Origin of the sequence: Legionella sp. km535 (assembly GCF_003990085.1) — a bacterium.
GTDB lineage: Bacteria > Pseudomonadota > Gammaproteobacteria > Legionellales > Legionellaceae > Legionella > Legionella moravica.
In genome coordinates, this window is sequence record NZ_RZGU01000013.1 from 57,672 (window position 1) to 111,098 (window position 53,427).

The window sequence follows — 53,427 nt, forward strand, 5'->3', positions numbered from 1 at the left end:
TATTAGCGCTGAATCAATCCATGCAAGCCGAGTTGCGTCCACAGAAAGACGGAATTCCCTTTCCTGAACTGGAAGATCCCAAACAATTGGCCGCTCAATGCAAACAAGTTCTGGCGATTAAACGAATCTTTAATAGTCTATTTCATGTTGAAGGCATCATTCTTGAGCTTGAAGAATTAGATAACCGCAGTTATCAAACCAATTATGTAAGACATCTGCTCCTCGCTTATGGACACATCAATGAAATAATGAAACTGACCAAGGACCTTATAAATGATCCTCATTTTAGCCTCATTGGTCGTGAATTATTAGAAAAAGCTCAAGGGATGTACGCTTCCATTCAGGAACATAGCGACCCCTATCAAGTAGCTCATGCAGAAGTAAACTATGATAAACCCGTCCAATTCAACGGGCTTTGGTATGCACTCAACGCTTTCAATATTAGTCCAAAACACATCAGAAGTTTACGAAACAATAATTTTCTGACTGTAGAAGAATTAAATGAATTACATGTTAGTGCCAAACGCTCTGCTGTCCAGATTGAATCCATAATAAACAGTGCCGGTTCCTATTTTCAACTATTCCTTCAGGTTCCGAATATGTTTAGCCTGTACAGCAATCTGACTAGTAAACTCAATGAGTTTATCAGCACCGTTCATGACACCGTTATTAATAATCTCGATCAATTTGGCCCTAAAATTTTTACTCCCATGCTACTTGAAGCCGATCTTTGGGAGGATAAATTAGGATTAATTCCAGGTACATTATCTGGGCCTCTAAAACAAATCATCGATGAATTTTATAAAGGGTTACTGCGCCCCCTGGATTTGGATGCAAAAACCCATGTAGACCTTATTTGTGATAAAGCAACTTTGGTAAAACGACTTGAAATAACACAACAAAAAATTGATAGCGCGGAACAGCACCTGGAAAAACTGGATAAAAATTACAAGCACATCAATAACTTCTTTTCATATTATAAAAATTACCAATCTCTGACAGGCGGATTATTACCCGCTGATCCACTCTCTCTATCAATTGCCAAACAAGAACTGCTCAAAGCCTATAACAAAGCACTTCCCAAGCTGGTAGTGCTCCAGAACAAAGTAACCTTGGATCCGGAGAAAATCGATCCTAATTTCGATAATCTATTAAATTCCGGTCTTAAAGACTATCAGCCTAAACTATCGCAAATTAAGGAACTGTTTGAAGCAAGCCAAAATTACTATCAAGGCATTAAAGCAACCTATCAAATGCAGTTAAACACTGCCAGAGAAAAATTGACGTATCTTACTGAGTTAAACAGAGCACAGGATCAAGCCAATCTGCTCTTTATTCAAGAGTACACTACAGAATCCTTTAACAAACAAATGGAGGCGTTCTGCAATCGTCACATAGGGCTGCAATATACCGATAAAGAATACCGTAATAAGCTTAGGGAATATTTGTTGACCTTTAAAGACACCATTATCAATCAAGCAAAAACCACTGACGACATTAATCTGACGGTAAAAAATTTATTAAAAGAAAAAATCAAACTGTTTGAACAAGACAATTTTGCAAAATACTTCCATCTGGATACAGTACGTGTTGCATTGGCCCAATTCAAAAATTATTTCAGTATCTCTACCCTGGCGATTGAACGCAATTACTCTCTTTTTGAAAATGAAAAAACACTTGGTGAAAAAACAGAGAAAATTAATAAATTGCTTGAATTTGCTGAAAATGAACACCTAACCATTGATGAGCGCTTTTCCAAAATTGCATTCGATGTCAAAGATCCCAGTTTTGGACGAATAATACTTGCCCATAAACAAGAAGATCATTTTAGTTTTACTTACTTAATCCACTGCGTCGTATCGATACTCGAAGCGCTGTCTCTGTATACTCCAGCACGCAAAAGGCTGTACAACTCGTTGCAAGAATCGGTAAATAATAAACCTCAAATCAATGAGCTCGCAAAACGATTTGGTTTATTTGCATCATCTCAAACACCTGCGCCTCTTCCATCCCGCGTCCCCGAAGCGCCAACGGATGGTGAAGAAAATAACGACGATGCCGCACCAACTATAACAGCCTCTATTTAAGTTCCATTCCCAGCCAGACTATCGGCTGTAATATAATCTCATTAACTCCAAAGCTTTTTTTAAAATAGGCATTCGAGGTTTCGCGTTTGGAATGGGTTCCCCACGAACATTGGTAATAAGAGCGCCACCAGAGGTTCGTAACGTAGTCTGGCGATCCGGTTCTATCAGAGCCATATTGCTGTAACTCCCGGAGATGACAAAAGGTAAACGATTGTGTTCATCCAGCAAATCCTGACCAATACTGTAGTCAATAATAGGATTCTGACAGTCAAAAGCTCTTTTTAACAGAGTAGGAACGACATCGTAACTGCTTGTTTCATATTGAATAACTCGTGGCGATTGTTCCGGCCAATAAAGAATAAGGGGAACATGAACTTGTACATCGGTAAAATTACCAGCATGTCCCCAATAATTCAGATTGTTGTCATTAAATTCCTGGCCATGATCTGATGTAACCAAAACAATACTGTTCTTCAGATACCCTTGCTCCTCCAGAAGTGTGAGTATTTTTGCCAATTCGCCATCAATAAAGCGTACCGAATTCAAATACCGATTATAATAAGGAATCGGATCCACATCATTGGTCATGGCGATTCGTGAACATTCGCTTATAGCCGGCTGATAGGGAGCCGGGAAGCTTTGATCTCGACAATATCCATGTGGTGCATCATAAAACAGATTAAGAAAGAATGGTTGCTTCAAATCCTTATCCGATAAAAATTGAAGTGCCTCCTCGGTGACATATCGATCTTTATTTCCTATATCATCACCGGAGGCACCATACAGATTTATATTAGATATTCCCAGATAAATCGTTTTATCAAAGGGCGGAATGACCATTTCACTAGACCAGACTACCCGGAGCATGTAACTGTATTTTAATAGCAATTGAATCAATACAGGCGGAATGTTTTGCTCCAGCGCTGCCGTCCAATAACTGCTTGGAATAGAATAAAATAAAGAAAATAACCCCGGTTGAGTTGAATTCCCACCGCTTAGGTGCCTCTTGAATTGCCAGCTCCGTTCTGCAAATGCCATTAAATTGGGCATATATTGTGGTTTCAGGCTATCAAACCTCAGCGAATCAACCATAATCCAAATAATATTTGGTGGATTTTCAGGCCTTGAGCACTGTAAAGGATGAAGAGGATAATTCAAGGGATCATTTGAAAATATAGGCTGATAAAAATGCCCTTCTCCGTATCGATCGAGCAATGCTTCTGCGTTTTTATCCGGGATTAAATAGACGATTAGCTGATTATAAAAAGGTAAATTGGGCGTTTGTTGACTGAATAAATTATTATTTCGATCTACAGATTGCAGCAAGGTGAAATAACTGAACAAAAAACCGCCTAACCAAAAAAGAGCAATGGTTCGTCCACAGAGAAACTTGTCGGTTACTATGATTTTGTTCCAAACAAAATAAGCAATAACAACTTCTATAACCCAAACCAGGCATAAAACTATGATGGACAGTTTCAGTTCACTTCGGGAAAAATCAAAAACATCATGCCATTGCCCATTAAAAAATAAATTAAAAATATCCGTATTCAAATGAAATTTGAACATGGAAAAGACACAGTTATTAATGATTAAAAGGATAAGACTTAAGGTTGCGATGCACGCACTCAAGAACCAGATAAAACGTTTAGCTGGAATAATATAGGCAAAAATACCAATAAAGAGAGCGGGAATAAAGGCAAGCGCCATCATATAGGTTAAGTAATTAACCACGGCAAAACAAACAACCAGTATCTTTCCTGAAAAAGTTGAATAATCCGCCAGAAAATTAGCGAAAAGAGTAGGAGAAAGAAGAATTTTTTTTAAATAAAGAGATCCAATTACCCAAAATAAGACGCTGTTGATTAAAAAAAACCAGCCAACAAAACGTAGAATCAGTCGTTTATTTTGAGGAGTATTCATAATAATCAGCAGCCTTTTATGATAAATAGTGATGGAATTAGCTCCTAAGCGTTTCTCACTTGTCACACTTCATCCTCACGAAATCGGGATTAGCCTCAAAATGTATTATCAAGCCACATAATTGCATGGATAGACGCGCTCATGAAGATGATGAGCAAAATGAAGGAGCGTCCAAATCTCCCCCCAAGGGATATTACCTTGATCATTTTGAGCAATCAAATCCTATACACATTTGATCATTCGAAGTTGTTCTGAATTAACTCCCGACACACCATGAATTTAATACTCAAAAAAGCATTTACAGTAAGATGCGCTATACTTCCAAAATCATACTATTTATTTGTTCCTCCTCCTACGCAACAAGGATGTTATTATGGAATCTACACAGCAATTATCTCCTATAGGAATTGACTTAGGAGGAAAATTTACAGGAGTTTGCCTAACTCACCTTGAGACTTGTGAAGAAATCCCAAATCACTCAAATACCCAATATTCAGTTATATTAATGGATCAGAACAACTTTCAATTATCTCAGGAACCAAGAAGAACAACACGACACAGAATCAGGAATAAAAAAAGAAATCAATTTGTAAAACGTGTTGCACTACAATTAATTCAACATCTGATCTCAAGAGAGATCAATGTTAATGAAGAAACGGCGATCAGACATTATTTAAATAACAGAGGTTATACCTATCTGGATACGGATCTGGATGAATATTTAAAAGACGAATCCACAATTAACCTGCTAAAACAATTAACAGGCCACACCTCTGAATCCACATTCATTGACCGCTTTCTACAAAAAATGGAATATTTCGAATTTAGAGACGAGTTACAATCAAAAATCGCCCAACTCCCCCCCAATAAAGAATCAAAACAAACTATAAACAATATTAAAAATTTCATTATTGGTTTTGAAAAAAACAGCGTTGAAGGCCATCGCACCAGAAAACAGTATTTTCAAAATATCAAATCAGATATCGAAAATGACTATCGGCTTGACGATATAAAAAAAATACTCCCAACGGAATACCTCTCTAATATAATGGGGCATTTAAGTAATTTACAATGGAAAAACCTGCATCGGTACCTTGCAAAAGAGCAAAATCAATTCAATGAAACTGCTTTTTTCAATGAGTTTATCAGAATGCTCAAAGGGTTCAGACATTATAAAGGAAGCAGGGAGGCGATTGTCACTCATGAATTAATCCATCAGTTTGATACATCTCAACCTAACGAACATCTTAATTTATTAAAAAACACTTCTCCTGAATTAACTATCCCACCCTATGAAGCTAGAACCAATACGGGGATGGAAAAAGATCAAACTCTTTTACTCAATCCTGACGCACTCAACAGACTCTATCCAAACTGGCGGAGCTTAATACCAGGGATTCTCAATGCTCATCCATTTTTAGACCAGTCTCTCGATCATCTTAAATTCCGCGATCGTAAGCGCTTGCTTGATTCATCCTGTCAGGAGGAAAAAAGAGATGCATACATTTTACATCGGTATTTAGACATCAATAAAAAACTGGATCAGTTCAAAATTAAAAACCAACTTTCGTTTCTTTGTCATGGGAAGCAATTACCAACAAATTTATTTCAAATACATCAGCAAATGATTCAACATTTTACGCCTTCCTTAAGCAAAACCCTGATTGAAATATCACGTGCTTACAGCAAAGAAAGAGAAGACGCAGCGCAAGGAATCTGGTTTGAAAATATACATAACTTATGCGAACTATCTTATTTAAACCCTCCTAGAAAACAAAAAGTATTACCACTTCTTGTAGGCGCTGTCCTTGGAGTAAATTTTATCAATAATCAACAAAAATGGATTAAATTTAAGTTATTTTGGGACAGTCATAAAATAGGACGAACGTTATTAAAAAATAAATGTAAAGAAATTGAAGAGAACAGAAAGAAAACAGGCAATTTATTTAAAATTAAGTACGAAGAGTCATTACATCGACCTGATAAAACCTCAGACACTAATCTTGCCTCTATAATAAAAACGATACCTGATATTGTGCATGCTTTAAAAACGGCTCTTGGGCACGATGAACAGCAATCATCAATTTATAACAATCCCTTTAGCCTTGCTCAGCTCTATACCATTCTTGAAACCAAGCGAGATGGTTTTCATAAAAACTGTGTTGCTGTTACCTGTGAAAATTATTGGAGAACCCAAAAAACAAACGAAAATCCAGAGATCGCCTATGCCTCAAGACTACCCGCTGACAGCGCAAGGCCTTTTGATGGCATATTAACCCGAATGCTTCAACGGCTGGCTTATGAGATCAGCACACTCAAATGGGAGCAAATTAAAAATATTCCCAACAATACAAACCTTATACTTCCAATATACATTGAGCAGAATCGCTTCGAATTCGAGCAATCACTTAAAAAAATTAAAGGGAGCATAGACAAATCGCTTGAAAGTACTATTGCCAATCAAAACACCCATTGGGAAGAAAAATACCAGCGCATTATCAATGCATCAAATGATATTTGCCCCTATACAGGCTTATCGATTGGGGAGCAAGGAGAAATCGATCATATATACTCTCGTTCACTTTCAAAAAAACATTTTGGCATGGTATTCAATAGCGAAGCCAATCTCATATACTGTTCTTCCCAAGGTAATCATAAAAAACAAGAACAACATTATCTATTAGAACACCTAAGCCCAACCTATTTAAAGCATCAATTTGGAACGGAGCACATTAACGAAATAAAAGAGTTTATTTACCACAATGTTTCGAGCATCAAAGAATTCATCAGCTTTCACTTGCTTTCTCATGATCAACAAAAAGCAGCCAGACATGCCCTTTTTTTAGATACAGAGGATGAACTATTCAAAGTCATTACCAGATTTTTGATGACACAACAAAAAACACTGGTTAATGGGACACAAAAATTCTTAGGAAAAAAAATTATTGAATTGCTAGGCAATAAAGCGGAATCAAAGAACTTAAAGCTAGAATGTTCTATCAAACAAATAAGGTCCGAAGAAGTATATAACTACCGAAAATCACTTTCGCAACTTGATTCATGTTTTAAGAAAAGGACTGAGCAGCCATTTCCAAGCCATGTGGTCGATGCGACGATAACCATGGGGCTTGGACTTAATGAATACCCACAATTTCATCATGAACTCGATAAATATTGGTTCATCCAACATCTAATACCCAACGAAATTCATCTAAACCAAATTCAATCTAAAGAGAAATACAACAAAACAAAAATTAACAGTAGGGAATTATTTAAAGAATCCATCTATGCGGAGCATTTTATTCCTGTTTGGTTTAAAGGGGATCAAACGGCAATTGGATTTTCAGAAAAGTCGTTATTTGAGATAAAGCCATCCAATAAAGAAAAATTATTTGCTCTAATCAAAAAATACTCAACCAAAAACCCGGGCGATTCTTTATTGGAATTACAGAACTCTTCCAAAAGCAAGTGGGCTTATTTTCCAATAAACAAAACTCTTGCGCTGGGGTTCTTGCACACTTATTTTCATAAAGATATAGTTTCCCCTGATGATACCGATGCGCTTAATTTCATAAACACTCTTCGTTACTACACAATAAAAAAACCATTTACTATAAAGATTTTAAAAGACCCTATTCCCGATCTCAGTGTGAATTTTAAATCGACCAAAGGTGATGTTTTAGGCTCTTTTACCCATAAAATTATTTTGCCCGCCGCCAAAGATTGGGAAAAGCTTTATAAACACCCACGTTTTCTCTCCCTGAAAGAGAATCCAGATCAAAAAGAATTCAACCTGTTTATGCGTATGTATTTTCTATCGGAGACTAACCCAAGTTCAGAAAATAAACATAATAAAGACCCCCTAACATTACAAAAACATAATACTGTTCGAAAAGTGTTCTCACTTCCAATAGTCCCGGGAAACGCAGGCACAATGATGCGTATCCGTCGCAAAAATAATAAAGGCGCGCCTTTATATCAGCTTCAAACCATTGCAGGTACTCCAAGTAAAGGTATTCGAATTAATAATGGCAAACTAATCAATAAAGAAATTCTGATGAACGCTTATAAGACAAAAAATGTATCAACGATTAATGGAATCAATGACTCCAACATTCAGCACTATGCTCCATTTAATTATTGGCTCAGGCTACCTCTTGCAGGTTCAAAGTTAGATACAAAAATAATAAAGCTGGAAATGAAGCCCCACTCTAAAACAAGGCGTTATATACGAATTACTCAATCTTTAACCCATTTTGCTCAAACAATGACGGACGCTCTAATTATTAAACCCGATTACCTGAATTTGGATGACCCATTGAATATGCCCAATGAAATAGTATGTAAAAATAAGTTATTTGATAGTGAATTAAGCCCTCGTGATGGAAAAATAAAAATTACAGCCACAGGCCAATACGTAACTTATGAGTTTGAATCCAATCCAACACCATCATGGATTCAGCAAATCTACGTTACTGAATTAAAGAAAAAATCATGAAACATCTCACACTCTCTGAACATGGTAGTTTTTGTAAATTACAAGGAGAAAGAATCCTTGTATTTAATAAAGATCAAATGATCTTTGAATGCACTCTAAATCGTTTAAAAACGATAAGCATCGTCAAACAAGGCGTCACATTAACCTCAAATCTCCTCATTGCCTGCGCAATGAGAGGTATACAATTATTCATCATGGATTATACGGGTAAAGCCGTTTGCAGCGTGCAAGGAGGCCTTCATCGCACCGCCAAAGTGAGAGAAAATCAATTTAATTACATCAACTCAAACGCGGCAAAGAACACTGCAGTTCAATTCATTTTAGCCAAAATTAAAAACCAGGCTGCTGTTCTTAAATATTTTGGAAAAGCCAAAAACCGCCTTGAATCCGAAAAAATACACCTGCATAGCGCATCAAATCAAATTGGAACTATTGTTACACATTTAATCAATACCAATTGGTCAAAACATCAGGACTGGCGATTCATACTCTTGGGATTTGAAGGAAGTGCCGCCAAGATATATTGGGATGCAGTAAAAAAATCAGGATTAGTATGTGCCGATTTCGATGGAAGACGCCCAAGAAACAACAATGATATAACGAACTCCATGTTAAATTATGCTTATGCAATTTTATCCAGTTGGATTTGGCAAGCAATAACCAATGCTGGGCTGGAGTTATACGCTGGAATTTTACATACGTCCAAACCAGGTAAGCCATCACTCGTATTAGACATAATGGAGGAATTTCGACCCTGGTGCGCAGACAGGATCATTTTTAAACTTCATGCCCGCGCCCAAAAAAACCATGAACTATCCCCTGCGTTAAAAAAAGTATTAATCAGTGCAATGGCGCATCTCTATGCCAAACCTCTTCCATACCATAAACGAAGAATATCTCTGGAAAGCATTATTCAAAGACAAATTTATCACTTGTCTGCCGTGTTTTCAGGAGAAGGAAAATACAAAGGTTATTTATTTAAATGGTAAAAAAATGCAAATTCGACTCTATAAAGAATACATAATATCTTACGATATTGGCGACAACTCGATCCGACGCACAATATTCGAAAAACTAAAAGACATCGGTTTAACACCAATTCAAAAATCTGTCTTTTGGGGTTATTTAAATGAACCTGAGATAAGGTTTATAGCTAATTTTCTTAAAAAAGAACTCAATGAGCCTGATTCCGCATTTATTACACCTTGCACACTAGCAAAAGAGTCGGAAGTAAACCTCATCAATCTGAAATTAGATGAACTTAGGAAGCCGGATGGACACATCATTATTTAAGTTGCCTGTAAATATGATCAGACAGTACTGCTTTTGTCCTCGAATTGTTTACTACCATCAAGTAATTGGGCTTAAAGTTACCTATCCAGGCTGGGTTCACTATGGTGAAGAATACCAAAAAAAGCAACAAATACGAGATAAAAGAAGAACGCTCTCAAAGTTTAAACCACTTACTGAGCGAGCCGTGTTCACTCATAATGTAATGCTTGAGCATGCAGCTTATCCTTTCTATGGCATATGCGATGGATTAATAGAAGATGAACACGAGATAATACCTATTGAATTTAAATCATTTGCATCAAAAATTAACTTAGGGCAAAAATTACAATTGACTGCTTATGGATTGCTCGCCGAATTAATTTTTGAAAAACAATGCACTCGAGGCTATATCGTTACAGGTGAAAAGGGCAAACCCAAATTGGTTACTATAAATGAAAAATCTAAGTACAAATTGCTTGAAATTTGTGATAAAATCAAGAAAATAATAGAAACAGAATCGTTACCATATAGCACTGCAAATGGCTTGCAATGCATACAGTGTGAGTTTCTAAATCATTGTAATGATAGGTTTTAAATCGTTATATGCTCGTTATGAATACGAGCATAGTCAAACGATCCAATCTTTAATTTTGTTGATTTCAGGGTATCGAAATTTAGATGATTTCACATTTAATTATGGTCTGTTTTTTCGAAAAATCAAACATAAATTCTACAATTTGCTCTTTTTCGAAAATACACACCTCCCATTCTATTCAATTACATAGATTATTCATAGAATTAGGTGTGCTCTAATAATCCCTCATCTAAAAATCCAACCGCTGAAACGAATATGCAAACAATTGCAAAACATGGGAATTACTAATAATCCCTCATCTAAAAATCCAACCGCTGAAACCGTAAAATTCTACTATTTTATTTATTCTGCTGTGCTAATAATCCCTCATCTAAAAATCCAACCGCTGAAACTTAAATATTTTATCTTGCTCAAGCATCTTAGGATCTAATAATCCCTCATCTAAAAATCCAACCGCTGAAACGTAATTCGGCAGTACTTCTCTTTTGGTTTTATAACTAATAATCCCTCATCTAAAAATCCAACCGCTGAAACAATATTCGATCAACTACCGATACATCAAGTTTATTTCTAATAATCCCTCATCTAAAAATCCAACCGCTGAAACTTTCTGTGGTGTAACCCACTCTATGGAATAACCAGCTAATAATCCCTCATCTAAAAATCCAACCGCTGAAACAATTATGTTGAAACTGATGATCCCATAGATGGGACTAATAATCCCTCATCTAAAAATCCAACCGCTGAAACTTGATATAGATGCTTGAACGTTTTTATCTTGTATCTAATAATCCCTCATCTAAAAATCCAACCGCTGAAACAGATTATCCTGAGTTATCCTTGAGCACCCTCTCGCCTAATAATCCCTCATCTAAAAATCTCGACACTGAAACCCTGGTTAATTAATATTATAGAACAGGATACAATAACTAATGGTTTCAGCGTCTAAAAATCGAATCAGCTAGGCTTAAATGAGCTAGCTGGCTCAGTAGTTGATGCGCTATTTTGTAAGTGTTGTGCATCAAATTTTGCCAGTCCTTCCTGCACGTGTTTCTCAACAAGATCATTTCTTACCTTAACAAAGAAACTACCTGCTTTAGCTGGAGCAAAAATTCCATTAGTTTCAGCTCTCAATCGCTGTTCTTCTAATAATCTTAGCTTTTCAATTGATACAGCTTCCGGCTTAGTTAGATTAAAATCATTTTTTGTGCGCATCTCGATTCTCCACTTAAGTATAAAAACCGGACAATATAATTTAAAAACACGGATGCATGCAAGGAATTTGTACTTTTTTATAGTTGTGAAAAAAAATTACTTTATCTGAAAAACCCAAACAGCAAAAACAAATTATGAATTCATACCCCCTGGAATCAAGGTAAAATTGACGATAACTCCCCACGTTCTTAACCGAATCTCCCCTCGCCCCTGCGCGCAGCGTGGGGGAGAGGGAGACTGAATGAGTTGCCACGTTGAGCAAAGATATCAATCCAGAGAAGTACCCTAACCATGAAAAAATCCTAAAGAACCAATCTCTTTATAATCCCCTCATTTATTAAAGGCCATTCGCTGGATAATATACTAAAAATAACCGTATCAGTAATGGAACCATTGTGATGAATCATATGTTCACGAAGCACCCCCTCCTCCTTTGCTCCCAATTTTTTAAGATTGTTATATGAGCGCTCATTCTTGGGATCTGTAGCAATTTGAATTCGGTTAAACTGCCATTCTTCAATCGCCTGACGAAATAACAACCACATGCACTCAAGACTGATTTTCTTTCCCCAAACCTCAGGAGTAAGCCAACCATAGCCAACCTCTAAACGCCTGTGCTGCATGTCCATATCATAATAAGAACGACAACCAACAACCTGACCATCAACGTGACAACGAATCGCGTAGGTAATTTGTGTCCCCAGCGTCTGCTTGGTTAAATTTTCATAAAACCAATGATCAAAATACTCGTTATAGGCCTTCATTGGCATATAAGTCCAAATCCGTTCATCATTTGCAGCACGGCGCAATGATTCATAATGGGTCTTATCCAATAGTTCGAGATGAATGGACGGGCCAGAGAGGTTTTTTAGAACTAACGGATGATTAAGCATGGTGCTTTTCTTAATAATGAATTAAATAAGGTCAATTCAAGCTTATCAGCTCCAACCACAATAGTTCAACCCATCAGATTTTTTATCACTCTACCATACAGCAATTTCAGAACCAAAAAAAACAACATGATTGTTTAATATCCAATTCTTCCTTATAATCCGCATCAATAACAATAACAATAAGGTAATTTCATATGAAAAAATGGATCTTGGCAGCAGCAAGCAGCATGGTTATGTTTAATGCCTCTGCAAATGAAGGTTTTTGTGGATACAAAGATTTTTTCCATTTGAGTGATAAATCACATCCAGGAATATACGTTGTCAGTGGTTATAGCGAATCGGATGTCATTTTAGAACGAGTAGGCCCGCGCAGTTTTATAATTAGAGACGGTTTTGATTGTCGCTCAGGTTATGCCCATGTAACAGTAGCCTATGATACTGAAAACTGGTGCGTACTGGACATTAAAGACGGCCCATTTATGTACACACCAACCGTTACTGCATCATGCAAAGGCATACGCTATTTAGGCCTGAGCTACGACAGCTTTGGAAGCTATTCTTACTCAATTAATTTGGACTAAGAGCTCATTAACGCTTTTTGATCCCCAACGCAGACATTAGTGCGCGTGTCATATCGCGCACAAGCTGACGTACAATCTGGCGAAATAATGTATTTTTCGTAACAGCAGTGATAACTGACGGCTCATTTGTTTCATTACTCACCTTGGTTTTTGTGTTTTGCTGTTGTTCTGATGTGCTGTTTTGAGCAGCCAAAATTTCTTTCGCTGAGTTTCTCTCCTGACGTTGACGATAACGTGGATATAAAGTTGAAGTAGCAACAACCTGATTTAACTCTTGATCGGTTAAAACTCCCATCCGCGATTCAGGTGCTCGTATCATACATTGAATCAAAGGGGTCGGCTGACCTTTTCCATCCAAACTGCTGACCAAAGCTTCCCCAATACGCAATGCAGTTAACAATTGCTCCGTGTCATAATGTTCGGATGGGGGAAAATTCTGAGCGACCAATTTCATCGCTTTTCGATCTTTTGCTGTAAAAGCGCGCAAAGCGTGCTGAACTTTCAAACCCAACTGGCTTAATACACTTTCAGGAATATCATTAGGCGTTTGAGTACAAAATATGAGTCCGACTCCCTTGGAGCGAATTAATTTCACCATAGTATCCAGCAAACTCAGCAGGGCTTTACTGGCATTACTAAAGATAAGATGCGCTTCATCGATAAATAGAATGAGCTTGGGTTTGTCCGGATCGCCTAATTCAGGCATAGTTCTGTAAACGTCTGATAATAATTTCAGCATAAAGGTTGAAAACAATTTAGGCTTATCCTGCATATCCAAAAGCCGTAAAATTGAAATAACGCCCAAACCTTGTGCATTGGTTCGAACCAAATCCAAAACATTAAATGCAGGCTCACCAAAAAATCTGTCACCTCCCTGAGATTCCAATTCAATGATTTTACGCATAATCGTACCTACCGAGGACGAAGCAACACTGCCAAATCGCGCTTCAATTTTATTTTTTCCTGTATCGGTCTGAACAAATTGTAATAAAGCTTTCAAATCAGCCAACTCAATGAGCGGCAATTGCTCTTGCTTGGCGTATTCAAACAATACCGTTACAACCCCCTCCTGAGTATCGTTCACATCAAGCATACGGGCAAACAAGACGGGACCAAAATCAGAAACAGTTGAACGTAGCGGTACACCAGGATGAGACTCATTCAAGGTAAGAAATTCAACAGGAAAACCACGAGGATTAAAATCCAGATGCAAGGATTTGCTTCTTGTGATCATGGTCTCGGATGCATCCCCAGCCATAGCCAGACCAGAAACATCCCCTTTAATATCCATAACCAGGCTTGGTACTCCTGCTAATGAGAGTTGTTCACTCAAAACCTGAATGGTTTTAGTTTTTCCACTGCCTGTAGCTCCAGCTATCAACCCATGTCGATTAAAGGATTTTAACACCAGATTTACTGGAGCATCCGTAATGAGTTGATTTTCAACTTCAATACCACCCAATTGCAATGAAGGTAAGTTTCCGGTTTGGTAGGGAATACGTAAATCTTCATACATAAAAAGAATCCTTATCAATCAAATATCTTAAGTATAATCTTAAAACCCTGATATTGCTTTAATCCAGAATGAATCGTGCAGCCTGCTCTGCGATCATCATCACCGGAGCATTTGTGTTACCCGATACGACTTGCGGCATAATGGACGCATCAGCAATAACCAGTCCGGTAATGCCATGGACATGCAGACGAGAATCCACCACGGCCATGTCGTCATGCCCCATGCGGCAACTTCCCACTGGATGGTAGACGGTATCAGCACGTTGCCTTATTAACTGAATGATTTCTTCGTCTGAGGTTGCTTGATACAAAGGCCTGGCTTTAAAAGGAGAAAAAAGCTCATGCTCCATCAGTTCCTTGGTCATTTTATAAGCGCGCAACAGAATCTCTAAATCGTAATCATGAGCTAAAAAATTAGGATCAATTGCCGGAGCATGGAATGGATTTGCGGATTTCAATCGGATTCGACCACGACTTTTAGGACGAAGCACACAAAAATGCAGCGACATTCCTCGCGCGATATGAAACTTATGACAATGCGCGTCAACAATGCCCGGAACAAAATGCAATTGAATATCAGGCCTGGCTTGTCGTGCATCAGTAGAAATAAATCCACCCGCCTCTGCAAAATTTGTAGTCATCATCCCTGTTGCGTTGGTTTTATATTCACGATAGGCTTTAAAAATATCCCATAGAGCGGTGGGGCCAAAGCCTAAAAGATTGGAATGGTTGGCTTTGTATACATGGACATAGTCTGGATGATCATGAAAATTTTCTCCCACACCGGGCAATTCATGAATGCAGTTGACTCCATGACGTGATAACTCTTCTCGCGGCCCAACTCCCGACACCATTAATAAATGCGGTGTATTAATCGCTCCAGCACTTAATATAACGTTCTTTCTGGCGCGAAACTCTATGATGTTCCCTTTATGGCGTACACTTATTCCATGACAATGCGTACTGCGAATCAATAATTTTAAAACGCGCGCGCGGGTTAAAATCGTCAAATTGGCTCTAGTCAATATTGGGTCCAGGAATGCATCTGCTGCGCAATGGCGTTTGCCTGCTTTCTGAGTCACCTGATATAACCCAATTCCAGACTGACTTACTCCATTAAAATCGGGATTATAGCCATACCCACAAGCTTTTCCTGCCTCAACAAACAATTGCGATACTGGATTAGGACTTAGTAAATCATTTACAGCCAACTCACCTTCTTGTCCATGATATGAATCATTAATTCGGTAGTTGTGCTCAATTTTTTTAAAAAGAGGCAAAACTGAATCATAAGACCAGTCCTTTGATGTAGTTTGCGCCCATTCATCATAATCTTCGCTTTGCCCTCTGATATAAATCATGGCATTAATAGCACTGGAACCACCTAGCGCTTTACCTCTAGGCTGATAGCCGCGTCGATTATAAAGTCCTGGTTGCGGCTCAGTCCAATAATGCCAGTTCTTGAGCCAAAAAGGCATGGTCAAAACAGTGAGAAAAGGAATTTGAATCAGAGGAGATTTATTACTGCCCCCTGCCTCAACAAGTAGCACTTGATTCGCCGGGTTTTCACTTAATCGGGAAGCAAGTACGCAACCAGCACTTCCTCCACCTACAATAATGTAATCAAATTCCATGCTCATGTTATCCATTGATTAAAAAGCAGGTTTTAATAACGCGGTTGAATTACAATGCTTATTTAAGCATCACAACTCAAGTACACTGTGAGCAAATACCATATATATTCAGCGCGTGATCCGTCATTTTAAAATGTGCTTTTTCCGCAATAACTTTCTGTCGTTGTTCAATGATCTCATCAACAAACTCTTCTACTCGGCCGCATTTTACACAAACCAAATGATCATGATGCTCACCCTGACTCAATTCAAAAACGGAATAACCCCCTTCAAAATTGTGACGGGACACTAATCCGGCTGCTTCGAACTGGGTAAGAACCCGATACACAGTAGCCAGACCAACATCTTCACCTGTTTCCAATAAAGCCTTATAGACATCCTCAGCGCTTAAATGATGATTACGAGATTGTTCTAAAATTTGCAGTACCTTCAAGCGCGGCAGGGTAATTTTTAATCCGGCTTCTTTTAACTGCTGACTCTCTTCCACTTGTGCTCCTTAACAGTAATGAATTTGCACCCGTTTAGTGGTGTCTTTAAATAAATGGCATGTTATTATGGCGAAATTTTTCACGGTAGGCAAAAAATATGCGAATAATAACCCTTATAGTAACACTCATTTTATCATTAACTTTGACTCAATGTGCATCCTATGATTTTGCCAGACGCATCAATCAGCAAGGGAACTTGCTTCCCCAATCAAAAGTTGAGCGATTAAGAGTAGGAATGAGCAAAAATGACGCGGCTATTTTAATGGGAACCAGCCTAATGAGCCCTACATTTAATAACGATCGCTGGGATTATGCATATACCTGGCGTCGAGGTATGGGCAGCATGACCATCAAAACCGTTGTTATTTATTTTAAAGGAAACTCGATAAGTCGAATTGAACACAAACCCTAATCACAAGCGGCACCCTGGCAAATATCATAATCCAGGATGCGCTGTCCTTAAGTCAGGTTTGTTATTCCAAAACATCCATTCATACGTTTGGAAGATGATTTATTGATAAGAAATTGAAACATGGGGGGCACTGAATGCCAGCATACAGTGCCTTAAGCTGGTAGTTCCTTGCTGTAGAGAGAGGAGCCAAGAAAAGACGGGCATCGCGTTAAAAAGCCGCCTGATTTATTTTCTTAAGCGGGCTTTCTGACGTCTTTTCTCTTTAGGATCACACTGTAATGGCCGATATAATTCGACCCGATCGCCATCTTTAAGTACCGTATCCCTGGCAATCTGCTTCGCAAATATGCCCACGGGCAAATCCCTGGTTTCTGGATGAGAATCAAAGATCCCTGATGCCGTTAAAGCATCTGCTACGCAGGACCCGGGGTTTAATGCTAAATCAAAATGCACAACAGTGCCTTCCTTGGCAATGTAAACCACCTCAACTTTTACCATAGATAACCTCTGCCCGGTCACAAAATGCATCAACCATTTTATCGGTTACTTGATCGAACACAGGGCCAAGAAGCATGGAAAATATTTTTCCAGAAAATTCAAACTCTAGGTCAAAGGAAATTTTGCAGCCATCCTCTACCTCATCGAAACGCCAAAAACCTTCCAAATGGCTGAAAGGACCATCAACAAGGCGAATTTCGATCATTTTGTTAACTTGCAAACGATTGCGGGTAGTAAATGATTTGCTCATTCCCGCAGCGCCGATAACTAAGGTAGCCTGTACTTCATCGTCATCTCGATGATGTACGGTACTTTCTGCGCAATAAGGAAGAAATTCCGCATAATGGTCAACATCATTAACCAAACCATACATTTGTTCACAAGTATAATTGACTATTCGTGATCTTTTTACAATTGGCATTACACAGCTCCTTGAATCTGCTTATTAAGCCAAAGACTCAGGTCTTTGATTTCTTCATAACAAATGGAATGTTCCATTGGGTATTGTTGAAAAGAAATATCATTATATCCTTTATTCAATAACCAATCTCTACTTTGTTGAGTCCATAAAGGTAAAACAAGGGGATCAAATTGACCCGAGCCCATAAAAAAGGGAGTACTTTTATCCAATCGAGGGTTACTCGTTCCAGCCAGGGGCAAATAGGCCGATAATGCAATGACACCGCCTAAAGTATGTTCTGTATGAAGCGCAGTGTGCAGCGCCATTGCCCCACCTTGTGAAAACCCAGCAAGATAGAGTTGAGAATATTGAAAACCGTCATCGCACTGAGAATTCATTACTTTTCGAATTATTTCTTCTGATTGCTCAATGCCTTGTCTGTCTTCCCTGTCCAACAATTTCATTCCAACAATGTCATACCATGCGGGCATGACCATACCACCATTCAAAGTTACAGGGCGTGAGGGGGCATCAATAAATACATGCCGTATTGCCGCATCCTTAATCATTAACTGATCTGTCAATCCCATCATATCAGACGCATCAGCACCTAACCCATGCAGCCATATAACACATGCCTGTGCCTTTTCCTGCGGATCGTTTATATATACGCTCAAAATTGGTTCTCCACCAAAAAACTCAAATTATCGCCAATGAAATGGAGCAGCGCAAGTTAAGTATTCTTAAACAACAGAATTAATCGAGGCTCTAACCATCGCCAATGAGTCAATGACGATACAAATAAGGATTTGAGTCACCGGATTCAAAAAAAACCAAGGTACTTTAAAATTCAATCAATACACGAAACGCATCACTGCCCTATTTAAATTTAGAGCCAGGGTCGATATTCTCTTGCATTTTTATGTATAAAATTTTATCATAGTGTTTACCATTGAAATGGTTAGGTGTCGTTTGATTGGATAACCTGCCGCTGCATTGATTAAGCTCATTTTAGTGAGAGCTCTATAAATCTCACGCATAAAGCAGAGGTAAATAGATGAAATGTCAACAGCCCCTAACTGAAGCTTTCCCTATGATGCTAAAAATACAGCATTTTTAGTAAGAACACAGATGATGTTTAACGCTTATTGAGACATGAACGAATGATAAAGCAACTGATTAAGGAACTGGCAAGCAGACCTTCTACCAGTACACTAAGCAACGATGATTGGTTCTTGTACAGTAAACAATATCATGAATTAGAAGATTCATTACGTTCCTCATTCATCCATGTTCTTGCAACCCACAGCGGTGTCTCATCCTCACAGATATTAATCGCGTTAACTAGCCTGAATCAAGAAGACACTGATTTGGTAAACCAAAGAGACATGTTATCAGAGCTTCAAGCTGCCCAGGAAACTGCTTCTGAAAAAATCATCCAGATGCAAGATAGAAGTTGTTTTAAAAATATCGATATGGAATCCTTAACTATTTCTCGTGCAGAATGGCTAACCATTATCAAGAAATATGAGCAACAGAACAGGCACAATGTGACACCTACGTTCTTTTTTAGCACTCTAAGCTCCATCAGAAAAATACCCTATGACGACCTGACACACTCATTAAGCAAATCGCAACCCTCCAGAATGGCAAAGCGAAGCATTTTCAGAGAAGATGCACCGCCAGTCAAAAGAACATTTCAGTCGTTTCGCAAAGATGATGGCTTTAATCCACTCATTCTCGAAGAGACCGATGAAAATCGTTATCTTCAACCTCAAATTGAAGCTACTGGTGCACGATATGACAAGATGTTTCCGGCCACCCCCGATAAACGCTATCCGGCAGTGGTTAAAACTCCCGGAGGAAATAAAGCAAGACCACTTTGCAGAATAGATGGTCAAACTTTATTTAAACACTTAACGCCTGTAAGCCAAGCCCCCAAAAAAGGTCGGCTCAGCTTGCTTGATATATCACGGGAAGAGTTATTGGCCGCTATACCAAAGTTAAATTTAGAACAGGCTCAGGAAATACGATTTGTAGCCACGTTAGAAGGAATACAGGAGCGTTCCGGCTTGTCAAGACGACACAGTCAATTTTCGATTACCAAGGCAAAAGCCAGCGATGTATTTCGGGCTCATGGTATTGAAATTAAACCAGCTGAAGGACGATCATTTCATTGGTCGCATCTAATAGCCCATTTTTTAGCAGACACCCAGGAATTAACCACTGATACTCCCGAAAAGGAAATTATTAACCTGGTCCCCACTACAGATGCAGCAAATTATAATACCCTCGAAGCTGTTGAACTGTATATCAGAAAGAAACTGATTGACGAAGACACCAATAATATCCTTATTAAAGTAACCCCGGAATACACTGGTCAATCCCATATCCCTAATATGCTTACTTACGCGTTGTCCTGGGTCGAATGCTATGATAAACAACACGAACAGATTTTCTATATAAATCCTCAGTCGTATCAACGCATTACCAAAAGCATGCACGACTCAATTGATGTACTAAGAGAAAATAGCCATACCGTTCAGGATGATTGGCCCCCGTCAAGTGGCTTTAAATTTTAATTGGACAAAAAAAAGCCTTTGTAATCAAAAATGATTCAGGCGTTCATTTCTCTTTTATCAATAAATTTCATATAATAAAATTTTAGTATTGGCCTCGATCATGACCCGTTACTTTGCATTTTTAATTTGTGTTACAGCATTACTGATATCCGCTTGTGGACAAAAGGGCCCATTGTATTTACCAGCTCCTGAAAAAAAACCTCCGTCTGAATCATCCCAAAGAGATTGATTATGAATATTCGATTTACAAAAATGCATGGTTTAGGTAATGACTTTATGGTGATTGACGGCGTCAATCAAAAAATTAATTTACCCCCTCAGCAAATCGCATTATTAGCTCATCGGAATACAGGAATAGGCTTTGATCAATGTCTGCTTATTGAACCAGCAAAAACGGAAGAAGTGGATTTTAGCTATCGCATTTTTAATGCCAATGGGCAAGAAGTTGGGCAATGTGGAAATGGGGCACGATGCCTTGCCCTTTTTGCCCAATATTATGGATTAACTTCAAAGAATAAATTAACCGTCGCGACTCAATCCACGACCATGGAATTAATCATTAATGACGATAACAGCGTAAGCGTCGATATGGGCAAACCCAAACTGGCACCCCAGGATATTCCATTCATAGCAGAACACCAATCAGCGGAATATTCACTGGATTTGGATCAGCATACACGGGTTACGCTTCATGCTATTAGTGTTGGAAATCCTCATGCGGTGCTTTTGGTACAGGATACAGAATCAGCCCCAGTGACCGAGCTGGGAAGACAAATCACGACTCACCCCCGATTCCCGGAGCAAACCAATACGGGCTTCATGCAAATTATAAACGAGAATCATATTAAGCTCAGAGTTTTTGAACGAGGTTGTGGAGAAACAAAAGCCTGCGGTAGCGGTGCTGTAGCAGCAGCTGCAGTTGGACGTTTATTTTATAATCTATCAGAACAGATCACCGTATCGCTTCCCGGGGGAGATCTAATCATTGAATGGCCTCATTTTAATGATCATCTTACCCTCACAGGTCCTGCCACTTTTGTTTATGAAGGCACGCTGTTTTAGTGATCATAGTCACAAAAATACAACAGCTATTGAATTTTTCATCCAAACAGTTATGCTGGTCAAAACCAGCATTATTACATCAGTAAGCCTAAAGCTGGAAAATCCACAGAATTAAAAACCAATACAGAGTTCACGGTTTATTCTCAAGCAAATGATTAAATCAAATATCAGTGAATTTATGGTCAAGGAGGATTAACATGCATAACAATGCCGCCATGAAATTCAGTTTATTGAAAAAATCGATCAATACACCGCAATACCAAAAATCAATCACTGCAACTTTAGACGCTCAAAACGAATTTATCAGCACACTCCAGACAAACCAGTATACGCATTATGAAATCCTTGAATTAATTCATATGGCTCAGGATAAATTGGTTCGAAGCCTGTTAATCACCCATTTATTAAGTAGGGAAGAATACTTAAAAAGTCTTATGGGCAATTCCATATTGAACAGATTGGGCTCACATGAATCCCATATCCCGTCACGACTCAATCCACTAATCCACCAGATGGACATCACGCATTTAACGCTTGAGCAAATCAAACGACTCCAACCAGAAGCAGCAATCAGTATTCTCTGCTCAATACCTCACTTCCATTTATTAAATAAAGATCAAATTAATGAGCTTATAGGGCAATACCCCGATCCGGCAGTAATCCAGTATTGGATCAATCACTATGCCTTGATGCCCAATGCATACTATACCTTGGCTCATCTAAGCAAACTGGTTGATACACACGTACTAAACGAAGTACACCAATTGAGCCAGGATAAAAAGACGGCAATCATCAACTCCATTTTAGAGCATCTGGATTTATACAATCCTTTGTTTAAACTGTTACATGAAGATGAATTAGAACACCAGCTTAAAACAGCAATTAATCATTATCTCAATGGCAATCATCATCAAAATTATGTCATCTATATCAAACTGTTAACTAGAAAAATATTTTTAGAGCAGACATTGCTCTCTTTGGATACCATTCAACTATTAATTTCGTTAAACGACAACAAAGAATTCAGCGAAATAACAAACAAAACCAGTTACCTCATCAATTATTATCTAAGGTTCAAGGCTCAATCAGGTGATACCCAACTCTTTTATAATGAAGGCAAATTAAATATTCATGTAATGACCCAGCTTGTTCAATTAAGACCTTCATTACCTCCAAAAGAGGAAGAAACAAGACGCTTGCTCAAATGGATTCAACCTGCCGAACAACAGCAACCTCAATCCATCGTTGAACAAAATCCCATTCCAGAAAACTCGCTCATTCCTTTGTTAGCACAAAAGGAAAAGTCAGTAAGAGCATTCGATTATTTTTTATTACATTGCAAAGGAAATACAAGAAATCTTTCTAAAACCATAAAGAACTATCTAGAGTATCATGTACAAGAGGGTTGTTCGGAATCTCGTCGCAAAACGATATATCATACCGCAATATTAATGAATCGCCCTGAAGTTAAAAATTCCGTACGAGAGGCAATATATACCTCTCTCCTGCACTACCCGGAATTATATGATGAGAGTATCAGTTGCTGGCTGCTTCGCTATGATGCCAAAAGAACGCTGCAGCATTTTGGTCTAAAGGGAGGAGCTCCCAATTATATTCTGATAATGGAATTGTGCACGGATGCCCTCAAAAAGCTCGATCCCACTAAAGACAAGCATATTATTCAAATAGCAAATCAAGCTTATGCCGAAGCAAAGCAAGAATTGTCGTTTAGTGAAGAAAAAGGGGTTTTTACTTGGTTAATTCAACGTATTAAACGGTGCTGGATCAACGGTTGGACAGGATTCTTTTCCCCCAATTTGCCTGAATACGTTGCGCCCTCCTATACGAAACCCATTGTTACAGATAGAGAACTGTCTGTTTTAGAACCTGAAAGCAAACCCACTATAAAAGACTCCGAACAGAAGCTTGCCAGAATTTTAAAAAACATAGAGAAACAATGCACAATTCAAAATATTGATGAATTAATTGATATTATGACTACAAACTCGTTCAAGGCAAATGCTCAAAAGGAGCTGAACTTAAGAACCCGAATCAATCTGTTGTTTCATCAACTTATACTAGACAGTAAACAAAATAAAGGAATTAACTCCTGGTTAGCCAAAAATCATCACATATTAAATGCAAATCGCTTTCGTCTTTTAGAGCTTATATTCACACATGGTTCTCAAGAGGATTTGGAATTGTTTATAAACCAAGTGAATGACGATTCAACCTATTTACCACCGGCTGGTGATACAACACAGATACAATCAATAGTTAGTGAATTCAAGGTCGTGTTACCCGAGCTGAATGATGAAATCGAATTACCTTCTCAAAAAGGCGCTGCTGCAGCATCAGACCTATTAAGCATGGATACAATGTCCAATCTATTTAACAATGCCTGGAGTTGGACAAAAGGAAATGTTGGTGTTTTTTTTTCCAACAACTCTGCTCTGCCTCCTCCAGCAGAGACCCCACCTCAGACACCATTAAACCCGAATCCGCTTCATTAGCACTTTGCCCAACAATTCAATGCCGGGCAAATCTTTAGCGTGTATGAATGAATGGTAAGATTGCAAAGATTTACCCATCGAATAAAACAGCGCACTAATTAAAGATGGGGTGAAATGATGATGATGATAAAAATGTCGAAATTTTAAAGCTGAGTATGATCGGTTGAATCAAATGATTTAAGGATATTAATCATATGATTAGTTTAACCGTAATACTGTCATGCAACTTGACGATAGCCTCTTGATAAACCTACAATAAAAATAAGACTCTGATTTGGCAAAAATATGGATGAAAGAAGGTCATTTTTCAGATTAAAAAATAACGGAGAAATTCTGGCTAAAATTTCAAGCCAATATTTTGAAATTATTGATATATCAGCAACAGGAGCGCGCATAACGAATAATGCTCAACTTGCTGACGAGGGCACCATTGAAATCTCAATCAATCGATTTTCTATAGAGATGCACTATAAAATATTAAGGTTCGAAAATAATTCCACCATCATCATATTTACTAATGATGCTGAAATTAATCGCATTTTTGTTGCGCTGAAACAATTAAGGGACGAACGAAGAGCTCACAACCCTTAAATCTAATCAACGTGTACGGGCGTATTTGAGTGCAGGTTGAACGAAACGAGGACTTAAAAAAGCGCAGTGTACATCAGGTACATCCCACATTCCGCACCTGAATTCTGAATTACGTCATTCCCGCCTATTCTGAGTCATAGACGAAGCCATTACTTGCAAGCGGGAATCTATAACCACACTTGAACGAAGCGGCTTTCTGCTTTTGTTTTTATAAATAAGCTCTCCAGTAGCGTTCTCCAAGGCAATCAAGAATAATTTTGTGCCTGTCATTCAGATTTAAAATGACCTTTACATCGACGCCAGCAGTGAGTTCATGAACGCCAGTGAAACATGAAAAGATCCACTTGGCTGTTGGATTTTGTGTTGGTTTTTTCTTCATCTCCGGAAAAAACAGAGCCTTTTCACGAAGCCTGGTTCTGATAAGATGCTCAAAGGCTGCATAAATCATTAATGAGCAGGTCATAACCATGAGTAATGCCTCGATACGCTCTGGTTTTTTCAAGAAAAGCGATGCTGTTAAAAAATCCGGGCTTTCAAAAAGCGAAACCCACGCTCAACGACCTGTTGAGATTTATAGTGAGATAACAATTCATTCATGGTCAGTTTGTCACTGATGTCGTTCGTTGCAGGAATAAAACAGCCGGTTTCATCCTCTTTTGTTTCATTTTTTTGAAGGCTGGTCGCAAGCTTCGCCGTTACCTGATATTGAATATCACCTATCGCATTGGCTCCGGGGCGGCCTCGACCCTGATAACTAATGTCTTTGATAATTTCAATATCGAATGCCAGCGTGTAGTCCTGCTGCTCCAACCACAGGTTCAAAGCCTTTCTTGCATCTGATTCGCAGGAGATCGTTTGTCGACACAACTTCTTGAACGATTTCATCGATTGTTCAGTGCACTTGAGAATGTTTTTATGCAAGGTACGCAATTCCCGTTTGGTAGCTTGTGTGCTATGGATAAACAACCACTTTTGAGATACTCCGCCATACGATGATTCAACCCACGCAGCGGTATACCCTTCACAGATTGGTTCAAACAACAGCTGTTCCTGATTTTTACCAGATTTTTTGCTTCAACCAGTTTTTGTGGAACACGGGTAATGAAAAGTTGCTTCTGCTCTTGAAGGGTCTGAAGGGTTTCTGCAACGTACAAGGGCGTCATCATTGATATGTTCAGGCTTTATTCCAGTGCCCAAAAGACGTTCCACCGGTTTATCTGCAAAATAATCCGGGTACATGTAGAGAGTTCGACTCACAAAGCCCAGGCCATTTAATATCATCGCAACCAGTAGTTGCCCATAACTAATGTGGCGATGCTGTGATTGGTTGGGGAGTTGGTGATCAACAAACTCTGCAATTCCAAGCTCCTGACATAGAGCAGAAACCAGACCAAGGTGATCAACAGATTTGGATGTATAAGCTTGAAGAGTCACTTTTCTTTCACCAAAAGTGAGTAATAGATCAAAATCAAAGATCTGTGTCAAGTTTTTTTAAAAAAACACAGCAGGCTGAAAATAAAAGAGAGGCAGCAGAGAATGACTCTCGTTCAAGTCTGGTTATAGATTCCCGCTTGCAAGTAATGGCTTCGTCTATGACTCAGAATGGGCGGGAATGACGTAATTCAGAATTCAGGTGCGGAATGTGGGGTACATGAGCATTTTTTTATTTTCCTACTCCAAATACCCCAAACCTTGAACGGTCGTATTTGAGTGCAGGTTGAACGAAACGGGGCTTAAAAAAAGCGCTGTGTACATCAGGTATATGAGCATTTTTTTATTTTCCTACTCCCAATACCCCAAACCTTGAACGGTCGTATTTGAGTGCAGGTTGAACGAAACGGGGACCTAAAAATAAGCGCAGTGTACATCAGGTATATGAGCATTTTTTTATTTTCCTACTCCCAATACCCCAAACCTTGAACGGTCGTATTTGAGTGCAGGTTGAACGAAACGGGGGCTTAAAAAAAGCGCAGTGTACATCAGGTACATGAGCTTTTTTTTAAGCCCCCGTTTCGTTCAAGATGCGCCAAAGACGCCCGTTCAAGAGAGTTTCCAGCGACGGTGCATCCAGTTCCACTGCTCCGGATGAGCCAAAATAATCTGTTCTAAAGCCTGATTGTATTTCAAGGTATTTTGATAAAGGGCTTCTTGTGTAGAATCATGATCTTCCCATGGAATTGGATCATGAAACTCCAGAACGTGCTTACCATTAGGCAATCGATACCCTGCGGCCGGGATTACTGGCACACCAGTATGGCGAGATAGTGTAGCTAAACTTCGATAAGTCCCTGCTTTTTTACCAAAAAACTCGACGGCGATTCCATCTCGATTAACCAAAGAAGCATGTTGATCCAGAACAAAAATCACTGCATGATTTTTATCTAGAGCGTCACGGACTTGTTCCAGGGAATTTTTTTTAGGAATCACATTTAAGCCGACTTTGTAATAATTCTTAAATAATAAACGCTCTATCATCTTAAATCTTAAAGTCCGCCTGATAAAATGAAATTGTCCCTGAAATTCTTTAAAATTTAATACCCCACCTAAAGGTGCAAACTCCCAATTTCCGAAATGTCCAGTGACGACCAACACACCTTTTTCCTGTGCAACCACGGCCAACATCTTTTCGTGGCCAATGACCTCAACTTGATTCCTAAGCTTTTTTTCACTCATAAATCGTAACTGCAGTGCTTCTTTTAGTGATTTGGCAATGTGTGAATAATAGGCTTTTGCCAAATGTACTTTTTGAGCGTCAGAGAGTTGATCAGAATAGACCTGATGAATATTGGCCAAAACCAAACGTCGACGATAGGGCAAAAATCTATAAATAAACTTACCTGCCAGACTAACAGGCAAGGATTCGATTTGTTGTTCTAATTCAGTCACAGGAATTAATCACCAAACAAGCATTCATACTGGCAAAACCTCTGTTAATCATCAGAGCCGATGAGTGGGCTTTTATCTTCTGATGATTTGCACTGAGAGCTATCCCCTCGCAACTGCCAGCAGCATGCTCCAAATTGGCAATGCCAGGCGCACATTGGTTTTCCAGCGCATAGGTTGTCAATACTGCATCCAATACACCTGAAGCGCATAAGGTATGGCCCATAGACCATTTAAACGCCGTGACAGGAACATGCTGATCAGCAAATACTGTTCTAATTGATTGAGCTTCACTGTCATCTGATTTACTGTTTCCATTTCCATGGGCGACAATTAAGCCAATGTGTCCGGGCTCCAGTCCAGCTGATTCCAGAGTTTGATTGATTAACGCAGTCAAATGGTGGCCATCGGATTCAATGGAAAACAATCCAGTTGCTTCACTCGCCGATTGACCACCCATAATTTCACCGTAACACTTGGCTGAACGGGCACGAACACTGGCTTCACTTTCCAAAACAAGTGCTGCAGCTCCCTCTGCCAGCAAGGTTCCATCATGCTCACCATCAAATGGTTTTAAATGACGATTACTGACTACGCCCAATTTCTCATAATAAAATAATGATTGTGGTTCAATTCCCATGTCATAAGCAACAACGACAGCTCGATCCGCTTGACCACTGCGTATTGCATGATATGCCTCCAAAATGGCTTGCGTGCCACCTACTGCATGGTTGGTGACATTGTGGTTTGGTCCTTTAAAGCCATATGTAATACCAGTGTACGCAAGAACATTATTGGGTAAAATCCTTAACAACCACATTGGGTGAACTTCGTCAAAAAGATTTTTAGCAAAGCTCTGCATGTCATCTTGAGTTTTAGCTAATAATGGTAAAAAATCATATTGCTGAAAATATTTATTACCTGGTGAACCGACATAAACAGCGGTTTGCTCATTAAATGATTCAGCAGACTCAAGAGTATCTCGATAGGCAAGCATTTGACTGTGTTGTACCGCTTGCACAGCGGCATTAATGCCCATAACATCCTGGCGGGAGATAACTTTAATTAATTTTCGATCAGGCAACATTTTAGCGGGTTGAAAATCTTTTAATTCACCACCCAAACGATGCGACCACTGGGATAAGTCCCAATATTTAATTTCATCTATTCCACTGTCACCGGACAGAATTGCCTGCCAGGTCTCATCAGCAGTGTTTCCTGACGCAGTTAACGCACTTCGTCCTGTTATAAATACTCTGTTTAGATCGGTCATTGACGTGCTCCTTCAAACTCAGGATGCTTGAACAACAGGCAACTATTTGAACCACCAAATCCGAACGAATTGGATAAAACAACCCCCAGAGACTTTTCTCGAGGCCCTTCTGTAACATAATCCAAATCACATTCAGGATCAGGATTTGTTAAATTAGCAGTTTGAGGAATTTGCGCCTGCTCTATGGATTTTACAGATAAAACCGCTTCAAGAGCACCTGCCGCAGCGATCAAATGACCCGTTTGGCTCTTGGTAGAGCTCGTCGGTAAACTGGCACTTCGGCTACCAAATACAGCCTTAATGGCATTAGTTTCACTAAGATCATTCATTTTGGTTGAAGTCCCGTGGGCATTAATATAATCCACATCACGAGCTTGAACTCCAGCGTCTTTAAGAGCGCGTTCAATAGCCTGAATTGCGCCATCTCCATTAGGATGAGAATCGGTAATTCGGTACGAGCTTAATGAGTTACCTTCGCCAGCGAGTTCAGCATAAATACGAGCACCACGTGCTTTTGCTTGATCCCATTCTTCAAGAATTAGAAAAGCAGCGCCTTCGCCCAGAACAAAACCATTACGCGCTGCGTCAAAAGGACGGCTGGCGCTATGAGGCGTATCATTGTAGGTAGATAAAGCACCCAATAAACAAAAACTGGAGAGACCCAATGGATTAATCATGGAATCAAACCCACCGGCAAGCATAAAATCAGCATCTCCACGACGAATAACCTGCATAGCCAAACCTAAAGCTTGGCCGCCTGATGCGCACGCAGTATGGACTGATGATGCATAACCAGTGATACCAAAATGCTGGATCAGTAATGACAATCCTGAATTAGATGTGGTTTTTCCAAAATCGGTTAATTTATAAAATTCCCTGGAATTGGCCTGTAAAGCGCCCCAATCCGCTTCACCGCTTAGTGCACAGACTTTTTGAAATCGCTTCAAATAGTCAAATTCAGCGGTCATCATGCCACTCCCCGTTACAACTCCCCATCGTGAGGAGTTCTGTTGGGTTGGCATTACAGCAGCATCTTCAAAAGCCTGACGTGCGGCTTCCAAAGCATAATGAGTAAAGGACATTGCGAAACGGGTGTGTTTTCCCTTTAGAGAAGGGTCAGGGATAAAATTCTTCACTTCTGCCGCGATATAAGTTGGAAAAGCGCTTGCATCGAATTGCTTGATTTCATCGATTCCAGATTTTCCGGCAATCAAATTACTCCAGGTGGAGTCAACATCATGACCTATGGGTGAAACGGCACCCAGCCCTGTTATTGCAACTCGTCTTTTATTCATCTCATCAACCTTTAGGTATAAGCACTAATTCCACAACACATACCCGCTTACCCTCTACTTCACTGCGATAAGACAGGATAATTTCTTCATCAGTTTGTTGCTTGACTTTCACAGAACACACCACAACATCGCCGGGAATAACAAAATCATTCATTTTAATTTTTCGCAATTCACTCACTCGATAAGCGATTGGAAATCCTGCCCGTGCAACAAACTCACGCGCCAGGTTTAATTTACACTCCAATAAGACCGTCATGGGTAAAACCGGTTTCTTGGGAAAATGATCTGGAAAATAGGGAGCCGCAAGAGAAATTCTCTTTTCTGCAGTCATATTGACGCCTGCTTCACTTGAAGTGATCCGATCAAACATCAAAGGTGCAATTGTTGGCCCATGACCTGTCAGCTCATTACTGGCTACCGTCGAGTTCATTCTACACACTTCGTCCCAGTCTGCTGGATGGTAAATTTCTGCAAACTGCTGCCTGATTTGTTCCGCATCGATAAAATCAGTCATAGGGAGTAAAGGACCCAATGCTCCTTCAATACTAAAGACAGGTTCGTCACCCACGCGAGCAACACTATGATAATGGACGGCCTTGTCATCCAGAGAATCGATATGAGACTCAAGTAACAAAGTTTCGCCAACATAAGCAGGCCGATACAAACGCGCGCTTGCAACAACTCCAGCAACGGGTCTTAAAGTAAAATCATTATGTTGCATCACATTCCAGGCGGCTAATTGCCCGAGAGTTTCCCCGATTAATGAAGGAATAAAACAGGTTTTTCCTTGCTCATCAAGGGTGACATAAGCATCGTCCCTGGTGATGTGTTTGATTCCCCCAACCCATTCGCCGGGGGATAGGTGCACAATTTGATCAACAAATAAAAATCGCATCAGGCAACAGGTTCCGCGCTTTGTTGTTCCACTGCAGCAACGACCAATTTACAAAATGTTTCTACAGTAAACAGCATAGGAATTTCATTAACTTTCATATTGGATTTAAATTGATCCGCAGGGACTTCACTTAAATAGTTTCTTAATGCATCCAGTCCTGCTGGTGTTAATGTGCCGCCTTTCTCAAACTCATCTTCAGCCAGTTCGCCACGTGCATTTTTTTCCAACTGCCCACGAGGAATTTTAATCTTAAATTCTTTTTCCAGTTGAAAAACCAAATCAAGAAAATCAATGGACTCTGCGCCCAAATCTGTAATTAATCGACTGTTTAAAGAGACTTCCTCAGCATCGATAACCAATACATCAGCAATAATTTCCCTAACTTTAGGGTAAACGCCAGCTACATTCATAATTCTTCCCCAGTGCTAACCAAGTTCACAAAGCTGAAAATTATATCACAAAAAGATCATTATTCATCTATATATAATACTGCTCTATCCAACCCGGCTATATCCGGCATCTACAAACAAGGTATGAGCATTGATCATAGACGCTTCGGGTAAACAGAGAAGATAGACAGCATTAGCCACATCTTGAGTATTCAATGGTCTGTCAGCAAGAGCATGAGATTGATATTCATCGAGTAACTGTTCTCTGTTAGGAAAGTGTTTTAGAGCATCAGTATCAACCACTCCGGCAGAAACGGTATTCACTGTAATTCCAAAAGCAGCCAGCTCCAAACTCAATGAACGAACTAGAGCCTCAAGAGCTGCTTTGGATGCGCCAATAAAGGCATAATTAGGTATCGCCCGGGATGCACCCAAACTGGATAAAGCAATAACCCGGCTGTTTTTAGGCATCAACTCCCGACCTTCACTTACCAAATGATTTAGCGCCAGAGCATTGGTTTCCATGCACCACCGCCAATGCTTAGTCGACATCTTTAACGCGGGTTTTAATACTCCGCTGGCAGCATTGCTAATGAGAAAATCAAGATGATTAAAATGCTCTTTGAATTGACCAAACAATTCTTTAACTGATTGGTGATCCGCGACATTAGCCTGCAGGGCAACAGCTTTACGCCCTAAATTTTGTATTTCCTGCACAAGAGCCTGTGCCTCATCGGAACTGTTGTAGTACACAATAGCCACATCACTTCCTGCCTGAGCTAATTTTAGAGCAGTTGCTTTTCCTATGCCCCTTGCTCCTCCAGTAATTAAAGCGACCTTTCCTGCAAATACTGAACTCATAGAGTCATCCTCTAGTATAAAAAGGCACCAAACTACCGGGAATATTAAAATCTGTCAATGACCTAATACGTATAGGAATAGTAAAATACCTTGTTTCTAACGCTTTAACTTTGTACCATCTGCACATCACTATATTAAAAATTCATATCCATGAAGTATTCCTGGTCAAAAACAGTTTTTCCAATTGCTGCCATTTTTTCTTTTCGAATGTTGGGATTATTCCTGCTTATACCTGTATTTTCTGTTTATGCAGAGGAACTCCAAGGCGCAACACCTACGCTGATAGGTCTGGCATTAGGTGGATATGGATTAACACAAGGGTTACTGCAAATGCCTTTCGGCATGCTTTCTGACAAATTTGGCAGAAAGCCAATGATAACGATCGGATTGGTGCTTTTCACTATGGGCAGTTTACTAGGAGCCATAACCGACTCTATATACGGCATGATTCTCGCCAGAACACTTCAGGGAACAGGCGCGGTAGGCAGCGTGCTGATTGCCCTATTAGCTGATTTAACTCCCGATGAACAACGTACTAAGGGCATGGCGGTAATTGGCATGACCATCGGCATCTCCTTCAGTCTGGCAATGATTATCAGTCCTGCTCTTTCGCATTATTCGGGGCTTTCGGGTATCTTTTATCTCACTGCATTCTTGGCAATTTCAGGGATTGTATTACTGCATCTGGTTATACCCAATCCTATCAAAGAATGCTTTCATGCAGACAGTGAGGCAACTGTTTCTTTATTTAAACCGGTTATTAGTAACCGACATTTACAACGATTGAATGTGGGCATTTTCTGCCAGCATTTTATTTTAACTTCAACGTTTTTTGCTATACCCATCTTACTGAGCCACCATATCAAACAAGGGCATTTAACCCAACAATGGCATTTCTATTTGCCCTTGATGCTATTTTCTTTCATTGTAATGATTCCTTTTATTGTTATCGCCGAAAAGAAAAAATTAATGAAAATTGTATTTGTTCTTTCTGTTCTGTTTTCAACAGCCGCACAATTTCTTCTGGCGCTTACCTGCCAGGATTGGTACAGTCTTTGCCTCCTGATGTTTGTTTATTTCATTGCCTTTAATATCCTGGAAGCAACATTACCTTCACTGATATCGAAGCAGGCAAATCCCAATAGCAAAGGCACTGCTATGGGAATCTATTCTACCAGCCAATTTTTAGGAATTTTTGCGGGAGGCTCTCTTGCCGGTATTTTATATCAATGGCATAGCAGCCAGGGTATCTTTTTGATTAATGCCTTTCTAGGCATTATCTGGTTGAGTGTCGCCATGTTTATGAAACCCAATGTTTATGTTTCAACCCTGATACTGCATTACTCACCTCAAGTTGATAACGATGATTCCCTCATCCAAAAGTTGTTACAAGTACAGGGAGTCAAGGAGGCTGTTCTGTCGCAGGAAGAGCAAGTCATCTATGTTCGCATTGATAAAGAACAGTACCAGCCTGGTTCCGCGGAGCAAATACTGGCATCAATTCATAGTGAATAAGGTTTAATTTAAATCAGTTGCTACGCAATATCTCTTAATTTAGGTATAATCTTTCTCTCTAACTTTCGCATACAGGAGATAAAAAATGGCAAGAGGAATAAACAAAGTCATCTTGGTTGGTAATGTAGGGGTTGATCCTGATGTCCGCTACTTACCAAACGGAAATGCTGTAACCACTTTATCCTTAGCTACCAGTGAAACCTGGAAAGACAAGACAACAGGTGAAAAACAAGACAGAACCGAATGGCACCGCGTGGTTTGTTTTAATCGCTTAGGCGAAATAGCTGGTGAATACGTTCGAAAAGGTTCAAAACTCTATGTAGAAGGCAGTTTACGTACCCGTAAATGGCAAGATCAACAAGGCCAAGACAGATACACAACAGAAATTATTGCTTCTGATATTCAAATGCTTGACAGTAAAGGCAGCAGCGGCCCATCTTATGATGACATGCCGCAAGCGCAGCCACAATCAGCCCCTGCCCAATACTCAAATGCCAATAGACAACAGCCAGCTCAAGCAGCTCAAGACGCGTTTGATGAATTGGATGATGATATTCCATTCTAAGTTTGCCTCCTAACCCGTAATGACCGTATTGCGGGTTAGAAGGTTTTGTTCAAGAGTAATGCCCCCAAAAGTCCATCCGGATACCAATTTGTTACAACAAAAATACTTCTTAACTCACTACAGAACAGCTCACGGTAAAACTGCGCATTGCCACATCAAAAAAGGCCGTAAAATAAGCACTTTGCTTTAATTTGGTAATATTCTCTTAAGGTTAAACGATTAAACTAATAGCCAGCTTTTGTATCACCCAGGAACAGTTACATGTCTCACTATTTCAAAGATCTTATTACCAAACTTCGTAATCCAGGCAAGGATTCGGGAAAAGAACACCATTTGTTCCTATTGGGTACTGCAGTTGATTACGTTGATCGACCGACAGATCCCAATATCAATAAATCCTATATTCGTGGTGAAACTTTCTCTTATACTGCTCAGTTAATGACCCTGTTGCTCGGTGAACAGGACTCTACAATAAAATACGCTGACGCCCACCTCCCCAAGTCCCCCTATTATGCGCATGCCTATCATTCGAATTCAGTTGATGTGATCAATGGTGCAGATACGCCAGGATATGAAGTAGGTGATAGATTAGCAAAAGCGCTTATGTTAGCCCTTGTTGCTGTTGCAGACGGAAAAACTCAATTAAGTATCTCGGGGTTCAGTCGTGGAGGAGTAGAGTCCATTGTATTAACCCATGAACTGGCGCGAGTCCGCGATGCGCTGGCGAAAGATTTAAGCTTTGAAAAACCAGAAGACCGTCGCTCACTGGCCACCCTTATACAAGAAAGTAACAGCGTACCTGGCCTTGCTCTAGTAAAAAATCCCAGCTATACACGCCAGGTGCTCACAGAATTAGTCACCAGCGAACTATTAGATGATGAACAAGAGCTTAAATTGAAGCTCTTGAATAATCTGAATGCACTACAGGTTAAACTGTTTGTTCTGGATCCGGTACCTGGTGGAAATTTCGGTAAATTAATTCGCCTGGGATGGCAGGAAGAATGTTTTTATACACTTCCAGAATTCGTCGTGCAAAGACAGGAGTTTGTACAAAAACATGAAACATCTAATTGTTTTAAGCCAATTATTCCACTAGGAATGCCCTATGAAGTAATTCCAGGTTGTCACGGTACTGGTGACGGAAACCAATTTGATCACAATGGTTCGCCTGTTCCTGAATCATTAAAACACAATAGTGATCTTTCGGGCGTCCAAGATCTGGTTCTAAGGCGATGGATTGATTTTATGTTCCCTAACGAAGTTAAAATGGATACAGCCATTGATCTGGGGCATCCTGAGCTGGATGCAGTAACGAATGCATATCTGGCAGCCAACTCATCAGAGCGCGCTAGTCAACTTCTGAGTAACTATCAACACATTCAGGATAACTATCCGGCGTTTGAGTGGCTTGCAACTCGCAACTATACCGGATTGGGCCGTTACATGGCTCAACGTCAGGTTCATTTTCGTCAAAGAGGAAATACACCGATTACCGATCTTGATGTTCATGGAGATGGAACAATATTTCTTAACCTTCAACATGTTAAATTGTGGATGGCAAACACATTAAAACTATCCAATTTTTTCGAATTGAATTTAGTTGAACAAGTAAAATGGCTCAAGGACAACATTGAATATGCCTTTAAACCGGTTGATTTGATTCAACCCATCACAGATCAAAACCATATGATATCCAGACTACTAATGGAAGAAAAAAATCATACTTTAGTACAAGAATCTCTTTCATACCTGGTAAATACTGTTACACAAACCTACTTGAGAAATCATTTATCCATTGAAGAGAGGATACAATGCAGAAACTGTGTCGCTAACACGTTTGATACACTTAGAGAGGCTGCTACAGCTACGTCAGGAATAGATCCCAACAGAACCAAACTGGCGTCAACCTTTATGGAGGTTATCAGAAAAGATTTAACCTCAACCATACTGCAACATCAACAGGCGCTTTTATCAATGGCGTATAAACTGTCACGTGACGCTGAAGATCTTCGGAAAACTCGAGCAAGTACAGATAAGTTTGATACTACTGACGGAACTCCAATCTCATGGCTTATGGACACCCAAAAATTAGTTGAAGACCTGGATATGTTCATAGAACAAATTAATGTCTTAGAACCATGGTACGATCAAAAAAAACTTGTTGATCATTGGTCCAGGGATTTGCCCATATTAGGGGGAAATGCGGAAGAGATTTGTTTTGATAAATCTAAAGAACATATATTCCACATCATAAGCCAGCAACAAGTCATACTACTGACCAATGCCAGTACTATACTAAGTAAAATGCCCGAAGCTCTAGCCAATAAACCTGAACAACTCGACAGTAAATTTTACTCCTATATCCATAAACTTGCCAACGTTGGGCGTTTAGAGCAGACAGTTCAAACGACACAGACGAAACTAGAACAAATAACCTTGGAACTGGATTCCACTCGAAAGCAACAAAAATCGACCCAGCATCAATTGGAACAGATCATCAGTGAGACCGAAAACGCCAAAGAAAAAGAAGTTGCGCGATTAACATCCCTTTTAGATGCCTATCAAAGCAAAGAAGAAAGAGATGCAATTATTGCTATTGATTCGTTATTAAAAATAACAACACAATATTTGAACCATCTAAGCCAATCAAAGGATAATAGTGTTTTGTTCCACGCAAAGAACAAGGCGGTCACAGAGTTGATCAATTGTCTGAAGGAAACCCACAAACTACCCTCTGAGCAATTGGTCCAATTTAAAAGTAGGCTTAAGGAAACTCAAGACAAGATTCAAGAACACCGGGATCCGTTATGGCAGCGATTTTTCAGAGATTGTGTGCGAATAATTGGTCTGCTGTGTAGCGGTGTGGGACTATACCGGATAGTTACTGGGCAATCCCCCCAATTTTTTAAACCAAGCCATGGTGAACAGTTCATTGAGGCAATTTCCGAACAAAATAACGTGATACCTACAACAAAGAGCAAGTAAACCATAGTCGATAATCTTTTAACCTCCCCAATATCTCTGGAGAGGTTAGGAGATTTAATTTATTTAATTGATGGCCTGAAACATAAAAACGGAATCTGTCCATAATTTTTGAATCATGTATACAGCTTCAAAAATCTACTTATTAGGTTGTAAAATTCAATTATAACCCACATTCCGCACCTGAATTCTGAATTACGTCATTCCCGCCTATTCTGAGTCATATACGAAGCCATTACTTGCAAGCGGGAATCTATAACCACACTTGAACGAAGCGGCTTTCTGCTTTTGTTTTTATAAATAAGCTCTCCAGGAGCGTTCTCCAAGGCAATCAAGAATAATTTTGTGCCTGTCATTCAGATTTAAAATGACCTTTACATCGACGCCAGCAGTGAGTTCATGAACGCCAGTGAAACATGAAAAGATCCACTTGGCTGTTGGATTTTGTGTTGGTTTTTTCTTCATATCCGGAAAAAACAGAGCCTTTTCACGAAGCCTGGTTCTGATAAGATGCTCAAGGGCTGCATAAATCATTAATGAGCAGGTCATAACCATGAGTAATGCCTCGATACGCTCTGGTTTTTTCAAGAAAAGCGATGCCGTTAAAAAATCCGAGCTTTTCAAAAAGCGAAACCCACGCTCAACAACCTGTTGAGATTTATAGTGAGATAACAATTCATTCATGGTCAGTTTGTCACTGATGTCGTTCGTTGCAAGAATAAAACAGCCGGTTTCATCCTCTTTTGTTTCCTTTTTTTGAAGGCTGGTCGCAAGCTTCGCCATTACCTGATATTGAATATCACCTATCGCATTGGCTCCGGGGCGGGCTCGACCCTGATAACTAATGTCTTTGATAATTTCAATATCGAATGCCAGAGTGTAGTCCTGTTGCTCCAACCACAGGTTCAAAGCCTTTCTTGCATCTGATTCGCAGGAGAACGTTTGTCGACACAACTTCTTGAACGATTTCATCGATTGCTCAGTGCACTTGAGAATGTTTTTATGCAAGGTACGCAATTCCCGTTTGGTAGCTTGTGTGCTATGGATAAACAACCACTTTTGAGATACTCCGCCATACGATGATTCAACCCACACACCGGTATACCCTTCACAGATTGGTTCAAACAACAGCTGATTCTGATTTTATATCAGATTTTTTGCTTCAACCAGTTTTTGTGGAACACGGGTAATGAACAGTTGCTTCAGCTCTTGAAGGGTCTGAAGGGTTTCTGCAACGTACAAGGCCGCGTCTGCAACAAGATATCGGCTTCGTTGAGCCGCTTTCAAACTACTGACATGGGATTTAACCAGCTTTTTAAAGCCTTCACTATCAATGGTGTTTCCACTGCAGGCTTGCATGTAGACCGGGATACCTGCCTGATATTCGGTAATCAGATTCAAAATAACCTGAATTAAATCGGGGCGGTGATCACGGCTATATCCCCGGGTTAACAGGATCGCTTTGCTGTCTGTTTCAACGTCATATTCACCATCAACATGAAAACCTGTTGAGTCCAGATGCACTGATTGGCAAGGCAAGCCCAAGTGAAGAATGATTTTTTCAGCCAGGTCTTGATATAAATTCGAAACCCCATGTTCATAAAGCTTATCCAGGCATCGCCCAAGGGCGTCATCATTGATATGTTCAGGCTTTATTCCAGTGCCCAAAAGACGTTCCACCGGTTTATCTGCAAAATAATACGGGTACATGTGGAGAGTTCGACTTACAAAGCCCAGGCCATTTAATATCATCGCAACCAGTAGTTGCCCATAACTAATGTGGTGATGCGGTGATTGGTTGGGGAGTTGGTTATCAACAAACTCTGCAATTCCAAGCTCCTGACATAGAGCAGAAACCAGGCCAAGGTGATCAACAGATTTGGATGTATAAGCTTGAAGAGTCACTTTTCTTTCACCAAAAGTGAGTAATAGATCAAAATCAAAGATCTGTGTCAAGTTTTTTTAAAAAAACACGGCAGGCTGAAAATAAAGAGAGGCAGCAGAGAATGACTCTCGTTCAAGTCTGGTTATAGATTCCCGCTTGCAAGTAATGGCTTCGTTGGTAACTCAGAATGAGCGGGAATGACGTAATTCAGAATTCAGGTGCGGAATGACGGTTATAGCAATATAAAAAAGTAAAAAAAACCCGCTTTAAGCGGGTTCGTATAAAGACAGTATAAACTACTCATCTGCTTCAGTGTTAGCCACTGGTCTATCTAATAACTCAACTATAGCCATTGGCGCATTATCACCTTCTCTGAAGCCACATTTGATGATACGAACATAACCACCAGGTCTTTCCACAAAACGTGGTCCTAAATCACTAAACAATTTTCCTACAGCAGATTTAGAACGTAAAATATCAAAAGCATGACGACGAGATGCTACTGAATCAGCCTTACTAACAGTAATTAAAGGTTCAATGTAACGACGTAAATCTTTTGCTTTTGGTAAAGTTGTTTTAATCAACTCATGCTCAATCAAAGAACAGCACATGTTAGAAAACATGGCTTTACGATGGCTACTTGTACGGCTAAAACTACGGCCCGAATTACGGTGACGCATAACAAAGACTCCTAAATATTACTCGCCAAGACTTGCTGGCGGCCAATTCTCAAGTTTCATTCCAAGCGATAATGAGCGAGAAGCTAATACATCCTTAATTTCAGTAAGAGATTTCTTACCAAGATTAGGTGTTTTTAACAGCTCATTTTCAGTTCTTTGAACTAAATCGCCAATATAATGAATGTTTTCTGCTTTTAAACAATTAGCAGAACGAACAGTTAACTCTAAATCATCAACAGAACGTAATAAAACGGGGTCGAAATCATTGCGCTCTTTATTATCAGATCGTGACTCTTCAAATTTCATATCAACAAATGCATGAAGTTGTCTTTGAAGAATACTGGCTGAAATACGGATTGCCTCTTCCGCATCAATCGTACCATTCGTTTCTAATTCAATTGTTAACTTGTCAAGATCAGTACGATTTTCAACACGCGCACTATCGACAAAATAAGCAACTTTCTTTACGGGAGAGAAGCTATTATCAATTTTTAATTTACCAACTGATTTCTTTTCAATCTCATCATCAAGGTGACTAACGAACGAATCAGTATTATGAAAACCAATTCCACGCTCTACCTTCAGGGTCATATTCAATTTACCCTTTTCATTCAAGTTGGCAAGAACAAGCTCAGGATTTACAATTTCCTGGCCATGCGTCAATTGAATGTCGCCTGCAGTTACCTGACAAGGACCTTGTTTATTCAGAGTAATAGTAGCTTCCTCACCCACGGTCAATTTAATAGCTACTAACTTCAAGTTAAGTAACAAATCAACCACGTCTTCTTGAACGCCCTCAATTGTACTGTATTCATGAAGAACTCCATCAATTGAGGCTTCAGTAATGGCACTTCCAGGCATAGATGACAATAATATACGTCTCAACGCATTGCCGAGGGTGTGACCAAAACCTCTCTCCAAAGGCTCTAGAACGATTCTAGCTTTATAAGGTGACTCTGCCTGTACCTTAAGCACTTTAGGCGTTAGCATTTCATTGATTTCAGTATACATTCAGCTATTTCTCCGAGCTTACTTAGAGTAAAGTTCTACAACAAGATTTACGTTGTAGTCTGAAGATAAGTCAGTTAACGTTGGTGCTGTAGAGAAAGTACCTTTAAAAGCAGTAGAATCTACAGTAATCCAATCACAAGGAGCTCGTTGTTCAGATAATGCCAAAGCTGCCTGAACCCGCCCCTGACTTTTAGCTCTTTGACGAACAGTAACAACATCGCCAGGACTTACTAAAAATGAAGGTACGTTAACTATTTTATCATTAACAAGTATTGCCTTATGAGTTACTAATTGTCTAGCTTCTGCACGAGTGCTAGCAAAACCCATACGATATACAACATTATCAAGACGTCTTTCTAAAAGAGACATCAGATTTTCACCTGTAGAACCCTTTTGACGAGCTGCCATTGTATAATAATTGCGGAATTGCTTTTCAAGAACACCATATAATCTTCTGATTTTTTGTTTTTCTCTAAGCTGAATTCCGTAGCCATTTAAACGTGGCTTTTTATCACCATGTTGTCCAGGTAACTTTTCAGATTTACACTTGGATTTATGATCACGCACACCACTTTTTAGTAATAGATCACAACCTTCACGTCGTGATAATTTACATTTTGGACCAAGATATCTAGCCATTAATTACTCCTGAGTCTTATACACGACGTTTTTTAGGTGGCTTACAACCATTATGGGGTATGCCAGTTACATCGGTTATTTCAACAATTTTAAAATCCTGGGATATTAATTCACGAATAGTGGACTCTCTACCAGGACCAGGACCATGAACAAATACTGCTACAGATTTCATACCATATTCTTTAGCAACAACAGCTGCACGCTCTGTTGCAACTTGTGCAGCATAAGGTGTACTTTTCCTGGAACCTCTGAAACCAGAACCACCAGATGTTGCCCAACATAATGCATTACCTTGTCTATCAGTAAAGGTAACAATTGTATTATTGAAAGATGCATGAACATGAACTATACCATCTGATACAACACGTTTTGCCTTTTTTCGTACTTTTTGCTGTTTTGACTTAGTTATTGCCATCTTATTTTCCTACATGAAAAATCAATTACTAGTGCCTTTTCTACGGCCTTTTCTAGTACGAGCATTTGTTTTCGTACGTTGTCCGCGCAAGGGTAATCCTCTTCTATGCCTTAAGCCTCTATAACAGCCAAGGTCCATCAATCGTTTAATGTTCATAGTAACAACACGACGTAAATCACCTTCTACTGTAATTTTTGCAATTTCTATTCTTAATGACTCTAACTGAGCATCTGATAATTGCGAAACTTTAGCTGAAGGATCAATATCAACTGTTTTACATAATTTTAACGATGTGGTTTTACCAATACCATAAATAGCTGTTAAAGCAATTACCACATGTTTGTGATCAGGTATGTTCACTCCTGCAATACGAGCCATTAGCTTCTCCGAACGTTATTTTGTTCTGTCGAAAGGGACAGAAGAATACTATTTTTATAAAATTAAATCAAGCAGATATTAACCTTGCTTTTGCTTATGCCTGGCATCCTTACAAATTACTCGTATAGTGCCACTTCTTTTAATAATTTTGCAATTGCGACAAATTCGCTTTACTGATGCTCTTACTTTCATTCCGAACTCCGATAAAAATCATAATAGACCAGGTAGTTTCGTACCTTTAAAATTAGCCTTTTTCATTAAAGAATCATATTGTTGGGTCATTAAATGAGCTTGTATCTGAGCTACAAAATCCATAATAACTACAACTATAATCAGTAATGATGTTCCACCAAAATAGAAAGGAACATGCCATGTGTACATTAAGATCTGAGGCAATAAACAAACCAGTACCAGATATAAAGCGCCAACCAAAGTTAATCGAGTCATTACAGAATCAATATATTTAGTTGTTTGTTCACCAGGTCTAATTCCGGGTATATATGCTCCAGATTTCTTTAAGTTCTCTGCTGTATCCTTTGGGTTAAATACTAACGCTGCGTAGAAGAAAGCAAAAAACAAAATTGCAAGGGCATATACAATCAAATACAGCGGTTGTCCTGGAGACAGAGCCATTCCGACATCCGACAGCCAACCCATACCTTTAGTGTGCGAAAAAAATTGTGCTAAAGTTGCAGGCAGTAAAATAATACTGGACGCAAAAATTGGGGGAATTACTCCAGACATATTGATTTTTAAAGGTAAATGGCTAGTTTGAGCAGCATAAACCTTTCTACCTTGCGTTCTTTGAGCATAATTAACTCGTATACGACGTTGCGCACGCTCCATGAACACTACAAAACCAGTTACCACTACTACAACTACAGCAACGATGACCAAGGTCAACGCTTGCATTTGCCCTTCTTTAACTTGTTGCAGCACTGAGGCAATTGCTGTTGGCATACTGGAAACGATACCGGAGAAAATGATCAGAGAAATACCATTCCCTACACCCTTTTCTGTTATCTGTTCACCCAGCCACATTAAGAACATTGTTCCAGTGACTAATGTAACAACAGCTGTAAAATAAAATGAAAAATCTGGTTGTAATGCAATTTGTTGTCCTGCCAGCCATCGAGCCATGCCTAGTGATTGGAATATTGACAGCAACAGAGTTAGATATCTAGTGTATTGATTTATTTTTCTACGTCCAGACTCGCCTTCTTTCTTCAATTGCTCCAGTTTTGGAGAAACAACCGAAAAAAGTTGTATGATAATGGAAGCGGAAATATACGGCATTATTCCAATAGCAAAAACCGTTACACGAGATAATGCGCCACCAGAAAACATATTAAATAAGCCAAAAATTGTATTTTGTTGCTCATTAAAGAAATTAGCCAACTTATTAGGATCCAATCCTGGAACAGGAATATGAGCGCCTAATCTGTAAACTAAAATCCCTAGAATAACAAATATCAATCTTGATTTTAGTTCAGCCAATCCACCACGTGATTGGCTTCCATTATGTTTTTGGTTTTTCATAGTCACTCTTCTATACTACCACCCAAGCCTTCGATAGCTAAACGAGCACCTTTAGTGACTCTTAAACCCTTAAGCTTGATGGCTGTAGTTAACTCACCGGAAAGAATAACTTTTACATCTTTTATTGAACTGTTAATTATTCCAGCTTCACGCAAAACTTTAAGATCGATGACATCTGCGGTTAACTTAGCAAGCTCGCTTAAGCATACTTCATCAACTGTTCTACCAATACGAGACTTAAATCCCATTTTAGGAAGACGTCTTTGAATTGGCATTTGACCGCCTTCAAAGTTAATCTTATGGTATCCGCCTGCTCTGGCTTTTTGACCTTTATGGCCTTTACCACTGGTTTTACCTAAACCGGATCCTATACCTCTACCTAAACGCTTTTTTGGAGGTCTTGAACCGGGATCTGGTGATAGTGAATTCAGATTCATTATACACTCTCCTCGACTAGCAGCAGGTAGTTTATTGCATTAACAAGTCCACGAATAGCTGGTGTGTCATTGTGACATACACTTGAATTTGTTTTACCTAAACCTAACTGCTTTGCAATATGAATATGCTTTGGTTTTCTACCAATCGTACTTTTAACCAAAGTGATTTTAATTTTCTTTTCCATAATTAGCCCGCCATTACTTCATTAACAGTTTTACCACGTTTGGCTGCAACGTAATCTGGTGTACCAATACTGGTTAAAGCACCAATAGTTGCTCGGACAATATTACTTGGATTAGTAGAACCAATACTTTTTGCAAGTATATTTTGTACGCCTAATACTTCAAGTACAGCTCTCATAGCACCACCAGCAATAATCCCTGTACCTTCGCTAGCTGGTTTCATAAATACTTTTGATGCGCCGTAGTTAAAGGTAATTTCATGGAATATTGTCGTTCCAGAAAGAGGAATGTAAACCATGTTTTTCTTGGCTTGATCCATAGCTTTCTGAATTGCAATTGGAACTTCTCGTGCCTTACCTCTACCAAAACCAACTTTACCCTTTCCGTCACCAACAACGACCAAAACAGCAAAGCCGAAAACACGTCCGCCTTTAACAACTTTTGCAGTACGAGTTACTGATACCAACTTTTCTTGATATCCATCTGACTTGGGTGAATCTTCGAATGCCATAATCGTTCCTTAAAAATCTAATCCAGCTTCGCGAGCACCTTCAGCAAGTGCTTTCACTCGGCCATGATATTTATAACCAGCACGATCAAATGCAACTTGGCTAATGCCTTGTTCTTTGGCACGATTTCCAAGCATCTTGCCAACTAAAGTAGCTTGTTCTACTTTGCATTTCCCAGATAAACTGGCTCGTAATTCTTTTTCATTGGTAGAACATACTACCAAAACTTTATCACCGAGTTGATCAGCTTGAACAATTTGTGAATAGATATGCGTTCCGCTTCTATAAACAACTAATCTTGCTCTACCCGATTTACGGATTAAGGCTTTTGCTTTTAATCCACGTCTCTCACGCGAGTTTTGCTTATTCATAACTTATACCTTATTTCTTTTTGGCTTCTTTTCGAGCAATTACTTCACCAGCGTACCGAACTCCTTTGCCTTTATAGGGCTCTGGTGGTCTAAACGCTCTAATTTCAGAAGCTACTTGTCCCAAAATTTGCTTATCAACGCCTTTCAGTACAACAGTTGTATTGTTTGGGGTTTCAACACTCACACCTTTTGGTAATTCATATTCAACAGGATGAGAAAAACCTAGAGATAAGGTAATAGAATTATCTTTGGCTTGTGCTCTATAACCCACACCAACCAACTCAAGAGTTACTGTAAAACCATCAGTAACACCGTGAACCATATTGCTTACCAATGCTCTTGCTGTTCCAGCTTGAGCCCATGCCTTTGGATCATTTGCTGCAGGAGCAAATTCTAATTGGTTAGACTCTTTACTTTTAGTAATACTAACTAACCGGTTAATTTTTTGGGTTAGTGTTCCTTTAGGCCCTTTTACAGTGATTGTTCCATCAACGAATGTTATTTCTACATTTGCTGGATGAACAACAGGGGCTTTAGCTACTCTAGACATATCATTCCTCGCAAGAATTAAGCCACTTCACAAATGACTTCGCCACCAACACCTTTAGATTTAGCAGATATGTGAGTCATTATACCTTTAGATGTAGATAATATAGCCACACCAAATCCTGGGATTGATGATAAATCTTTGTAAGATTTGTATACTCTTAGTCCTGGTCGGCTAATTCTTTTAATCAACTCAATAACTGGTCTACCGTGATAATACTTTAGCTTAACAGTTATGGACTTAAGATTATTGTCTAATGTTTCAACGAAGAAGTTCTCAATATAACCTTCTTCCTTCAAAACACGAGCAATTTCTTCCTTTAACTTAGAAGAAACTAATGTTATTTGCTGATGTTTCGCTTGTTGACCATTTCGTATTCTGGTCAGCATATCAGCAACTGGATCATGCATACTCACAATCGTTCTCCAATCTAAATAATTTACCAGCTCGATTTTCTTCCGCCGGGTACATTGCCAACCATAAGCTGTTGTCTGAGGCAAATTCTGCAAAGACTGAATTTGCGATAGACTGCGTGTGGCCGTCCACAACACTGGCATCGAGTACTATGACGAACAGGATTTGAATTAACTGGTAATTTTGCTAATTTTGCCTGAGATTCCATAATAACTTGGAAATCATCAGAAGATTTAATCAATTGTTTTAATTCGTTTCTGCGCTGTCTGTATTTTTCTACCAGTTTTCCACGCTTTAACTCTCGCACAAGCATTGATTTTTTAGCCACAATTTCACCCTTTTATTTTCTATCTCTATCTTTCAATGGAAGATTAAATGCTTCTAACAAAGCTTTAGCTTCTTCGTTTGTTTTAGCACTTGTAGTAATACAAATGTCTAAACCTCTTATACCATCAGTTTTATCAAAATCAATTTCTGGAAACACGATTTGCTCATGTATACCCATACTGTAGTTACCAGTACCGTCAAAAGATTTTGGGTTTAATCCACGAAAATCTCTCACGCGGGGTAAAGTAACTGAAATCAATCTGTCTAGAAACTCATACATCCGTTCGCGTCTTAGAGTAACTTTACATCCAATCGGCCAACCTTCTCTGATTTTAAAACCAGCAAGTGATTTTTTAGCTTTGGTAACAACTGGTTTTTGACCAGAAATAAGAGTCATGTCTTCTACTGCATGATTCATAACTTTTTTATCACCAACGGCCTCTCCAACACCCATATTCAGGGTGATTTTCAGTATTTTTGGAACTTCCATAACACTTGAATAGTTGAACCGTTTCATCATCATTGTGACGACGTCTTTCTTGTAAAACTCTTTAAGTCTTGCCATTTCAATCACCTAATTAAACACGGTCAATTATTTCATCGTTAGATTTAAAATATCTAACTTTTTTACTAACGCCGCTATTCTCAAGATACTTAAAGCCTACTTTATCTGCCTTTTTAGTAACAGGGTTGTAAAGAGCAACGTTTGAAACGTGTAGTGGAGCCTCACGTGAAATAATTCCACCTTTGTTTTCTGGTTTTTGAGGATTAGGCTTAACGTGTTTCTTAATTAAATTACCACCCTCAACTACAACTGAGTTACCGATTACTCGTAGGACTTTACCCACATGACCTTTACTTTTACCGGCGATTACAATTACTTCATCGCCTGATCTAATACGTTTCATACTTTAATCCTTCTCACAAAACTTCAGCAGCCAGAGAAATTATTTTCATAAATTTCTCTCGTAGCTCGCGAGTAACAGGGCCAAATATACGAGTTCCAATTGGCTCGTTTTGGTTATTTAAAAGTACTGCTGCGTTTCCATCAAATCGAATTAAAGACCCGTCATCTCTACGCACACCTTGCGCAGTTCGAACAACAACAGCCTTCATCACAGCACCCTTTTTAACTTTACTTCTTGGTATCGCATCTTTAATACTGACTTTGATAACATCACCAACACGGGCATACCGTCTGTGTGATCCGCCAAGTACTTTAATACACATTACCTTTCGTGCTCCGCTATTATCAGCAACTTCGAGCACTGTCTGCATTTGGATCATTATATTCTCCAGCTCTAATTTCGACCAGAAAAAGGTTGCTGATTATATCAGGCCTTTTAGGGTTTTAAAAGTATATCAACCGAGTTGATTAAGAAATTACTTCGACTAATACCCAGCTTTTCGTTTTAGAGAGTGGTCTTGACTCACGGATCTTCACAGTATTACCTATTTGACATACTTGATTTTCATCGTGTGCATGCAATTTAGTTCTGCGCTTCATGATTTTACCGTACTTAGGATGTTTCACAGTACGCTCAATCATTACTACGATTGTTTTATCCATTTTGTCACTAACTACTTTTCCAACCATAGTTCTGGCATTCGATTCACTATTAGTAGACATTTCACTTACCTGCCTTTTCAGTCAACATTGTTTTAACTTTTGCCACTGATTTACGCACCAGAGTGATGAGATGTGTTTTATCTAGTGAGCCACTTGCTTTCTTCATTCGTAAATTAAATTGTTCTTTACGTAATGAAAGCAATTCAGTTTGCAATTCTTCTACAGTCAAATTGCGCAATTCATCGATTTTTTTCATTACATTACCGTCCGTTCTTCAAATATTACTTTGAAAGGAAGTTTTGCTTTGGCAAGGTCGAAAGCTTCCATTGCAAGCTCTCTTGAAACACCTTCCATTTCAAATAGAACCTTTCCAGGCTGTATTTGAGCTACCCAATATTCAACACTACCTTTACCTTTACCTTGTCTCACTTCTAAAGGCTTTTGTGTAATTGGCTTATCTGGAAATACTCGAATCCAAATTTTACCACCACGTTTAATGTGACGTGTCATCGCTCGACGAGCGGCTTCAATTTGACGAGCGGTTAAACGTCCACGCTCTAAAGCCTTCAGACCAAACTCACCGAAACTAATTTTGCTACCGCGTAAGGCTAAACCTCTATTACGGCCTTTCATCTGTTTGCGGTATTTAGTACGCTTTGGTTGCAACATGATACTTATTCCTCACTCACTGGGCGCTGTCAGATAATCTTTTCTTTTGAGGCAAAATTTCACCCTTGAAGATCCAGACTTTAACACCAATAATTCCGTAGGTTGTTTTAGATTCGGCCGTACCGTAATCGATGTCAGCTCTAAATGTATGTAATGGTACACGACCTTCTCTATACCACTCAGAACGAGCTATTTCAGCACCACCAAGTCGTCCGCTTACGCAGATTTTGATACCTTTTGCACCAGCTTTTAGAGCTGATGTTACCGCTCGTTTCATAGCTCTTCTAAACATAACGCGTTGCTCTAACTGTTGAGCAATACCTTCAGCAACAAGAGTTGAATCAAGTTCGGGTTTCTTTATTTCTTCAATATTTAGATGAACAGGTACACCTAATTTGTCAGAAATCTCTTTACGTAAGGTTTCAATACCGCCACCTTTTTTACCAATGATAATTCCAGGTCTGGCAGTTTGAATCGTAACTACAGCATTATTAGCAGGACGCTCAATTAAAATTTTGCTTACTGCTGCAGCCATAAGTTTTTTCTTAAGCTCAGTGCGTAATTTAATATCCTGAATTAAGAATTCAGCGTAGCGTTTTCCAGCGAACCACTTTGAGTTCCAATCTTTAATAATACCAAGGCGTATGCCTATCGGGTTTACTTTTTGTCCCATTGCTATTCCTCGTCAGACACTTTAATCGTGATATGGCAGGTACGTTTACAAATACGATTTGCACGACCCTTAGCTCTGGGACTAATACGTTTTAAAGTCGCTGCTTCATCAACGCATACCATACCTACTTTTAGATCATCAATATCTGCTCCATTATTATTTTCAGCATTAGCAATCGCTGATTCTAATAATTTCAACATCAATTGAGCACCTTTTTTTGGTGTAAACTTGAGGACATCAAGTGCACCAGATACGTTCATATTACGTATCATATCGGCTACCAATCTGCCCTTTTGAGCGGATAAAGGAGCACCTTTTAACTTAGCTGTAACTTCCATCATATCCTCTTACTTGCCTTTAGCCTTTCTGTCTCCAGAATGGCCTTTGAATGTACGAGTCATGGCAAACTCACCTAGTTTGTGACCAACCATATTATCTGTAATATATACAGGTACGTGATCTTTACCGTTATGAACGGCAATTGTTAAATCAATCATTTCAGGAACGATTGTTGAACGTCTAGACCAGGTTTTAATTGGCTTTTTTGATTTTGATTCGATTGCAGCTTCTACTTTGCTGATCAAATGATGGTCAATAAATGGACCTTTTCTAATAGAACGAGCCACTTGATATCCTCTCAATAATTATTTCTTTTTACGTCTTCTGACAATAAAGCCATCAGTACGCTTATTACTTCTGGTTTTATAACCTTTAGTTGGAACACCCCAAGGAGAAACTGGATGACGTCCACCAGAAGTACGACCTTCACCACCACCATGTGGGTGATCAACAGGGTTCATAGCCACACCACGAACAGTTGGTCTTACACCTCTCCAACGTTTTGCACCTGCTTTACCTAAAGAGCGCAGACTATGCTCGCTATTACTTACTTCTCCAATTACAGCGCGGCATAAAACGTGTATTTTACGCATCTCACCTGAACGAAGGCGTAAAGTAGCATAGATACCTTCTTTAGCTACAATTTGTCCACTACATCCAGCACTTCTTAACATCTGAGCGCCTTTTCCTGGTTTCATTTCAACGCAGTGGATCGTTGTACCAACTGGAATATTTTTAAGCGGCAGGCAATTACCTACACTAATTGGAGAATCAGCACCACTTAGTACTGTAGCTCCTACTTCCAGATTTGATGGGGCGATAATATATCTTTTTTCACCGTCTTTGTATGCAATCAGAGCAATTAGCGCTGTCCGGTTAGGATCGTACTCTAGACGCTCTACTCGTCCTGCGATTCCATCTTTATCACGCTTGAAATCTACAAGTCTGTATTTTTGACGTTGTCCACCACCAATATGTCGTACAGTGATTCTACCCTGGTTATTTCTTCCACCAGTTTTCTTTAGTTTTTCAACTAATGCTGCATGGGGCTTGCCTTTATGGATATTGTGATGAACAACACGTATTTCGCCACGTTTCCCAGGCGAAGTCGGTTTCGATTTTAGTAGTGCCATCTTAATCTGCCTTATTCGGTAACTGTAAAGTCAATATCTTGATCAGCGTGAAGGGATACAAATGCTTTTTTCCAGTCACTTCTTTTACCGCTGGTTTGTTTAAAGCGTTTGGATTTGCCCTTAACATTGATAACAGATACATGCTTAACTTTTACATTAAATATGTGCTCCACAGCCATTTTAATTTCTGTTTTTGTCGCAGTTTTTAACACTTTAAATGTGAACTGCTTAAACTTATCGGCCATGACAGTAGCCTTTTCAGAAGTATGTGGTTCACGAAGAACCATCATCAATCTCTCAGCATTCATTGTAACTGTTCCTCAATTTTTTTAATTGCAGCTTCTGTAACAACAACTTTTTCAAATCTGAGTAAGGAAACAGGATCTATAGTTGTAACATCACAGATATCGTAGTCAATTAGATTTCTAGAACCTAAATATTCACTTTCACCAACTTCATTCATAATGATCAGAGCATTTTTAATATCCATCTGTGTCATTTTGTTGATGAAATCTTTAGTCTTATGGCTCTCACATTGGAAATCATTAACGACTACCAGGTTGCCTGTACGACAAAGTTCGGAGATTATACTACGTAATGCACGTTTGTACATTTTTTTATTAAGTTTTTGCGAGTAATCTCGTTTTTTTGATGCGAAAGTTACTCCACCACTTCTCCAAATAGGACTTCTGATGGTACCAGCTCTAGCACGACCGGTTCCTTTTTGGTTCCAAGGTTTTTTTCCACCACCTCTAACTTCAGAGCGTGTTTTTTGTGCGCTATTACCGCTTCGCGCATTATTCATGTATGTAACAACTGCCTGATGCACCAAACCTTCGTTGTATGCATATGCAAAAACTTCATCATTAAGTTGCAGTTGAGTTTTTGTATCTATAGTAGTAATTTCCATCACTCACCTCTTGCTTGCTTTTTGATCGCAGGCTTAATTTCTACTCGTGAACCTGGAGCTCCAGGAATAGCACCTTTAATCAGTAGTAAATTTCTCTCAGCGTCAACACGAACAAGTTCCAGGCTTTGAGTAGTGCAATGAGCATTACCCATATGACCCGCCATTTTCTTACCTTTAAAAACACGACCTGGAGTTTGGTTTTGACCTATTGAACCGGGTACACGATGAGATCTGGAGTTACCATGAGTCGCATCCTGTGTTCTAAAGTTGTATCGTTTTACGGTACCAGCAAAACCTTTACCTTTACTAACACCAGACACATCAACATATTGTCCTGCACTGAACAAATCAGCTACAGAAATAACCTGGCCAAGAGTGTAAGCGTCATCAGATTCAACATGAAATTCAGTGAGCATATCACCAGCTTCAATCTCAGCCTTGGCAAAGTGACCAGCCATAGGCTTACTTACTTTGCTAGCTTTTTTGGTTCCACCAGTTAATTGAACTGCTGAATAGCCATCAGCATCAATAGTTTTAACTTGAGAAACACGATTTGGGTGTACTTCTACAACAGATACAGGAACTGAAACTCCTTCTGCGGTAAAAACACGCGTCATACCGATTTTACGGCCTAATAAACCGATCATCATTGTAACACCTCTTTAATATCCTTCACCCTAACAATTAGTCATCAAGGCTTATCTGAACATCAACCCCAGCAGCCAGATCCAATTTCATCAATGCATCTACTGTTTTTTCAGTTGGATGAACAATAACGACCAGGCGTTTATGAGTACGTAATTCATATTGATCTCTCGCATCTTTGTTTACATGCGGAGAAGTCAATACGGTAAATTTTTCCTTTCTGATAGGCAAAGGTATAGGTCCACGAATTTGAGCACCTGTACGCTTAGCTGTCTCAACGATCTCTCGAGTTGATAAGTCAATCAACCGATGATCAAAGGATTTTAATCTTATTTTAATGTTTTGATTGCTACTCATTATAATTACTCGATTATTTTAGCGACAACACCGGCGCCTACAGTACGGCCACCTTCCCGAATTGCGAAACGTAAACCTTCTGTCATCGCAATAGGTGCATGCAAGTTAATAACGAGTTGAACGTTATCTCCTGGCATAACCATTTCAATTCCAGATGGAAGATCACAAGTACCTGTTACGTCAGTCGTTCTGAAATAGAACTGAGGACGGTATCCGTTGAAAAATGGCGTATGACGACCACCTTCTTCTTTAGACAAAACGTATACTTCAGCTTCAAACTTGGTGTGCGGCTTGATTGTACCTGGTTTAGCTAATACTTGTCCACGCTCAACTTCATCACGCTTGGTTCCACGCAATAACACACCCACGTTATCACCGG

The 53,427-nt window shown here is 39.3% G+C and carries 58 protein-coding genes, 3 pseudogenes and 1 CRISPR repeat array (1 of these 62 cut by a window edge); of the genes and pseudogenes, 15 read left to right on the plus strand and 46 right to left on the minus strand.

Annotated elements, in window-relative coordinates; all coding sequences use genetic code 11:
* Positions 1-2,087, plus strand: the end of a protein-coding gene (locus tag ELY21_RS15725; RefSeq protein WP_233588695.1) for a protein SdhA. It extends 2,962 nt beyond the left edge of the window; 2,087 of the gene's 5,049 nt are visible here — the last part of the coding sequence; the start codon falls outside the window, past its left edge; it ends in the stop codon at positions 2,085-2,087.
* Positions 2,088-2,105: 18 nt separating this feature from the next.
* Here ELY21_RS15725 and ELY21_RS09030 read toward each other — a convergent pair whose 3' ends face one another.
* Positions 2,106-4,010 carry a DUF3413 domain-containing protein gene (locus ELY21_RS09030; RefSeq protein ID WP_127108921.1) on the minus strand — a complete coding sequence of 635 codons (1,905 nt, stop codon included), beginning with the start codon at positions 4,008-4,010 and terminating at the stop codon, positions 2,106-2,108.
* 373 nt (positions 4,011-4,383) lie between these two features.
* Here ELY21_RS09030 and cas9 point away from each other — a divergent pair, with 373 nt between their 5' ends.
* From cas9 to cas4, 4 genes are read left to right on the plus strand one after another with little or no spacing between them, the layout of a single operon-like run.
* Complete coding sequence (cas9, locus tag ELY21_RS09035) at positions 4,384-8,508, plus strand: type II-B CRISPR-associated RNA-guided endonuclease Cas9/Csx12 (RefSeq protein WP_127108862.1); 4,125 nt, start codon at positions 4,384-4,386, stop codon at positions 8,506-8,508.
* Positions 8,505-9,497, plus strand: a complete 993-nt coding sequence (gene cas1 / locus ELY21_RS09040) for a CRISPR-associated endonuclease Cas1 (protein WP_127108864.1) — start codon at positions 8,505-8,507, stop codon at positions 9,495-9,497. Before cas9 ends, cas1 begins: the two co-directional genes overlap by 4 nt.
* Positions 9,498-9,501: 4 nt before the next feature.
* On the plus strand, positions 9,502-9,801 hold the full coding sequence (gene cas2, locus ELY21_RS09045; protein ID WP_158618537.1) for a CRISPR-associated endonuclease Cas2: 300 nt from the start codon (positions 9,502-9,504) through the stop codon (positions 9,799-9,801).
* Positions 9,782-10,375 carry a CRISPR-associated protein Cas4 gene (cas4, locus tag ELY21_RS09050; RefSeq protein ID WP_158618538.1) on the plus strand — a complete coding sequence of 198 codons (594 nt, stop codon included), beginning with the start codon at positions 9,782-9,784 and terminating at the stop codon, positions 10,373-10,375. Before cas2 ends, cas4 begins: the two co-directional genes overlap by 20 nt.
* Positions 10,376-10,589: 214 nt before the next feature.
* A CRISPR array of direct repeats spans positions 10,590-11,268; the repeat unit is 37 nt; unit sequence CTAATAATCCCTCATCTAAAAATCCAACCGCTGAAAC.
* 64 nt (positions 11,269-11,332) lie between these two features.
* Here the strand turns inward: cas4 and ELY21_RS09055 are convergent.
* Together ELY21_RS09055 and ELY21_RS09060 are read right to left on the minus strand one after the other, a co-directional pair.
* Entirely contained in the window at positions 11,333-11,590 is a 258-nt protein-coding gene (locus ELY21_RS09055; RefSeq protein ID WP_127108870.1) for a hypothetical protein, read from the minus strand.
* A gap of 302 nt (positions 11,591-11,892) precedes the next feature.
* Positions 11,893-12,483, minus strand: coding sequence for a GNAT family N-acetyltransferase (locus ELY21_RS09060; RefSeq protein WP_127108871.1), 591 nt, complete (start codon positions 12,481-12,483; stop codon positions 11,893-11,895).
* A gap of 194 nt (positions 12,484-12,677) precedes the next feature.
* Here ELY21_RS09060 and ELY21_RS09065 point away from each other — a divergent pair, with 194 nt between their 5' ends.
* Positions 12,678-13,064 (plus strand): hypothetical protein, encoded by a 387-nt coding sequence (locus ELY21_RS09065; RefSeq protein ID WP_028385500.1) that lies wholly within the window; start codon positions 12,678-12,680, stop codon positions 13,062-13,064.
* Positions 13,065-13,071: 7 nt separating this feature from the next.
* Here the strand turns inward: ELY21_RS09065 and ELY21_RS09070 are convergent, their stop codons facing one another.
* The 3 genes from ELY21_RS09070 to fur form a co-directional block, all read right to left on the minus strand.
* The gene (locus ELY21_RS09070) at positions 13,072-14,580 is read right to left on the minus strand and encodes a helicase HerA-like domain-containing protein (RefSeq protein WP_127108873.1); all 1,509 of its coding nucleotides are present in this window, start codon (positions 14,578-14,580) and stop codon (positions 13,072-13,074) included.
* A gap of 58 nt (positions 14,581-14,638) precedes the next feature.
* The gene (locus tag ELY21_RS09075) at positions 14,639-16,213 is read right to left on the minus strand and encodes a GMC family oxidoreductase (protein ID WP_127108923.1); all 1,575 of its coding nucleotides are present in this window, start codon (positions 16,211-16,213) and stop codon (positions 14,639-14,641) included.
* A gap of 76 nt (positions 16,214-16,289) precedes the next feature.
* Entirely contained in the window at positions 16,290-16,700 is a 411-nt protein-coding gene (gene fur, locus ELY21_RS09080; RefSeq protein WP_028385503.1) for a ferric iron uptake transcriptional regulator, read from the minus strand.
* Positions 16,701-16,798: 98 nt separating this feature from the next.
* Between fur and ELY21_RS09085 the strand changes: the two genes are divergently transcribed.
* A complete protein-coding gene (locus ELY21_RS09085; protein WP_127108875.1) occupies positions 16,799-17,113 on the plus strand; it encodes an outer membrane protein assembly factor BamE in 315 nt (104 codons plus the stop codon).
* Positions 17,114-17,338: 225 nt separating this feature from the next.
* On the opposite strand, the gene ELY21_RS09090 is transcribed toward ELY21_RS09085, so the two are convergent.
* Genes ELY21_RS09090 through ELY21_RS09100 form a run of 3 tightly spaced genes read right to left on the minus strand, consistent with a single transcriptional unit; the run spans position 17,339 to position 18,676 of the window.
* Positions 17,339-17,611: an RnfH family protein gene (locus ELY21_RS09090; RefSeq protein WP_028385505.1), complete on the minus strand. Its 273-nt coding sequence runs from the start codon at positions 17,609-17,611 to the stop codon at positions 17,339-17,341.
* Positions 17,598-18,032 carry a type II toxin-antitoxin system RatA family toxin gene (locus ELY21_RS09095; protein WP_028385506.1) on the minus strand — a complete coding sequence of 145 codons (435 nt, stop codon included), beginning with the start codon at positions 18,030-18,032 and terminating at the stop codon, positions 17,598-17,600. Before ELY21_RS09095 ends, ELY21_RS09090 begins: the two co-directional genes overlap by 14 nt.
* A complete protein-coding gene (locus ELY21_RS09100) occupies positions 18,032-18,676 on the minus strand; it encodes an alpha/beta hydrolase-fold protein (RefSeq protein WP_199741687.1) in 645 nt (214 codons plus the stop codon). Before ELY21_RS09100 ends, ELY21_RS09095 begins: the two co-directional genes overlap by 1 nt.
* A gap of 498 nt (positions 18,677-19,174) precedes the next feature.
* Here ELY21_RS09100 and ELY21_RS09105 point away from each other — a divergent pair, with 498 nt between their 5' ends.
* The 5 genes from ELY21_RS09105 to ELY21_RS09125 all read left to right on the plus strand — a co-directional run bounded on the left by ELY21_RS09105 (position 19,175) and on the right by ELY21_RS09125 (position 24,759).
* Positions 19,175-20,593, plus strand: coding sequence for a hypothetical protein (locus tag ELY21_RS09105; protein ID WP_127108879.1), 1,419 nt, complete (start codon positions 19,175-19,177; stop codon positions 20,591-20,593).
* Positions 20,594-20,693: 100 nt separating this feature from the next.
* A complete protein-coding gene (locus ELY21_RS09110; protein WP_199741685.1) occupies positions 20,694-20,822 on the plus strand; it encodes a lipoprotein in 129 nt (42 codons plus the stop codon).
* Positions 20,823-20,824: 2 nt separating this feature from the next.
* Positions 20,825-21,655: a diaminopimelate epimerase gene (gene dapF, locus ELY21_RS09115; RefSeq protein ID WP_127108881.1), complete on the plus strand. Its 831-nt coding sequence runs from the start codon at positions 20,825-20,827 to the stop codon at positions 21,653-21,655.
* 197 nt (positions 21,656-21,852) lie between these two features.
* Positions 21,853-24,168, plus strand: a complete 2,316-nt coding sequence (locus ELY21_RS09120) for a type IV secretion protein Dot (protein WP_127108883.1) — start codon at positions 21,853-21,855, stop codon at positions 24,166-24,168.
* A 285-nt stretch (positions 24,169-24,453) separates the two neighbouring features.
* Positions 24,454-24,759 carry a PilZ domain-containing protein gene (locus ELY21_RS09125; RefSeq protein WP_127108885.1) on the plus strand — a complete coding sequence of 102 codons (306 nt, stop codon included), beginning with the start codon at positions 24,454-24,456 and terminating at the stop codon, positions 24,757-24,759.
* 208 nt (positions 24,760-24,967) lie between these two features.
* On the opposite strand, the pseudogene ELY21_RS09130 reads toward ELY21_RS09125, so the two are convergent.
* The 7 genes and pseudogenes from ELY21_RS09130 to fabL all read right to left on the minus strand — a co-directional run bounded on the left by ELY21_RS09130 (position 24,968) and on the right by fabL (position 32,355).
* Positions 24,968-26,193: pseudogene (locus tag ELY21_RS09130) on the minus strand (IS1634 family transposase).
* Between the two features lie 606 nt (positions 26,194-26,799).
* The gene (locus tag ELY21_RS09135) at positions 26,800-27,645 is read right to left on the minus strand and encodes a lysophospholipid acyltransferase family protein (RefSeq protein WP_127108887.1); all 846 of its coding nucleotides are present in this window, start codon (positions 27,643-27,645) and stop codon (positions 26,800-26,802) included.
* Positions 27,638-28,915: a beta-ketoacyl synthase gene (locus tag ELY21_RS09140; protein ID WP_127108889.1), complete on the minus strand. Its 1,278-nt coding sequence runs from the start codon at positions 28,913-28,915 to the stop codon at positions 27,638-27,640. The genes ELY21_RS09135 and ELY21_RS09140 overlap by 8 nt, the downstream gene beginning before the upstream one ends.
* The gene (locus tag ELY21_RS09145; protein WP_127108891.1) at positions 28,912-30,210 is read right to left on the minus strand and encodes a beta-ketoacyl synthase; all 1,299 of its coding nucleotides are present in this window, start codon (positions 30,208-30,210) and stop codon (positions 28,912-28,914) included. The genes ELY21_RS09140 and ELY21_RS09145 overlap by 4 nt, the downstream gene beginning before the upstream one ends.
* A gap of 4 nt (positions 30,211-30,214) precedes the next feature.
* On the minus strand, positions 30,215-31,105 hold the full coding sequence (locus ELY21_RS09150; protein ID WP_127108893.1) for a hydroxymyristoyl-ACP dehydratase: 891 nt from the start codon (positions 31,103-31,105) through the stop codon (positions 30,215-30,217).
* Positions 31,105-31,515 (minus strand): acyl carrier protein, encoded by a 411-nt coding sequence (locus ELY21_RS09155; protein WP_127108895.1) that lies wholly within the window; start codon positions 31,513-31,515, stop codon positions 31,105-31,107. The genes ELY21_RS09150 and ELY21_RS09155 overlap by 1 nt, the downstream gene beginning before the upstream one ends.
* A gap of 84 nt (positions 31,516-31,599) precedes the next feature.
* Entirely contained in the window at positions 31,600-32,355 is a 756-nt protein-coding gene (gene fabL, locus ELY21_RS09160; protein WP_127108897.1) for an enoyl-[acyl-carrier-protein] reductase FabL, read from the minus strand.
* A 150-nt stretch (positions 32,356-32,505) separates the two neighbouring features.
* On the opposite strand from fabL, the gene ELY21_RS09165 reads away from it, so the two are divergent.
* The 3 genes from ELY21_RS09165 to ELY21_RS09175 all read left to right on the plus strand — a co-directional run bounded on the left by ELY21_RS09165 (position 32,506) and on the right by ELY21_RS09175 (position 37,420).
* A complete protein-coding gene (locus ELY21_RS09165) occupies positions 32,506-33,870 on the plus strand; it encodes an MFS transporter (RefSeq protein ID WP_127108899.1) in 1,365 nt (454 codons plus the stop codon).
* Between the two features lie 85 nt (positions 33,871-33,955).
* Positions 33,956-34,435 carry a single-stranded DNA-binding protein gene (ssb, locus tag ELY21_RS09170; protein ID WP_028385518.1) on the plus strand — a complete coding sequence of 160 codons (480 nt, stop codon included), beginning with the start codon at positions 33,956-33,958 and terminating at the stop codon, positions 34,433-34,435.
* A 261-nt stretch (positions 34,436-34,696) separates the two neighbouring features.
* Positions 34,697-37,420, plus strand: coding sequence for a hypothetical protein (locus tag ELY21_RS09175; RefSeq protein ID WP_127108901.1), 2,724 nt, complete (start codon positions 34,697-34,699; stop codon positions 37,418-37,420).
* Positions 37,421-37,711: 291 nt separating this feature from the next.
* On the opposite strand, the pseudogene ELY21_RS09180 reads toward ELY21_RS09175, so the two are convergent.
* From ELY21_RS09180 to tuf, 30 genes and pseudogenes are all read right to left on the minus strand, one after another.
* Positions 37,712-39,322: pseudogene (locus tag ELY21_RS09180) on the minus strand (IS1634 family transposase).
* Positions 39,323-39,598: 276 nt separating this feature from the next.
* A complete protein-coding gene (rplQ, locus tag ELY21_RS09185) occupies positions 39,599-39,982 on the minus strand; it encodes a 50S ribosomal protein L17 (RefSeq protein ID WP_028385520.1) in 384 nt (127 codons plus the stop codon).
* 18 nt (positions 39,983-40,000) lie between these two features.
* The gene (gene rpoA / locus ELY21_RS09190) at positions 40,001-40,993 is read right to left on the minus strand and encodes a DNA-directed RNA polymerase subunit alpha (RefSeq protein WP_028385521.1); all 993 of its coding nucleotides are present in this window, start codon (positions 40,991-40,993) and stop codon (positions 40,001-40,003) included.
* An 18-nt stretch (positions 40,994-41,011) separates the two neighbouring features.
* Positions 41,012-41,632 carry a 30S ribosomal protein S4 gene (gene rpsD, locus ELY21_RS09195; RefSeq protein WP_028385522.1) on the minus strand — a complete coding sequence of 207 codons (621 nt, stop codon included), beginning with the start codon at positions 41,630-41,632 and terminating at the stop codon, positions 41,012-41,014.
* Between the two features lie 16 nt (positions 41,633-41,648).
* Positions 41,649-42,047 (minus strand): 30S ribosomal protein S11, encoded by a 399-nt coding sequence (gene rpsK, locus ELY21_RS09200; protein WP_028385523.1) that lies wholly within the window; start codon positions 42,045-42,047, stop codon positions 41,649-41,651.
* 21 nt (positions 42,048-42,068) lie between these two features.
* The gene (gene rpsM / locus ELY21_RS09205) at positions 42,069-42,425 is read right to left on the minus strand and encodes a 30S ribosomal protein S13 (RefSeq protein WP_028385524.1); all 357 of its coding nucleotides are present in this window, start codon (positions 42,423-42,425) and stop codon (positions 42,069-42,071) included.
* Positions 42,426-42,503: 78 nt separating this feature from the next.
* Positions 42,504-42,617, minus strand: coding sequence for a 50S ribosomal protein L36 (gene rpmJ / locus ELY21_RS09210; RefSeq protein WP_010946099.1), 114 nt, complete (start codon positions 42,615-42,617; stop codon positions 42,504-42,506).
* Positions 42,618-42,635: 18 nt separating this feature from the next.
* Entirely contained in the window at positions 42,636-43,964 is a 1,329-nt protein-coding gene (gene secY, locus ELY21_RS09215) for a preprotein translocase subunit SecY (protein ID WP_028385525.1), read from the minus strand.
* A gap of 2 nt (positions 43,965-43,966) precedes the next feature.
* A complete protein-coding gene (gene rplO, locus ELY21_RS09220; protein ID WP_127108903.1) occupies positions 43,967-44,401 on the minus strand; it encodes a 50S ribosomal protein L15 in 435 nt (144 codons plus the stop codon).
* Positions 44,401-44,586: a 50S ribosomal protein L30 gene (gene rpmD / locus ELY21_RS09225; RefSeq protein WP_028385527.1), complete on the minus strand. Its 186-nt coding sequence runs from the start codon at positions 44,584-44,586 to the stop codon at positions 44,401-44,403. The genes rplO and rpmD overlap by 1 nt, the downstream gene beginning before the upstream one ends.
* 2 nt (positions 44,587-44,588) lie before the next feature.
* A complete protein-coding gene (gene rpsE, locus ELY21_RS09230) occupies positions 44,589-45,095 on the minus strand; it encodes a 30S ribosomal protein S5 (protein WP_028385528.1) in 507 nt (168 codons plus the stop codon).
* Between the two features lie 9 nt (positions 45,096-45,104).
* A complete protein-coding gene (gene rplR, locus ELY21_RS09235) occupies positions 45,105-45,464 on the minus strand; it encodes a 50S ribosomal protein L18 (RefSeq protein ID WP_028385529.1) in 360 nt (119 codons plus the stop codon).
* A gap of 10 nt (positions 45,465-45,474) precedes the next feature.
* Entirely contained in the window at positions 45,475-46,014 is a 540-nt protein-coding gene (rplF, locus tag ELY21_RS09240) for a 50S ribosomal protein L6 (RefSeq protein WP_127108905.1), read from the minus strand.
* Between the two features lie 17 nt (positions 46,015-46,031).
* A complete protein-coding gene (gene rpsH, locus ELY21_RS09245; RefSeq protein WP_028385531.1) occupies positions 46,032-46,427 on the minus strand; it encodes a 30S ribosomal protein S8 in 396 nt (131 codons plus the stop codon).
* A gap of 23 nt (positions 46,428-46,450) precedes the next feature.
* Positions 46,451-46,753 (minus strand): 30S ribosomal protein S14, encoded by a 303-nt coding sequence (gene rpsN, locus ELY21_RS09250; protein WP_028385532.1) that lies wholly within the window; start codon positions 46,751-46,753, stop codon positions 46,451-46,453.
* A 12-nt stretch (positions 46,754-46,765) separates the two neighbouring features.
* Positions 46,766-47,317 (minus strand): 50S ribosomal protein L5, encoded by a 552-nt coding sequence (rplE, locus tag ELY21_RS09255; RefSeq protein ID WP_127108907.1) that lies wholly within the window; start codon positions 47,315-47,317, stop codon positions 46,766-46,768.
* A 13-nt stretch (positions 47,318-47,330) separates the two neighbouring features.
* Positions 47,331-47,660: a 50S ribosomal protein L24 gene (rplX, locus tag ELY21_RS09260; protein WP_127108909.1), complete on the minus strand. Its 330-nt coding sequence runs from the start codon at positions 47,658-47,660 to the stop codon at positions 47,331-47,333.
* Between the two features lie 13 nt (positions 47,661-47,673).
* Entirely contained in the window at positions 47,674-48,039 is a 366-nt protein-coding gene (gene rplN / locus ELY21_RS09265; protein ID WP_028385535.1) for a 50S ribosomal protein L14, read from the minus strand.
* 88 nt (positions 48,040-48,127) lie between these two features.
* Positions 48,128-48,382 (minus strand): 30S ribosomal protein S17, encoded by a 255-nt coding sequence (gene rpsQ, locus ELY21_RS09270; RefSeq protein ID WP_028385536.1) that lies wholly within the window; start codon positions 48,380-48,382, stop codon positions 48,128-48,130.
* A gap of 1 nt (position 48,383) precedes the next feature.
* A complete protein-coding gene (gene rpmC, locus ELY21_RS09275; protein ID WP_028385537.1) occupies positions 48,384-48,578 on the minus strand; it encodes a 50S ribosomal protein L29 in 195 nt (64 codons plus the stop codon).
* Positions 48,578-48,991 (minus strand): 50S ribosomal protein L16, encoded by a 414-nt coding sequence (gene rplP / locus ELY21_RS09280; RefSeq protein WP_028385538.1) that lies wholly within the window; start codon positions 48,989-48,991, stop codon positions 48,578-48,580. The genes rpmC and rplP overlap by 1 nt, the downstream gene beginning before the upstream one ends.
* A 16-nt stretch (positions 48,992-49,007) precedes the next feature.
* Entirely contained in the window at positions 49,008-49,664 is a 657-nt protein-coding gene (gene rpsC / locus ELY21_RS09285) for a 30S ribosomal protein S3 (protein ID WP_028385539.1), read from the minus strand.
* Between the two features lie 2 nt (positions 49,665-49,666).
* Complete coding sequence (rplV, locus tag ELY21_RS09290) at positions 49,667-50,002, minus strand: 50S ribosomal protein L22 (protein WP_028385540.1); 336 nt, start codon at positions 50,000-50,002, stop codon at positions 49,667-49,669.
* A gap of 9 nt (positions 50,003-50,011) precedes the next feature.
* A complete protein-coding gene (gene rpsS, locus ELY21_RS09295; protein ID WP_018577115.1) occupies positions 50,012-50,290 on the minus strand; it encodes a 30S ribosomal protein S19 in 279 nt (92 codons plus the stop codon).
* An 18-nt stretch (positions 50,291-50,308) separates the two neighbouring features.
* Positions 50,309-51,136: a 50S ribosomal protein L2 gene (rplB, locus tag ELY21_RS09300; RefSeq protein WP_028385541.1), complete on the minus strand. Its 828-nt coding sequence runs from the start codon at positions 51,134-51,136 to the stop codon at positions 50,309-50,311.
* Positions 51,137-51,147: 11 nt separating this feature from the next.
* Positions 51,148-51,444, minus strand: coding sequence for a 50S ribosomal protein L23 (gene rplW / locus ELY21_RS09305; protein ID WP_028385542.1), 297 nt, complete (start codon positions 51,442-51,444; stop codon positions 51,148-51,150).
* Positions 51,441-52,046, minus strand: a complete 606-nt coding sequence (rplD, locus tag ELY21_RS09310) for a 50S ribosomal protein L4 (RefSeq protein ID WP_028385543.1) — start codon at positions 52,044-52,046, stop codon at positions 51,441-51,443. The genes rplW and rplD overlap by 4 nt, the downstream gene beginning before the upstream one ends.
* The gene (gene rplC, locus ELY21_RS09315) at positions 52,046-52,693 is read right to left on the minus strand and encodes a 50S ribosomal protein L3 (RefSeq protein WP_127108927.1); all 648 of its coding nucleotides are present in this window, start codon (positions 52,691-52,693) and stop codon (positions 52,046-52,048) included. Before rplC ends, rplD begins: the two co-directional genes overlap by 1 nt.
* A 37-nt stretch (positions 52,694-52,730) precedes the next feature.
* Positions 52,731-53,048 carry a 30S ribosomal protein S10 gene (rpsJ, locus tag ELY21_RS09320; protein WP_003633094.1) on the minus strand — a complete coding sequence of 106 codons (318 nt, stop codon included), beginning with the start codon at positions 53,046-53,048 and terminating at the stop codon, positions 52,731-52,733.
* Positions 53,049-53,053: 5 nt separating this feature from the next.
* Positions 53,054-53,427, minus strand: a pseudogene (tuf, locus tag ELY21_RS09325) (elongation factor Tu); the annotation flags it as partial.

What these genes read in the sequence shown, in the direction of transcription:
- ELY21_RS09030 (WP_127108921.1), bottom strand. Translation starts at nt 4,010, where the DNA reads ATGAATACTCCTCAAAATAAACGACTGATTCTACGTTTTGTTGGCTGG.
- cas9 (WP_127108862.1), top strand. Translation starts at nt 4,384, where the DNA reads ATGGAATCTACACAGCAATTATCTCCTATAGGAATTGACTTAGGAGGA.
- cas1 (WP_127108864.1), top strand. Translation starts at nt 8,505, where the DNA reads ATGAAACATCTCACACTCTCTGAACATGGTAGTTTTTGTAAATTACAA.
- cas2 (WP_158618537.1), top strand. Translation starts at nt 9,502, where the DNA reads ATGCAAATTCGACTCTATAAAGAATACATAATATCTTACGATATTGGC.
- cas4 (WP_158618538.1), top strand. Translation starts at nt 9,782, where the DNA reads ATGGACACATCATTATTTAAGTTGCCTGTAAATATGATCAGACAGTAC.
- ELY21_RS09055 (WP_127108870.1), bottom strand. Translation starts at nt 11,590, where the DNA reads ATGCGCACAAAAAATGATTTTAATCTAACTAAGCCGGAAGCTGTATCA.
- ELY21_RS09060 (WP_127108871.1), bottom strand. Translation starts at nt 12,483, where the DNA reads ATGCTTAATCATCCGTTAGTTCTAAAAAACCTCTCTGGCCCGTCCATT.
- ELY21_RS09065 (WP_028385500.1), top strand. Translation starts at nt 12,678, where the DNA reads ATGAAAAAATGGATCTTGGCAGCAGCAAGCAGCATGGTTATGTTTAAT.
- ELY21_RS09070 (WP_127108873.1), bottom strand. Translation starts at nt 14,580, where the DNA reads ATGTATGAAGATTTACGTATTCCCTACCAAACCGGAAACTTACCTTCA.
- ELY21_RS09075 (WP_127108923.1), bottom strand. Translation starts at nt 16,213, where the DNA reads ATGGAATTTGATTACATTATTGTAGGTGGAGGAAGTGCTGGTTGCGTA.
- ELY21_RS09085 (WP_127108875.1), top strand. Translation starts at nt 16,799, where the DNA reads ATGCGAATAATAACCCTTATAGTAACACTCATTTTATCATTAACTTTG.
- ELY21_RS09090 (WP_028385505.1), bottom strand. Translation starts at nt 17,611, where the DNA reads ATGGTAAAAGTTGAGGTGGTTTACATTGCCAAGGAAGGCACTGTTGTG.
- ELY21_RS09095 (WP_028385506.1), bottom strand. Translation starts at nt 18,032, where the DNA reads ATGCCAATTGTAAAAAGATCACGAATAGTCAATTATACTTGTGAACAA.
- ELY21_RS09105 (WP_127108879.1), top strand. Translation starts at nt 19,175, where the DNA reads ATGATAAAGCAACTGATTAAGGAACTGGCAAGCAGACCTTCTACCAGT.
- ELY21_RS09110 (WP_199741685.1), top strand. Translation starts at nt 20,694, where the DNA reads ATGACCCGTTACTTTGCATTTTTAATTTGTGTTACAGCATTACTGATA.
- dapF (WP_127108881.1), top strand. Translation starts at nt 20,825, where the DNA reads ATGAATATTCGATTTACAAAAATGCATGGTTTAGGTAATGACTTTATG.
- ELY21_RS09120 (WP_127108883.1), top strand. Translation starts at nt 21,853, where the DNA reads ATGCATAACAATGCCGCCATGAAATTCAGTTTATTGAAAAAATCGATC.
- ELY21_RS09125 (WP_127108885.1), top strand. Translation starts at nt 24,454, where the DNA reads ATGGATGAAAGAAGGTCATTTTTCAGATTAAAAAATAACGGAGAAATT.
- ELY21_RS09140 (WP_127108889.1), bottom strand. Translation starts at nt 28,915, where the DNA reads ATGACCGATCTAAACAGAGTATTTATAACAGGACGAAGTGCGTTAACT.
- ELY21_RS09145 (WP_127108891.1), bottom strand. Translation starts at nt 30,210, where the DNA reads ATGAATAAAAGACGAGTTGCAATAACAGGGCTGGGTGCCGTTTCACCC.
- ELY21_RS09150 (WP_127108893.1), bottom strand. Translation starts at nt 31,105, where the DNA reads ATGCGATTTTTATTTGTTGATCAAATTGTGCACCTATCCCCCGGCGAA.
- ELY21_RS09155 (WP_127108895.1), bottom strand. Translation starts at nt 31,515, where the DNA reads ATGAATGTAGCTGGCGTTTACCCTAAAGTTAGGGAAATTATTGCTGAT.
- fabL (WP_127108897.1), bottom strand. Translation starts at nt 32,355, where the DNA reads ATGAGTTCAGTATTTGCAGGAAAGGTCGCTTTAATTACTGGAGGAGCA.
- ELY21_RS09165 (WP_127108899.1), top strand. Translation starts at nt 32,506, where the DNA reads ATGAAGTATTCCTGGTCAAAAACAGTTTTTCCAATTGCTGCCATTTTT.
- ssb (WP_028385518.1), top strand. Translation starts at nt 33,956, where the DNA reads ATGGCAAGAGGAATAAACAAAGTCATCTTGGTTGGTAATGTAGGGGTT.
- ELY21_RS09175 (WP_127108901.1), top strand. Translation starts at nt 34,697, where the DNA reads ATGTCTCACTATTTCAAAGATCTTATTACCAAACTTCGTAATCCAGGC.
- rplQ (WP_028385520.1), bottom strand. Translation starts at nt 39,982, where the DNA reads ATGCGTCACCGTAATTCGGGCCGTAGTTTTAGCCGTACAAGTAGCCAT.
- rpoA (WP_028385521.1), bottom strand. Translation starts at nt 40,993, where the DNA reads ATGTATACTGAAATCAATGAAATGCTAACGCCTAAAGTGCTTAAGGTA.
- rpsD (WP_028385522.1), bottom strand. Translation starts at nt 41,632, where the DNA reads ATGGCTAGATATCTTGGTCCAAAATGTAAATTATCACGACGTGAAGGT.
- rpsK (WP_028385523.1), bottom strand. Translation starts at nt 42,047, where the DNA reads ATGGCAATAACTAAGTCAAAACAGCAAAAAGTACGAAAAAAGGCAAAA.
- rpsM (WP_028385524.1), bottom strand. Translation starts at nt 42,425, where the DNA reads ATGGCTCGTATTGCAGGAGTGAACATACCTGATCACAAACATGTGGTA.
- rpmJ (WP_010946099.1), bottom strand. Translation starts at nt 42,617, where the DNA reads ATGAAAGTAAGAGCATCAGTAAAGCGAATTTGTCGCAATTGCAAAATT.
- secY (WP_028385525.1), bottom strand. Translation starts at nt 43,964, where the DNA reads ATGAAAAACCAAAAACATAATGGAAGCCAATCACGTGGTGGATTGGCT.
- rplO (WP_127108903.1), bottom strand. Translation starts at nt 44,401, where the DNA reads ATGAATCTGAATTCACTATCACCAGATCCCGGTTCAAGACCTCCAAAA.
- rpmD (WP_028385527.1), bottom strand. Translation starts at nt 44,586, where the DNA reads ATGGAAAAGAAAATTAAAATCACTTTGGTTAAAAGTACGATTGGTAGA.
- rpsE (WP_028385528.1), bottom strand. Translation starts at nt 45,095, where the DNA reads ATGGCATTCGAAGATTCACCCAAGTCAGATGGATATCAAGAAAAGTTG.
- rplR (WP_028385529.1), bottom strand. Translation starts at nt 45,464, where the DNA reads ATGAATAAGCAAAACTCGCGTGAGAGACGTGGATTAAAAGCAAAAGCC.
- rplF (WP_127108905.1), bottom strand. Translation starts at nt 46,014, where the DNA reads ATGTCTAGAGTAGCTAAAGCCCCTGTTGTTCATCCAGCAAATGTAGAA.
- rplE (WP_127108907.1), bottom strand. Translation starts at nt 47,317, where the DNA reads ATGGCAAGACTTAAAGAGTTTTACAAGAAAGACGTCGTCACAATGATG.
- rplX (WP_127108909.1), bottom strand. Translation starts at nt 47,660, where the DNA reads ATGAAACGTATTAGATCAGGCGATGAAGTAATTGTAATCGCCGGTAAA.
- rplN (WP_028385535.1), bottom strand. Translation starts at nt 48,039, where the DNA reads ATGATCCAAATGCAGACAGTGCTCGAAGTTGCTGATAATAGCGGAGCA.
- rpsQ (WP_028385536.1), bottom strand. Translation starts at nt 48,382, where the DNA reads ATGTCTACTAATAGTGAATCGAATGCCAGAACTATGGTTGGAAAAGTA.
- rpmC (WP_028385537.1), bottom strand. Translation starts at nt 48,578, where the DNA reads ATGAAAAAAATCGATGAATTGCGCAATTTGACTGTAGAAGAATTGCAA.
- rplP (WP_028385538.1), bottom strand. Translation starts at nt 48,991, where the DNA reads ATGTTGCAACCAAAGCGTACTAAATACCGCAAACAGATGAAAGGCCGT.
- rpsC (WP_028385539.1), bottom strand. Translation starts at nt 49,664, where the DNA reads ATGGGACAAAAAGTAAACCCGATAGGCATACGCCTTGGTATTATTAAA.
- rplV (WP_028385540.1), bottom strand. Translation starts at nt 50,002, where the DNA reads ATGGAAGTTACAGCTAAGTTAAAAGGTGCTCCTTTATCCGCTCAAAAG.
- rplB (WP_028385541.1), bottom strand. Translation starts at nt 51,136, where the DNA reads ATGGCACTACTAAAATCGAAACCGACTTCGCCTGGGAAACGTGGCGAA.
- rplW (WP_028385542.1), bottom strand. Translation starts at nt 51,444, where the DNA reads ATGAATGCTGAGAGATTGATGATGGTTCTTCGTGAACCACATACTTCT.
- rplD (WP_028385543.1), bottom strand. Translation starts at nt 52,046, where the DNA reads ATGGAAATTACTACTATAGATACAAAAACTCAACTGCAACTTAATGAT.
- rplC (WP_127108927.1), bottom strand. Translation starts at nt 52,693, where the DNA reads ATGATCGGTTTATTAGGCCGTAAAATCGGTATGACGCGTGTTTTTACC.
- rpsJ (WP_003633094.1), bottom strand. Translation starts at nt 53,048, where the DNA reads ATGAGTAGCAATCAAAACATTAAAATAAGATTAAAATCCTTTGATCAT.